52 protein-coding genes, 2 tRNA genes, 3 rRNA genes, 1 other RNA gene and 3 pseudogenes (1 of these 61 running past the window's edge) are annotated in these 57,443 nt (G+C 66.0%); 29 read left to right on the plus strand and 32 right to left on the minus strand.

Annotated elements, in window-relative coordinates; translation table 11 throughout:
- From QAD21_RS17140 to istA, 4 genes and pseudogenes are all read right to left on the minus strand, one after another.
- On the minus strand, positions 1-122 hold the start of the coding sequence (locus tag QAD21_RS17140) for an alpha/beta hydrolase (RefSeq protein WP_226513747.1). The gene continues 571 nt to the left of window position 1, outside the view; only the first 122 of its 693 coding nucleotides appear in the window; its start codon is at positions 120-122; its stop codon lies off the left edge, out of view.
- A gap of 22 nt (positions 123-144) precedes the next feature.
- Positions 145-495 (minus strand): CocE/NonD family hydrolase C-terminal non-catalytic domain-containing protein, encoded by a 351-nt coding sequence (locus QAD21_RS17145; protein WP_165629761.1) that lies wholly within the window; start codon positions 493-495, stop codon positions 145-147.
- A 106-nt stretch (positions 496-601) separates the two neighbouring features.
- Positions 602-1,389: pseudogene (gene istB, locus QAD21_RS17150) on the minus strand (IS21-like element helper ATPase IstB).
- A complete protein-coding gene (istA, locus tag QAD21_RS17155; protein WP_137817077.1) occupies positions 1,386-2,897 on the minus strand; it encodes an IS21 family transposase in 1,512 nt (503 codons plus the stop codon). The pseudogene istB and the gene istA overlap by 4 nt, the downstream one beginning before the upstream one ends.
- 625 nt (positions 2,898-3,522) lie before the next feature.
- Between istA and QAD21_RS17160 the strand changes: the two genes are divergently transcribed.
- The 6 genes from QAD21_RS17160 (at position 3,523) to QAD21_RS17185 (ending at position 6,328) form a co-directional block, all read left to right on the plus strand.
- The gene (locus QAD21_RS17160; RefSeq protein WP_280359885.1) at positions 3,523-3,879 is read left to right on the plus strand and encodes a VOC family protein; all 357 of its coding nucleotides are present in this window, start codon (positions 3,523-3,525) and stop codon (positions 3,877-3,879) included.
- Positions 3,876-4,229 carry a metalloregulator ArsR/SmtB family transcription factor gene (locus QAD21_RS17165; protein ID WP_078113706.1) on the plus strand — a complete coding sequence of 118 codons (354 nt, stop codon included), beginning with the start codon at positions 3,876-3,878 and terminating at the stop codon, positions 4,227-4,229. The genes QAD21_RS17160 and QAD21_RS17165 overlap by 4 nt, the downstream gene beginning before the upstream one ends.
- Positions 4,219-4,752, plus strand: a complete 534-nt coding sequence (locus tag QAD21_RS17170) for a hypothetical protein (protein WP_137810759.1) — start codon at positions 4,219-4,221, stop codon at positions 4,750-4,752. The genes QAD21_RS17165 and QAD21_RS17170 overlap by 11 nt, the downstream gene beginning before the upstream one ends.
- Positions 4,753-4,769: 17 nt before the next feature.
- Positions 4,770-5,069 (plus strand): YciI family protein, encoded by a 300-nt coding sequence (locus tag QAD21_RS17175; RefSeq protein ID WP_137810758.1) that lies wholly within the window; start codon positions 4,770-4,772, stop codon positions 5,067-5,069.
- A gap of 150 nt (positions 5,070-5,219) precedes the next feature.
- Positions 5,220-5,750 (plus strand): excisionase family DNA-binding protein, encoded by a 531-nt coding sequence (locus QAD21_RS17180; RefSeq protein WP_137810757.1) that lies wholly within the window; start codon positions 5,220-5,222, stop codon positions 5,748-5,750.
- Entirely contained in the window at positions 5,750-6,328 is a 579-nt protein-coding gene (locus QAD21_RS17185; protein ID WP_083207433.1) for a PIN domain-containing protein, read from the plus strand. Before QAD21_RS17180 ends, QAD21_RS17185 begins: the two co-directional genes overlap by 1 nt.
- Before the next feature lie 116 nt (positions 6,329-6,444).
- On the opposite strand, the gene QAD21_RS17190 is transcribed toward QAD21_RS17185, so the two are convergent.
- The 3 genes from QAD21_RS17190 to pgm form a co-directional block, all read right to left on the minus strand.
- A tRNA-Ala gene (locus QAD21_RS17190) sits at positions 6,445-6,517 on the minus strand.
- 114 nt (positions 6,518-6,631) lie between these two features.
- Positions 6,632-7,384, minus strand: coding sequence for a DsbA family protein (locus tag QAD21_RS17195; protein ID WP_065631552.1), 753 nt, complete (start codon positions 7,382-7,384; stop codon positions 6,632-6,634).
- Positions 7,385-7,476: 92 nt separating this feature from the next.
- The gene (gene pgm, locus QAD21_RS17200; RefSeq protein ID WP_068971897.1) at positions 7,477-9,120 is read right to left on the minus strand and encodes a phosphoglucomutase (alpha-D-glucose-1,6-bisphosphate-dependent); all 1,644 of its coding nucleotides are present in this window, start codon (positions 9,118-9,120) and stop codon (positions 7,477-7,479) included.
- Here pgm and QAD21_RS17205 point away from each other — a divergent pair.
- A complete protein-coding gene (locus QAD21_RS17205; protein ID WP_137810756.1) occupies positions 9,119-9,877 on the plus strand; it encodes an alpha/beta hydrolase in 759 nt (252 codons plus the stop codon). The genes pgm and QAD21_RS17205 overlap by 2 nt on opposite strands.
- A gap of 2 nt (positions 9,878-9,879) precedes the next feature.
- Here QAD21_RS17205 and QAD21_RS17210 read toward each other — a convergent pair whose 3' ends face one another.
- Entirely contained in the window at positions 9,880-11,661 is a 1,782-nt protein-coding gene (locus tag QAD21_RS17210) for a long-chain-acyl-CoA synthetase (protein WP_068971873.1), read from the minus strand.
- 189 nt (positions 11,662-11,850) lie between these two features.
- On the opposite strand from QAD21_RS17210, the gene QAD21_RS17215 reads away from it, so the two are divergent.
- The 7 genes from QAD21_RS17215 to QAD21_RS17245 all read left to right on the plus strand — a co-directional run bounded on the left by QAD21_RS17215 (position 11,851) and on the right by QAD21_RS17245 (position 18,398).
- Positions 11,851-13,086 (plus strand): CaiB/BaiF CoA-transferase family protein, encoded by a 1,236-nt coding sequence (locus tag QAD21_RS17215; RefSeq protein ID WP_068971896.1) that lies wholly within the window; start codon positions 11,851-11,853, stop codon positions 13,084-13,086.
- 20 nt (positions 13,087-13,106) lie between these two features.
- Positions 13,107-13,946, plus strand: coding sequence for an ABC transporter ATP-binding protein (locus tag QAD21_RS17220; RefSeq protein ID WP_065631555.1), 840 nt, complete (start codon positions 13,107-13,109; stop codon positions 13,944-13,946).
- Positions 13,943-15,079 (plus strand): ABC transporter permease, encoded by a 1,137-nt coding sequence (locus tag QAD21_RS17225; protein WP_068971872.1) that lies wholly within the window; start codon positions 13,943-13,945, stop codon positions 15,077-15,079. Before QAD21_RS17220 ends, QAD21_RS17225 begins: the two co-directional genes overlap by 4 nt.
- Positions 15,076-15,717 carry a class I SAM-dependent methyltransferase gene (locus tag QAD21_RS17230; protein WP_068971871.1) on the plus strand — a complete coding sequence of 214 codons (642 nt, stop codon included), beginning with the start codon at positions 15,076-15,078 and terminating at the stop codon, positions 15,715-15,717. Before QAD21_RS17225 ends, QAD21_RS17230 begins: the two co-directional genes overlap by 4 nt.
- Before the next feature lie 64 nt (positions 15,718-15,781).
- Positions 15,782-16,705 (plus strand): metal ABC transporter substrate-binding protein, encoded by a 924-nt coding sequence (locus QAD21_RS17235; protein WP_065631558.1) that lies wholly within the window; start codon positions 15,782-15,784, stop codon positions 16,703-16,705.
- Positions 16,702-17,523: a metal ABC transporter ATP-binding protein gene (locus tag QAD21_RS17240; protein ID WP_065631559.1), complete on the plus strand. Its 822-nt coding sequence runs from the start codon at positions 16,702-16,704 to the stop codon at positions 17,521-17,523. Before QAD21_RS17235 ends, QAD21_RS17240 begins: the two co-directional genes overlap by 4 nt.
- Positions 17,520-18,398 carry a metal ABC transporter permease gene (locus tag QAD21_RS17245; protein WP_058253663.1) on the plus strand — a complete coding sequence of 293 codons (879 nt, stop codon included), beginning with the start codon at positions 17,520-17,522 and terminating at the stop codon, positions 18,396-18,398. The genes QAD21_RS17240 and QAD21_RS17245 overlap by 4 nt, the downstream gene beginning before the upstream one ends.
- A 55-nt stretch (positions 18,399-18,453) precedes the next feature.
- Here the strand turns inward: QAD21_RS17245 and ssrA are convergent.
- Positions 18,454-18,827, minus strand: a transfer-messenger RNA (tmRNA) gene (gene ssrA, locus QAD21_RS17250).
- Between the two features lie 206 nt (positions 18,828-19,033).
- Between ssrA and QAD21_RS17255 the strand changes: the two genes are divergently transcribed.
- Positions 19,034-19,585, plus strand: a complete 552-nt coding sequence (locus QAD21_RS17255) for a hypothetical protein (RefSeq protein ID WP_137810755.1) — start codon at positions 19,034-19,036, stop codon at positions 19,583-19,585.
- A gap of 1 nt (position 19,586) precedes the next feature.
- On the opposite strand, the gene smpB is transcribed toward QAD21_RS17255, so the two are convergent.
- The 3 genes from smpB to ftsE all read right to left on the minus strand — a co-directional run bounded on the left by smpB (position 19,587) and on the right by ftsE (position 21,803).
- A complete protein-coding gene (gene smpB, locus QAD21_RS17260; RefSeq protein WP_068971869.1) occupies positions 19,587-20,063 on the minus strand; it encodes an SsrA-binding protein SmpB in 477 nt (158 codons plus the stop codon).
- Between the two features lie 90 nt (positions 20,064-20,153).
- Positions 20,154-21,062, minus strand: coding sequence for a permease-like cell division protein FtsX (gene ftsX, locus QAD21_RS17265; RefSeq protein ID WP_058253666.1), 909 nt, complete (start codon positions 21,060-21,062; stop codon positions 20,154-20,156).
- 54 nt (positions 21,063-21,116) lie between these two features.
- A complete protein-coding gene (ftsE, locus tag QAD21_RS17270) occupies positions 21,117-21,803 on the minus strand; it encodes a cell division ATP-binding protein FtsE (RefSeq protein WP_058253667.1) in 687 nt (228 codons plus the stop codon).
- 146 nt (positions 21,804-21,949) lie between these two features.
- On the opposite strand from ftsE, the gene QAD21_RS17275 reads away from it, so the two are divergent.
- Entirely contained in the window at positions 21,950-22,180 is a 231-nt protein-coding gene (locus QAD21_RS17275; RefSeq protein ID WP_280359886.1) for a hypothetical protein, read from the plus strand.
- A 317-nt stretch (positions 22,181-22,497) separates the two neighbouring features.
- Here QAD21_RS17275 and QAD21_RS17280 read toward each other — a convergent pair whose 3' ends face one another.
- From QAD21_RS17280 to QAD21_RS17290, 3 genes are read right to left on the minus strand one after another with little or no spacing between them, the layout of a single operon-like run.
- Positions 22,498-23,451: a mechanosensitive ion channel family protein gene (locus QAD21_RS17280; RefSeq protein ID WP_068971895.1), complete on the minus strand. Its 954-nt coding sequence runs from the start codon at positions 23,449-23,451 to the stop codon at positions 22,498-22,500.
- On the minus strand, positions 23,451-24,566 hold the full coding sequence (gene prfB, locus QAD21_RS17285) for a peptide chain release factor 2 (protein WP_137810754.1): 1,116 nt from the start codon (positions 24,564-24,566) through the stop codon (positions 23,451-23,453). Before prfB ends, QAD21_RS17280 begins: the two co-directional genes overlap by 1 nt.
- Positions 24,567-24,612: 46 nt before the next feature.
- Complete coding sequence (locus QAD21_RS17290) at positions 24,613-25,005, minus strand: hypothetical protein (RefSeq protein ID WP_137810753.1); 393 nt, start codon at positions 25,003-25,005, stop codon at positions 24,613-24,615.
- Positions 25,006-25,024: 19 nt separating this feature from the next.
- Here QAD21_RS17290 and hisN point away from each other — a divergent pair, with 19 nt between their 5' ends.
- Positions 25,025-25,837 (plus strand): histidinol-phosphatase, encoded by an 813-nt coding sequence (gene hisN, locus QAD21_RS17295; protein WP_137810752.1) that lies wholly within the window; start codon positions 25,025-25,027, stop codon positions 25,835-25,837.
- Between the two features lie 114 nt (positions 25,838-25,951).
- On the opposite strand, the gene QAD21_RS17300 is transcribed toward hisN, so the two are convergent.
- Positions 25,952-26,611, minus strand: coding sequence for an MBL fold metallo-hydrolase (locus QAD21_RS17300; protein WP_137810751.1), 660 nt, complete (start codon positions 26,609-26,611; stop codon positions 25,952-25,954).
- 17 nt (positions 26,612-26,628) lie between these two features.
- Positions 26,629-27,087: a DUF2752 domain-containing protein gene (locus QAD21_RS17305; protein WP_137810750.1), complete on the minus strand. Its 459-nt coding sequence runs from the start codon at positions 27,085-27,087 to the stop codon at positions 26,629-26,631.
- 179 nt (positions 27,088-27,266) lie between these two features.
- Between QAD21_RS17305 and QAD21_RS17310 the strand changes: the two genes are divergently transcribed.
- Together QAD21_RS17310 and QAD21_RS17315 are read left to right on the plus strand one after the other, a co-directional pair.
- On the plus strand, positions 27,267-28,637 hold the full coding sequence (locus tag QAD21_RS17310) for an acyl-CoA dehydrogenase family protein (RefSeq protein WP_137810749.1): 1,371 nt from the start codon (positions 27,267-27,269) through the stop codon (positions 28,635-28,637).
- Positions 28,638-28,663: 26 nt separating this feature from the next.
- Positions 28,664-29,887: an acyl-CoA dehydrogenase family protein gene (locus QAD21_RS17315; protein WP_137810748.1), complete on the plus strand. Its 1,224-nt coding sequence runs from the start codon at positions 28,664-28,666 to the stop codon at positions 29,885-29,887.
- Between the two features lie 76 nt (positions 29,888-29,963).
- Here the strand turns inward: QAD21_RS17315 and QAD21_RS17320 are convergent, their stop codons facing one another.
- The 5 genes and pseudogenes from QAD21_RS17320 to QAD21_RS17340 all read right to left on the minus strand — a co-directional run bounded on the left by QAD21_RS17320 (position 29,964) and on the right by QAD21_RS17340 (position 33,728).
- Positions 29,964-30,344, minus strand: a complete 381-nt coding sequence (locus QAD21_RS17320; protein WP_137810747.1) for a CrcB family protein — start codon at positions 30,342-30,344, stop codon at positions 29,964-29,966.
- A complete protein-coding gene (crcB, locus tag QAD21_RS17325) occupies positions 30,329-30,793 on the minus strand; it encodes a fluoride efflux transporter CrcB (RefSeq protein ID WP_084811789.1) in 465 nt (154 codons plus the stop codon). Before crcB ends, QAD21_RS17320 begins: the two co-directional genes overlap by 16 nt.
- A gap of 15 nt (positions 30,794-30,808) precedes the next feature.
- Positions 30,809-31,291, minus strand: coding sequence for a DUF6790 family protein (locus tag QAD21_RS17330; protein WP_137810746.1), 483 nt, complete (start codon positions 31,289-31,291; stop codon positions 30,809-30,811).
- Between the two features lie 4 nt (positions 31,292-31,295).
- Positions 31,296-33,175: pseudogene (locus QAD21_RS17335) on the minus strand (propionyl-CoA synthetase).
- A gap of 109 nt (positions 33,176-33,284) precedes the next feature.
- Positions 33,285-33,728, minus strand: coding sequence for a MarR family transcriptional regulator (locus QAD21_RS17340; RefSeq protein WP_065631567.1), 444 nt, complete (start codon positions 33,726-33,728; stop codon positions 33,285-33,287).
- Positions 33,729-33,800: 72 nt separating this feature from the next.
- On the opposite strand from QAD21_RS17340, the gene QAD21_RS17345 reads away from it, so the two are divergent.
- Positions 33,801-33,977, plus strand: a complete 177-nt coding sequence (locus QAD21_RS17345; protein ID WP_280359888.1) for a hypothetical protein — start codon at positions 33,801-33,803, stop codon at positions 33,975-33,977.
- Positions 33,974-34,693, plus strand: coding sequence for an alpha/beta fold hydrolase (locus tag QAD21_RS17350; protein WP_280359889.1), 720 nt, complete (start codon positions 33,974-33,976; stop codon positions 34,691-34,693). The genes QAD21_RS17345 and QAD21_RS17350 overlap by 4 nt, the downstream gene beginning before the upstream one ends.
- Positions 34,694-34,703: 10 nt before the next feature.
- Here the strand turns inward: QAD21_RS17350 and QAD21_RS17355 are convergent, their stop codons facing one another.
- Positions 34,704-35,303, minus strand: coding sequence for an MSMEG_1061 family FMN-dependent PPOX-type flavoprotein (locus QAD21_RS17355; protein ID WP_159371263.1), 600 nt, complete (start codon positions 35,301-35,303; stop codon positions 34,704-34,706).
- A gap of 26 nt (positions 35,304-35,329) precedes the next feature.
- Complete coding sequence (locus QAD21_RS17360; RefSeq protein WP_280359890.1) at positions 35,330-35,974, minus strand: universal stress protein; 645 nt, start codon at positions 35,972-35,974, stop codon at positions 35,330-35,332.
- 160 nt (positions 35,975-36,134) lie between these two features.
- Between QAD21_RS17360 and QAD21_RS17365 the strand changes: the two genes are divergently transcribed.
- Entirely contained in the window at positions 36,135-37,307 is a 1,173-nt protein-coding gene (locus QAD21_RS17365) for a histidine kinase (protein WP_280359891.1), read from the plus strand.
- Positions 37,304-37,990 carry a response regulator transcription factor gene (locus QAD21_RS17370; protein ID WP_211539438.1) on the plus strand — a complete coding sequence of 229 codons (687 nt, stop codon included), beginning with the start codon at positions 37,304-37,306 and terminating at the stop codon, positions 37,988-37,990. The genes QAD21_RS17365 and QAD21_RS17370 overlap by 4 nt, the downstream gene beginning before the upstream one ends.
- A gap of 11 nt (positions 37,991-38,001) precedes the next feature.
- Here the strand turns inward: QAD21_RS17370 and QAD21_RS17375 are convergent, their stop codons facing one another.
- Entirely contained in the window at positions 38,002-39,261 is a 1,260-nt protein-coding gene (locus QAD21_RS17375; RefSeq protein ID WP_280359892.1) for a helix-turn-helix domain-containing protein, read from the minus strand.
- A 155-nt stretch (positions 39,262-39,416) separates the two neighbouring features.
- Here QAD21_RS17375 and QAD21_RS17380 point away from each other — a divergent pair, with 155 nt between their 5' ends.
- Positions 39,417-41,282, plus strand: a complete 1,866-nt coding sequence (locus QAD21_RS17380; RefSeq protein WP_247449836.1) for an NAD(P)/FAD-dependent oxidoreductase — start codon at positions 39,417-39,419, stop codon at positions 41,280-41,282.
- A 56-nt stretch (positions 41,283-41,338) separates the two neighbouring features.
- Here the strand turns inward: QAD21_RS17380 and rrf are convergent.
- The 4 genes from rrf to QAD21_RS17400 all read right to left on the minus strand — a co-directional run bounded on the left by rrf (position 41,339) and on the right by QAD21_RS17400 (position 47,557).
- A 5S ribosomal RNA gene (gene rrf, locus QAD21_RS17385) occupies positions 41,339-41,455 on the minus strand.
- A 118-nt stretch (positions 41,456-41,573) separates the two neighbouring features.
- Positions 41,574-44,704 (minus strand): 23S ribosomal RNA (locus tag QAD21_RS17390).
- A gap of 453 nt (positions 44,705-45,157) precedes the next feature.
- A 16S ribosomal RNA gene (locus QAD21_RS17395) occupies positions 45,158-46,680 on the minus strand.
- Together the 16S, 23S and 5S rRNA genes form the textbook arrangement of a ribosomal RNA operon.
- Positions 46,681-47,480: 800 nt before the next feature.
- Positions 47,481-47,557 (minus strand) — tRNA-Met (locus QAD21_RS17400).
- Between the two features lie 218 nt (positions 47,558-47,775).
- Here QAD21_RS17400 and QAD21_RS17405 point away from each other — a divergent pair.
- Positions 47,776-48,060, plus strand: a complete 285-nt coding sequence (locus QAD21_RS17405; RefSeq protein WP_058251883.1) for a hypothetical protein — start codon at positions 47,776-47,778, stop codon at positions 48,058-48,060.
- A 43-nt stretch (positions 48,061-48,103) separates the two neighbouring features.
- On the opposite strand, the gene QAD21_RS17410 is transcribed toward QAD21_RS17405, so the two are convergent.
- Positions 48,104-51,094 carry a UPF0182 family protein gene (locus QAD21_RS17410; RefSeq protein WP_068970008.1) on the minus strand — a complete coding sequence of 997 codons (2,991 nt, stop codon included), beginning with the start codon at positions 51,092-51,094 and terminating at the stop codon, positions 48,104-48,106.
- Between the two features lie 187 nt (positions 51,095-51,281).
- Here QAD21_RS17410 and QAD21_RS17415 point away from each other — a divergent pair, with 187 nt between their 5' ends.
- The gene (locus QAD21_RS17415) at positions 51,282-51,824 is read left to right on the plus strand and encodes a PPA1309 family protein (protein WP_264186836.1); all 543 of its coding nucleotides are present in this window, start codon (positions 51,282-51,284) and stop codon (positions 51,822-51,824) included.
- A gap of 20 nt (positions 51,825-51,844) precedes the next feature.
- Here the strand turns inward: QAD21_RS17415 and QAD21_RS17420 are convergent, their stop codons facing one another.
- A complete protein-coding gene (locus tag QAD21_RS17420; protein WP_280359893.1) occupies positions 51,845-52,909 on the minus strand; it encodes a PDZ domain-containing protein in 1,065 nt (354 codons plus the stop codon).
- Between the two features lie 123 nt (positions 52,910-53,032).
- Here QAD21_RS17420 and QAD21_RS17425 point away from each other — a divergent pair.
- The 3 genes and pseudogenes from QAD21_RS17425 (at position 53,033) to QAD21_RS17435 (ending at position 56,866) form a co-directional block, all read left to right on the plus strand.
- Positions 53,033-54,504, plus strand: a pseudogene (locus tag QAD21_RS17425) (zinc-dependent metalloprotease).
- 88 nt (positions 54,505-54,592) lie between these two features.
- On the plus strand, positions 54,593-55,534 hold the full coding sequence (locus tag QAD21_RS17430) for a hypothetical protein (RefSeq protein ID WP_280359894.1): 942 nt from the start codon (positions 54,593-54,595) through the stop codon (positions 55,532-55,534).
- 15 nt (positions 55,535-55,549) lie between these two features.
- The gene (locus QAD21_RS17435) at positions 55,550-56,866 is read left to right on the plus strand and encodes an AarF/UbiB family protein (RefSeq protein ID WP_280359895.1); all 1,317 of its coding nucleotides are present in this window, start codon (positions 55,550-55,552) and stop codon (positions 56,864-56,866) included.
- Between the two features lie 63 nt (positions 56,867-56,929).
- Here the strand turns inward: QAD21_RS17435 and QAD21_RS17440 are convergent, their stop codons facing one another.
- Entirely contained in the window at positions 56,930-57,220 is a 291-nt protein-coding gene (locus QAD21_RS17440; protein ID WP_058251888.1) for a WhiB family transcriptional regulator, read from the minus strand.
- Between the last annotated feature and the right edge of the window lie 223 nt (positions 57,221-57,443).

Here is a 57,443-nt window from a genome sequence, read left to right on the forward strand (position 1 = left end):
GGGCTGATCGCAGGCGTGATCACGTGTCCGTACTCGGCCAGCTCGGCACGCACGCCGTCCCACACCGCCGGCGACAGCGGGGTTCCCGGCAGTAGCAGCCAGGTCGGGGGTTCGGTCGTCACCACGTACTCTCCTCAGCTGTCGTCACGGATTCAGACCGGCCGCCGGATTCGTCGCCTCGATCAGCGGCACCGTCAGCATTGAGGGATGATCTCCGCCCCGATGAATCCGACACGTTCCGCGGGGACCGGTCTGATAGCGGGCGGGGAAATGTCCGGTCAACGGGTTGCCCCGGTCGATGTTCCGTCCCGCGAGCACCAGCCGCAGGCGATCGCCGGGCATGAAAGATGTTGCCGACGAACCGAGTCCGACCTCTATCTCCACGATCTGACCGGGCTCCAGCAACTGAACGCGGTCGAAGCTGTGCACCGGCCGGGCCACCGACGATGCATCGCGGTCCAGTGCTCGCAGGGAGAGCTTCTGCCTACCCGTCACGATGCGGTCCCGGCCGTATCCGTACGAACCCTCGAACGGTGTCAACGGCCAGTTTGATGTCCCCGCTGGTGGCCAGGTGAAAGTCCCCACCCTGTGCGGGATGTTCTTAGGTTGGCGGTACCTCCGTTCGGTGTGTCATGCGGTAGGAGTCGCCGTCGGTGATGACGATGGTGGCGTGGTGCAGGAGCCGGTCGAGGATGCTGGCGGCGGTGGTGTGTTCGGGGAGGAATCGTCCCCATTGTTCGAAGGGCCAGTGGCTGGCGATCGCGAGTGATCGGCGTTCGTAGGCGCCTGCGACGAGTCGGAACAGCAGTTGGGTGCCGGTGTCGTCGAGTGGGGCGAATCCGATCTCGTCGAGGATGATCAGGTCTTGGCGCAGTAGGGTGTCGATGGTTTTACCGACGGTGTTGTCGGCCAGCCCGCGATACAGGGTTTCCACGAGGTCGGCGGCGGTGAAGTACCGCACTTTGTGCCCGGCGTGCACTGCGGCGATCCCCAGCCCGATCAGGGTGTGGCTCTTACCGGTCCCGGCCGGCCAATCAAGGCCAGGTTATGTTGAGCCCGAACCCATTCCAGTGACGACAGGTAGTCGAAAGTGTTGGCCGGGATAGAGGATGCGGCCACGTCGAACGATTCCAAGGTTTTGGTGACTGGGAACCCGGCAGTTTTGAGTCGGTTGCGGATGTTGGAGGCATCACGGGCGGCGATCTCGGCCTCGACCAGTGTTCGCAGCACTTCTTCGGGTGTCCATCGCTGAGTTTTCGCGGTGAGTAGGACCTCGGGTGCGCTACGGCGGATCGAGGCCAGTTTCAATCGGCGTAGCGCCAGGTCAAGGTCGGCCGGTAGCGGTGGCACTGTCTGGGGTGCAACGGGTTTCGATGTTGTGGTGGTCATGACACCTCCTTGTCGCCGGCGCCGAGTTTGTAGGCATCCAGCGAGCGGGTGGGCGCGGTAGGCAGATGCCCGAGCAGTGCTGTGCCGGCCGGTCGCGGGTTGGGGATGCCGGCTCCGGCATCGAGGATCGAGCGCACATCGGCGGCCTTGAACCGTCGGAACGCCACCGCCCTGGTCAGGGCGGTGAGCACCTGTTCGTGGCCGTGGGAGGTGATGAGTCCGAGGATGTCATCGAGTTCACCGGCCAGGCGGGTATTACCGATCGCCGCGGCACCGACTAGGAACTGCTCGGCTGGTTCTCCGAGATCGCAGAACTGTTTTTCGGCAGCAGTTTTCGGTCGTGGTGCACGACTAAGGGGTGTGCGTGGCCCGCCGTAATGATCGTCGTTGAGGACCACCTCTCCTGGGGCAGCCAACGCATGCTCGGCGACCACCTCGCCCGAGGCGGGCTCGGCGATCAGGAGCGTTCCACCGTCCTGGAGGAGGGTCACGGTGGCGCCGATGAGCCGGTTAGGAACCGAGTAGCGGGCCGAGGCATACCGGATACAGGAAAGACGGTCGACTTTACGGGTGACAGGCGGCGGGCCGACCTGAGCACGCAGAGACGGTAACGCCGCCAACACCTTCCGTTCACTCACCAGCTGGTCAGTGGGCACCGTCAGCGTATCGCTGTGGCGTCGAGTGTTGACCTCGGCACACCAGTCCCACGCAGCCCGGTTCGCCAGATGCACATCCAGCTGCACGTCGTCGCGACCCGCGGCGATCTTGGCTTCGGTCCACAACGGCTGCGCCAGATCCGACTGCGCGTACCCGCACAGGTTCTCCACGATCCCCTTCGACTCCGGATCGGCGCCGTGACAGAAGTCCGGGGCGAACCCGTAGTGGGTGGCAAACCGCACATACGTGGGGGTGGGTACGACAACGTTGGCGACGACTCCACCTTTGAGGCAGCCCATCCGATCAGCAAGTACCTTGTTGGGCACTCCACCGATCTCCTCGAAGGCTTCAGCAATGAATCCGAGTGTGGTGGTGGCTGTTTCGTTGGTGGCGAACCGAACGAACCGCCAGCGTGAGAACGCCAGCACCGCGCAGAACATGTGTAACCCGCCGATCACCGCCCAATCGATGACCAGGTAGTCACCCGGAGCCCACACTGCCGGGCGACGGCCGCGGTGATGCTCACGGCGCCACTGCGTTTTCTCCTGGGCGACCAGACGACGGAAATTCCGCGCCGACCCCTCATATCCTGCCGCTCGCGCTACCGGTAGCAGCCGTTTGGCAGTGATCCGGCCGTGTGACCGCGCGACTCGCTGCGCGACGAGCTGGGCCACCGCATCGTAGTTGCGGGCCCGTTCCTTGCGATCGGGTGGTTGATCGTCGGCTTCGAACCGATCGACCACGCGCTTGACGGTCTTGTGGGTGGTGCCGCACACCTCGGCTGCGGCGCGATAGCTTCCGAGTTCTCGGTAAGCAGAAATGATGTCCATACGGTCCTTCGCAGACTTCAATGGAACTCCCAGGCGGTGATGGTGATCGGTTGGCACCTTCACCGTCATCGCCTGGGCCCTCAGTTCCGGGTCGACACGACGAACACAGGGTGGGGACTTTTATCTGGCCACCAGCGGGGACCTCGACCTGGCCACCAGTGGGGACTTTCTCATGGCCATGGACAAACGGGACCCACCGCGTTCCTGCCCATTTCTCCACTGCCACGAACAACGTCGCATCCCCACCGCGCGGCAGGCTGACCCATAGTCGAGCACTCATCGGTCCGGAGAGTTCGAGATGAGAATCGATGGCAAGGTCGTAGGCCAGCCCGGCCCCGCGCAGGTCGAGAACCGACGAACCACTCGCCACGCCTCCCCCGGTGACCCGGGTCAGACGATCACCGTCGGCGAGTAGCAGTTCGGTCCACGTGGTCGCCGCCGGCGGCCACTCATGTTCCTCGCGTACATCGGTGACCTCGGTCCGCGACCCCCGGACTTCGAAACGACCTCCGACGACAGTGCGACACCCATGGCTGGACTCTAGGGCACAGGCCGAGACCGGTCATGGCTCTCCACACCCTTGCGTGTTCCGTCAGCAATCGCTAACGTTAGCCATTACCGACACATACCGGCACAAGGAGTCCTCATGGGAGCACCAGTCGCATTCTTCGAGATCACCTCGCATGACCCCACCCGTCTCACCGCGTTCTATCGCGATCTGTTCGGCTGGACCATCGACGACAGTTCCGGCCCGGAATACTCGCTTGTCGACACCGGCGCAGGTGACGGCGCCGTCTCCGGCGGCATCGGCGCCGTGTCCGAACCCGGCGGGACCAGCGGGGTGAGTGTCTACATGCGCGTCGACGATCTGCAGGCGTCCCTCGACCGGGCCGATACGCTCGGTGGCAAGGCACTCGTGCCGCCCACGGACCTCCCGGATGGGTACGGCAGATTCGCGATGTTCGCCGACCCCGACGGCAACTCGATCGGACTCTGGGCGTGACCGACAAGTCCCCAGGCGTCGACGAGGCCCTGCGCGCGATGGCGGAGCCCCGCCGCCGCGCCATCCTCGAACTCGTCTCCGGCGAGGAGCTGTCCGCGGGCGACATCGCCGCCCGGTTCGACGTCAGCCGCACCGCGATCTCTCAGCACATCACGGTGTTGAAAGACGCCGGGTTGCTGGCCGAACGCCGCGAGGGGACCCGACGCATCTACCGCGCCCGACCCGAGGGCATCGACCGACTACGCGACCTGCTCGACGACATGTGGGCGTCATCTCTCGACGTCGCGCGGCAACTGGTCGAGGCCGAACGCGGACTGACCGACGCCGACGAGGTGAACCGTGCCGGGTGAACGCGAGGTCGCCGACGCCGGAAGTCGCGATGGCGGTGCCGTTCTCCCGCTCCGACGGCCGCCGATACGTCAATCCACCACCGTCCGTAGCGATCTCGACCACGTCTTCACCACCATTGTCCGGACCATCGGGGTCTGGTGGCCGCTGCAGCCGATGTCGATCGGCGGGGACCGGGCACGGACGGTGACCATCGACGAGTTCACCGGCGGCCGGGTCTATGAGACCTGGGACGACGGCACGACCGCCGAATGGGGTCGATTGGCGGTGTGGGAACCCCCGAGTCGGTTCGTCATGTCGTGGCTGAACACTCCCGAGCCGACCGAGGTCGAGCTGTCGTTCACCTCGCTCGGTCCGGCTCTGACGCGGGTGTCCGTGGAACACCGCGGCTGGGAGCATCTGAGCGAGGAACAGCTTCGCGAAGACTGCGCCGCGCCAGGCGGTTACAGCTCCGGCGCGTATTCCGGCGGCTGGGCCGCCGCCCTGGCGGCCTGCGTCGACGTCATCGAATCGACCCACCCCTGAAGAGAGAGCGTCAGAACATGACCCACTTCGTGTACAAACTCGTCCCGCCGCGTCCCACCTTCGGTCCCGGCGACATGTCCGACGACGAGGCCGCCATCATGGGCCGCCACGGCGCGTACTGGTCGGGGCTGCTCGCCGACGGCACCGCCGTGATCTTCGGTCCCGTCCTCGACCCGGCCGGCAACTGGGGCCTGGGCGTGGTGCGCGCCGACTCCGAGGACGATGTCCGGGCCATCAGCGCCGCCGACCCGGCCGTCACCTCGGGCCTCGCCCGCGTCGAGATCCTCCCCATGCCCGTGGGCATCGGGCACGACTGACCGGACCCGTTCGACGACGAAGGCCGTTCCGACATCGGTCGGAACGGGCTTCGTTCGGTGGAGCCAGGGGGACTCGAACCGCTGACCCCAAGCTGCCAATACAGCCACCAAGGGATTGCGGATATTTCGATTAGTCGGCAAACTTGTCAGATGAGCCCGACTACCGCACCGCGCAGAACAGGAACATTCTTCCCCCCGACCGACGCCCCCGACCTCGACGCCCTCATGGATTTGTCGCGGTTCCTCGATCACCACCACGAGCCCGCCGCGCTCGTCGGGCCCGACGGTGAAGAAGTTCCTCTCCCACTCGAGGTCTATCGGACGCTGACACAGATCGTGGATGCGATGCGCGCGCACCGCGCGGTCGTTGTCGCTCCGGTCGACCAGAAACTCTCGACGCAGGAGTCGGCCGACTACCTCGGCATCAGCCGCCCTACTCTCATCAAACTGCTGGAGAGCGGCAGAATCCCCTTCGAGACCGTAGAAGGCAGCCGACACCGGCGCGTGAAGTTGGGCGATCTACTCGAGTATCAGTCACAGCGCGCAATCGAGCGGCGCGGGGCACTGCAAGCTCTCGTCGATGACGCCGAAGACAGCGGTCTGTACGACGTGCCCGCCGAGGACTACCGGGAAGCCATGCGCACATCTCGCCGCGAGATTGCCGAGGAGCGCAAGCGGTAGTGGCGGGGTTTCGCGTGATGCTCGACGCGTGTGTCCTGGTGCCGATCCACAAGGCCGATCTGCTGCTCACCTTCGCCGAGCACCGGGCGTTCTACCCTCTGTGGAGCAACCGCATCATGGACGAGACGGTGCGCGGTATCAATCGGGCGACAAAAGGACGAGTCTCAGAGACGACCGCACGCTTGCGGGTCGATGCAATGAACGATGCCTTCGAGGACGCGTGCGTCGAAGGCTGGGAACCACTTGAAACGGCAATCTCAGGAATGCCCGATCCCGACGACCGACACGTTGTCGCAGCCGCCGTGAGAGGCCACGCGGCCGCGATCGTCACCGACAACATCCAGCATTTTCCCAAAGCAGTTGTGGAGCCGCTGGGGCTGCACATACGCAGCTCCGACCAGTTCCTGTTGGACCTACTCCACCGCAATCCGGCGCGTGCGGTGGCCTCTGTAGCCCAAACCGCCGACAAGCGTCGTCGCCCACCGGTGACCACCGAACAGTTCCTCGATGCTCTCGCAGCCTCTGGCACAACCGATTTCGTCAGGGATATCGCACCCTACTTCGAATCCGGTAGCTAGAACACGTCGCCGCCTCCGTAGAGCGCCTAGCTGTCACTACGCAACTCGGTTCGACAGGCTCTATCCCACCAACGACGAAGCCCGTTCCGACATCAGTCGGAACGGGCTTCGTTCGGTGGAGCTAAGGGGACTCGAACCCCTGACCCCCACACTGCCAGTGTGGTGCGCTACCAGCTGCGCCATAGCCCCGTATTTTGTTGTTCCGCCCTGTTCAAGGGCACTGGCGAAGTTACACCATCTCGGCGATACCAGCCAAATCGCCAGGACGCCGACCCGATCGGTGTCGAGTCGGCGTCACGCGACTCAGGAGTTGCCACCACCCAGGATGCTGTCGAGCCAACCGGTGCCCTCGAGGACGCCGTTGACGGGTTCGCCGTCGTGCAGCACGGTCGGGGTGCCGACCTGGCCGCCGGTCGCCTTCGACAGTTCGTCGGTCGACTTCTGCGCGTTCTCCTCGGCCTGGGCGACCTTCGCATTGTCGGTGATGCACGTGGCGGTGGCCGGCGTCGCGCCCTGCTCGGTGGCGAGACGCGCGAGCTCGGGGCTGGTGATGTTGCCGGTGCCGTCCTCGGGCGGCTGGGCGGCGAACAGCGCGCTGTGGAATCGCAGGAACAGATCGGTGTTCTGCTCGTCGGCCACGCAGGTCAGCGCACCGGCAGCCCGCGAGCTGTAGTCACCGGTCGCCGACCGCGAGTTCAAGAAGTGCAGCGTGTGGTAGCGCACGCGGAGTTTGCCCTCGGTGACGGCCTTGGTGATGGCCGGTCCGGACTGCTGCTCGAACACCTTGCACACCGGACACATCGGGTCTTCGAAGACGTCGATGAGCGGAGCGGTCTCGGGACCGACGATCATCGTCGAACTCGACGCCAGCGCGGCTTGATCGGTGTCACCCTGATCGCGTCCGCTCCACCAGATCCCGCCGATCACGAGGCCCGCGATCACCAGGACCGCGATGCCGCCGAGCACGTAGGTCATCGTGTTCGACGGCGCGCTCGGCTGATACTTCGAGTTGGTGGTGCGGGGCACCGATGCTCCCGGCTTGCGCTTCTTGCTCACATTCCGACAATAACGGCGCCGCGCTGAAAATTGTCTGAGGGAACGTCCGGCCGGACCGGGGCGGTGACCACCACCGCCGTCCCGCTACTCGCTCACGCCCCCAGCGCCGCGTCGACGACGTGCTGCGCCTCGCTCTGCACCTGCGCGAGATGGTCTGCGCCCTTGAAGGATTCGGCGTAGATCTTGTAGACGTCTTCGGTCCCCGAGGGACGAGCCGCGAACCAGGCGTTCTCCGTCGTGACCTTCAGGCCGCCGATCGGGGCGCCGTTGCCCGGTGCGGTCGTCATGATCGCCGAGATGGGTTCGCCCGCCAGTTCCGTCGCCGTCACCTGCTCCGGCGACAGCTTCGACAGCACCGCCTTCTGCTCCCGGCTGGCCGGCGCGTCGATCCGCGCGTACGCCGTCGTCCCGTACTCCTCGGCGAGTTCGGCGTAGCGCTGCGACGGCGACTTGCCCGTCACCGCGAGGATCTCCGACGCCAGCAGCGCCATGATGATGCCGTCCTTGTCGGTCGACCACGGGCTGCCGTCGAAGGTCAGGAACGACGCCCCGGCGCTCTCCTCACCACCGAAGGCGACGCGACCGTTCAGCAGGCCGTCGACGAACCACTTGAAGCCGACGGGAACCTCGAGCAGCGGTCGTCCGATCCCGGCGACCACCCGGTCGATCAGCGACGACGACACGAGCGTCTTGCCGACGGCCGCCGACTCCGACCACTGCGGCCGGTGCGTGAAGAGGTAGTCGATCGCGACGGCCAGGTAGTGGTTGGGGTTCATCAGACCGGCGTCGGGCGTGACGATGCCGTGCCGGTCCGAGTCGGCGTCGTTGCCGGTCGCGATGTCGTAGGAATCACGGGAGGAGATGAGCGAGGCCATCGCGTTGGCCGACGAACAGTCCATCCGGATCTTGCCGTCGGTGTCGAGCGTCATGAACGAGAACGTCGGGTCCACCGTCGGATTAACGACCGTCAGATGTTCGAGGTTGTATCGGAGGCCCAGCAGCGCCCAATAGCCGACGGACGCGCCGCCGAGCGGGTCGGCGCCGATGTGGATGCCGGCATCGCGGATCGCCCGCATGTCGACCACATCGCCGAGTCCGTCGATGTAGTTGAGGAGGAACGAGTAGTCGTGCACGAACTCGCTGCCGCGCGCACGCTCGAACGGGATGCGCGCGACACCGTCGAGCTTCTGCTCGAGCAGTTCGTTCGCCCGCGCCGCGACGACCGAGGTGATCGAGGTGTCTGCGGGACCGCCGGTCGGCGGGTTGTACTTGAATCCGCCGTCCCGCGGCGGATTGTGTGACGGCGTCACGACGATGCCGTCGGACAGCACCCCCGGGTTGTCCTGGTTGAACATGAGGATGGCGCGGCTGACCGCCGGCGTGGGTGTGAACGAGTCGCTCTCGGCGGTGTAGACGGTGATCTCGTTGGCCGCGAGCACCTCGAGTGCGGTGCGCCAGGCGGGGACCGAGAGAGCGTGGGTGTCGAACCCGATGAACAGCGGACCAGAGATCCCGGCGGAGCGGCGGTAGTCGACGATCGCCTGCGTCGTCGCGAGGATGTGGGCCTCGTTGAACGCGTTGTCGAAGCTCGATCCGCGATGCCCCGACGTCCCGAACACGACCTGCTGCAACGGGTCCGACGGGTCGGGTGTGTTGTCGTAATAGGCACGCGCCAGGGCGTCCACGTCGACGAGGTCTTCGGGCAGGGCCAAGGTACCAGCGCGAGGATGTGCCATGACCGCGATTGTGCCACTCCACACGCCGTTCGCCCGGTCGACGAACCGATCCGTCCGGACCCGGATACCGAATCGCTACGGTGGGACGATCGTCGACGTCGCATCGAAGGGGCCTGCACACATGCTGATCGCCGGATTGTCGGGACTGCTGTCCCCCGGACGCCGATCCCCCAGCCTGCTCGTGCTCGTCCTGCCGGGCGGCACGGACAACAGCCACAAACCGTTCAGTCCCTGGCAGCCGTCCGCCCTGCGCATGTACCCGTTCACCTGGTCGCTGCGACTGCGATTCGGCCGGTCGGTGCGCGTCCACCAGGTCGGCTACCGCGTGTACGGCTGGAACGGCGACGACAACTCGCCTCTGCTCCCCGCCCGTGCGGCACTCGACGAGATCTGCCGACGGCACCCGGGCGTGCCGGTGGTCGCGATCGGACACTCGATGGGCGGACGCGTGGCCGCCCATCTCGCCGCCGACCGCCGGGTCATCGGCGTCCTCGGCCTGGCGCCGTGGTGGCAGTTCGCCGACTGGCGACACATCCAGCCCGGCGCGCGGGTCGTCGCGGTGCACGGCGACGCCGACACGCGCACGCTCGCGAAACGGACCCGCAAGGGCATCGACGAGCTCTCGGCACTCGGAATCGACGCCGAGTTCATCCCGGTCCCCGGCGGCGGTCACGCCATGCTCGATCACATCGGGCTCTGGCAGCGCAGCGCGCTCGACTTCGTCGGCGAGCGCCTGTCCGCGCTGCGCGGTGCCTGACCTCAGCGCGTCGGCCGGCCGGCCAACTCCTCGACGAACTCCGGATAGAACTCGACGTATTTCTCCCCGACGAGCACGTAGAGCGGATCGTCGCCGGTCTGCCCGTAGGCCTGCTTGCGGAGTTCGGTGCGCATGTTCTTGAACGTCGAGGTGTGTTCCAGCGCCTCGACGATCCGGACGAACAGCGGCACGGCGTACGCGGGCAGACCGTCGCGAACGTGTCGGGCGAGACCGTCGGCGTCGAAGGTCTCGCCGTCGCGCAGGCTCACCGCCGCCATGCCGGCCTTGCCGTCGACCCCCGGAACGGGCACACCGAACACGACCGCCTCCTCGACGGCGGGGTGCGCGTCGAGCACCGCCTCGACCTCGGTGGTGGCCACGTTCTCGCCCTTCCAGCGGAAGGTGTCACCGATGCGGTCGACGAAGCCGATGTGCGAGAAGCCCTGATCGCGGACGACGTCGCCGCTGTTGAACCACTTGTCGCCCTTGCGCTTCGCGTCGCGGACGATCTTTCGTTCGGTCGCGGCCGGGTCGGTGTAACCGTCGAACGGTACCCGTGAATTGATCTGCGCGAGAAGCAATCCGGTACCACCCTTCCCGACCGGCCGCACCCGCCCGTCGGGACCGCGCAGTGGCTCGCCGGTCTCGTCGTCGTATTCGACGATCGTGTACGGCAACGGCGAGAACCCGGCCGTCTTGGACAAGCCGAAGACGTTGATGAAACCGATGTTCGCCTCGCTCGCCGCATACAACTCGACGACGCGGTCGATACCGAACCGCTCGGTGAAGGCATCCCAGATGTCCGGGCGCAGACCGTTGCCGACGGCGAGCCGGAGGCGGTGCGCGCGATCGGTCGGCTTCGGCGGCTGCGCGAGGAGATAGCGGCACAGCTCACCGATGCAGGCGAACGCGGTGGCGTTGTTCTCGATGATCTCGTCGATGAACTTCGACGCCGAGAACTGCTTGCCGATGGCCAGGCAGGCGCCCGATGCGAGGACCGACGAGACCGAGATCGTGAGAGCGTTGTTGTGGTAGAAGGGCAACGCCGTGTACATGACGTCGTCGCCGCGCAGACGGATTCCCAACCCGCCGATGCCGTTCATCGCCACCAGCCAGCGGTAATGACTCATCTTGCTGGCCTTCGGGTAACCCGTTGTGCCCGAGGTAAAGATGTAGATCGCGGTCGACCCGACCTCGATCGAGTCGGTGACCGGCCGGTCGAGCGGTGAGCAGCGCGCGGTCAGTGTGGCGAGTTCGGCGAAGGTGAACTCCTTCTCCGGTCGGCATCCGGTCGGCACCGATTCCAGCGCCTCCAGCAGATCGGACTGATAGAGAACCACTTTCGGCTCGATGAGTCCGAGACTGTGTTCCAGCACCGCGCCGCGCTGATTGAAGTTGAGCATTCCGCAGATCGCCCCGATCTTGACGATCGCGAACATCGCGATGACGACATCGGGGTGATTACGCGAGAGCACCGCGACCACGTCATCGCGCCCGACACCCTCGCGAGTGAGGAGATCCGCGAGCCGGTTGGCCCGAGCATTGGCCTCGCGGTAGGTGATCGACGCACCCTCGAACCGGAGGAAGTCCCGGTCGGGGTACTTCTGCGCACTCTGCTGGAACCGCTTGCCGATGGACATCTTCGTGGTCGGCGGTGTGGGCAGCATCGCCGGTAGGGTCCGCAGGATCGTGCCAGCGTCACGACGCAACGACGCGACTCCCGACACCATGTCCGCCAACCGGATGTCCGGCAGCAGTCCCGTGCCCGGCGCCTGATCAACCATGTTCTGCCCGCCCCTTCGGTGTGTTCGACGACACACACCCTAGCGTCGGCTCGTACTCATTGACACATCGGGGTTGATTTGTTTCAAACGTTCCGAGTGTGTCGAGCCAGCAGGCGAGACCGCACCGCGATCGGCCGGCCACCCGGGCCGACCCTTGGCGCACGCCGGGTGACCGGCCACACTGTCTGGATGACCGACACCTCGCCGAGACCGATGAGCGACCGTCCCGCCGGCCCGCTCGACGGCGTCACCGTCCTCGAACTGGGCACGCTCATCGCCGGACCACACGCGGCACGGCTGTTGGGTGACATGGGCGCGGACGTCATCAAGATCGAACCGCCCGGCAAGCCCGATCCGATCCGCACCTGGGGACAGGCGGAGGTCGACGGTCACCGCTTCTATTGGACGGTGCACGGCCGCAACAAGAAGGCGGTGACCCTCGATCTGCGGGCGGACCGAGGGCGCGAGCTGTTCCTCGATCTCGTCGAACGGGCCGACATCATCGTCGAGAATTTCCGTCCCGGGACGCTCGAGCGGCTCGGCATCGGCCCGGATGTACTGTCCGCTCGCAACCCGGGCATCGTCGTGGTGCGGGTCTCGGGCTACGGCCAGACCGGCCCGGATTCGACACGAGCCGGGTACGCCTCCGTCGCCGAGGCCGCCAGCGGTCTGCGGTATCTCAACGGCTACCCCGGACAGCTCCCGCCCCGGCTGGCGCTGTCACTCGGCGACACCCTGGCCGGTATGTTCGCCGCGCAGGGCGCCCTCGCGGCACTGTACCGGCGTTCGGTGACCGGCGAGGGGCAGGTCGTCGACACCTCCCTCATCGAATCGTGTGTCGCCGTGCAGGAATCGGCCATCGCGGACTACGACGCAGGTGGCGTCGTCCGCGGCCCGTCGGGCACCCGGCTCGACGGCATCGCACCGTCGAACCTCTACCCGACCAGCGCGGGCACTCACGTCATCATCGCCGCCAACCAGGATTCGGTGTTCGCCCGGCTGTGCGCGGCGATGGGACAACCCGAGCTCGCGACCGACGACCGCTTCGTCGATCACGCCGCGCGCGGACGCAACCAGGACGAGCTCGACGATTTGATCGGCGAATGGTCGCGGCAGTACACACCGGAGAAGCTGACCGAAGTACTCGGTGCCGCGGGAGTCGTTGTCGGACCGGTGAACTCCGTCGCCGAGGTGGTCGCCGACCCGCATCTACAGGCACGGGGGATGATCGCCGAACACTACGACGAGCGTGCGCACCGCACCGTCCTCGGTCCCGGCGTCGTGCCACAGTTCAGCGACACCCCCGGTGGCATCCGCAACGCCGGTCCCCCCGCCCCCGGTTGCGACAACGAGGCCGTCTACGGCGGATTGCTCGGGCTGCCCGAAGACGAGATCGCGGCGTTGCGGACGGCCGGGGTCATCTGACACTCGGCTACGGTCGAGCCATGTCACTGGTCGCGACCGGGCTCTCGCGCACCTTCGGCCGGCACACGGCCGTCGCCGATGCGAGCCTCGAACTCGGATCCGGCAGGATCACCGGGCTCGTGGGGCCCAACGGGGCGGGCAAGACCACCCTGCTCCTGCTTCTCGCCGGCCTGCTCGCCCCCGACACCGGTGCGATCGTGGTCGACGACGCGCCGGCGAAGCCGGCGGACATGCGTCGACTGACGGGGTGGATGCCGGACATCTTCGGCACCTGGGAAAGCCTCACGACGCACGAGATCCTGACGACCTTCGCCAAGCTGTACGGAATGCCCACCACCCAGGCGCGGCAACGCGCCGCCGAACTGCTCGAGTCGGTCCATCTCACCGATTTCGCGACACGGCCGGCGCACGAGCTGTCGCGCGGCCAGAAACAGCGCCTCGGCTTCGCCCGAGCCCTGGTGCACCGGCCCCGGATTCTGCTGCTCGACGAGCCGGCATCCGGAATGGACCCGCGGTCACGGATGGAGCTGCGCGGCCACTTGCGCCGCCTCGCCGACGACGGGTGCGCCATCCTGGTGTCCTCGCACATCCTCTCCGAGCTGGAGGAGATGGTCGACGACGTCGTGCTGATGACCGGGGGCCGAACCCGCACACCGCACGGTGCGGCCGGCGGGGTGTGGCGGATCCGGCTCGTCGGGCAGCCGCCCGGGCAGGCGCGGGAAGTTCGCTTCGACGACGAGTCCGCTGCCGCGCGGCACCTCGCGCAGGTGGTGTCGTCCGGTGCGGCGGTCAGCGAATTCGCTCCTGTGTCCTCCGGCATCGAAGATGCCTACCTCGCACTCGACCCGGAGCGCCGATGACCACCGAGACGCACGAAGCAGATGTCTCGCCGCGGGCCCGATTCTCGTCGTGGTGGCGGATGGTCGGGGTCATCGTCGAACTCGAACTCCGCCAACGGCTACGGACGACGAGATGGAAGGCCACGCTCGTCGTCGCCTTCGTCGTGACCTCCCTCGCCGTCTTCGGATCGATGTACCTGGCCGTCGGGGCATTCGGCGGCACCTACGCCGGGTGGGCGTCGAATCTGTACGGGCTCCTGATCGGATTCCTGGTGCTACTCGGGATCATCGTGGCCCCAACCCTGGCGGCGACCACGATCAACGGTGACCGCAAGGACGCGACCCTGGCCGTGGTGCAGGACACCGCGATCAGCAATTGGCAACTCGCACTCGGCAAGCTCATCGGCAGTTGGGTGGCGGGGATGGCCTTGGTCGCCGTCGCCGCACCGTATGTGATCTGGGGCTTGGTCGAAGCGCCCCAGCCGATCTGGCGCGGGGTGGTCGGCGCGGTCGTCCTCGCGCTCGTCTTCGCTTGCTACGCGGGGATCGGACTCGGGTTCTCCGCGGTGACGGCGCGACCGGCAGGGTCCGCGGTGCTGACGCAAGCCGCCGTCTTCTTCCTCCTGCTCGGCCTGCCGGTGGTGTTCGGCCTGCTGTATCCGACAGTCGCGCAGACGCATTCGGTGGTCCGCACCGACACGACGGTGACCGATCCATCGAGCCCGACGCCCACCTGGACGTGTCGCGAGGTCACCCGAGGAGAGGAATTCCACCACCACGAACGCATCTGGTGGCTCCTCGCCCCGAACCCGTTCTTCATCGTGGCCGACGCCGTCTCCTCGCCGCCGCAGAACCCGATGAGGACCTCCGACAGCACGGCAGCCCAGGAGATCGCACGGACTCTGTCGGCAGTCCGGGCGGGTCCGTACATCGGCCCGCGGACATGTGCCGACATCTCCTACGGTTACAGCGACGGGAGCGACCCCACCGGCCATCGCGCCCGTGAAGCAGCACATGAGACGTCCGAGATGGGCCACTCGTGGTACGTCGGCCTGGGGATCTATCTGGCGCTCGGCGGACTCGGATACGGTGCCGCGGCACGTCGTCTGCGGATCCCTGCGGGCAAGCTGCCGCGCGGAGTCCGGATCGCATGAGTGCCGGCGACGACTCTGCCGGGTATCAGCCCGGTTACGACGCCCTCGCCGACCTGTACGCCGAGACATTCCCCTCGCCGTTCTCGAACGCGCTGCAGCGCCGTGTGATCGAGTCCTTCGTCGACCACGTTCGCGGGAGCGGGATCCCCGGGACCGTGCTGGACGTGGGTTGCGGACCGGGCGGTGTGACGGCGGAATTGGCTTCCGCCGGTCTCGATGTGATCGGCGTCGATCCGAGCGCCGAGATGCTGCGGATCGCGAGATCGTCGCATGCCGACCTACGCTTCGTTCTCGACGACGCGCATTTGACCTCGACGGAGCTCGACGACATCGACGTCGCCGCAATCGTGGCGCGCTTCAGCCTGATCCATGTGCCACCCGCGTCCGTTCCCGGCATTCTCGACGGCTGGGCCGGTCGGATGCCCACCGGCGGCGGCGTGCTGGTCGCCGGGCAGACGATCGACACCGACGAGATCGTCGAATTCGATCATCGGGTGGCGCCCGCCTGGCGTTGGCACCCGGATCGGATGGCGGCGGCCCTGGCCGACGCTGGTTTCGACGAGGAGTGGCGCACGGTGAAGCGTGCCGACGACACCCACCGCTTCGCCGAGTTCCATCTCCTCGCGATACGCCGATGACGCTGCTCCCGGGCACGTAGCCCCCGAACTAGAAAGTTCGGCGAACCGAAACTATAGTGTCGGCATGCCCAAGCTCGTGCGTCGCCGGTTCGTCACCGTCGGGGCACTGCTTGCTGCCGTGTGCACGATCCTCGCAGGATGCACGCTGTCGAGTCGGCTGCCCGACGAGAAGGTCGTGCTCACCACGTTCACCGTGCTCGCCGACATCGCCTCGGAGGTCGCCGGCGACCGTCTGCAGGTGGAGTCGATCACCAAGCCGGGAGCCGAGATCCACGGCTACGAGCCGACTCCCGGCGACATCCGCCGGGCCGCGACCGCGTCGCTCGTCCTCGACAACGGTCTCAACCTCGAAGCCTGGTTCGCACAGTTCGTCGACGGCCTCGACGTCCGGCACGTCGTCGTCAGCGAGGGTGTCGAACCGATCGACATTGCGTCGGATGCCTATGCGGGCAAGCCGAATCCGCATGCGTGGATGAGTCCGGTGAATGTGCAGATCTATGTCGACAACATGGTGCGCGCGTTCACCGAGCTCGACCCCGACGGCGCCGCCACCTTCGAATCGAACGCGACCGCGTACAAGCGGCAGCTCCAGCAGGTACAGACCGATCTCACCTCCGCACTCGCCGGACTACCCGCCAACGAGCGGGCCCTCGTCACCTGCGAGGGCGCGTTCTCGTATCTCGCCCGCGACGCCGGACTCGTCGAGCGCTACATCTGGCCGGTCAACGCCGAACAGCAGGCGACGCCGCAACAGGTCGCCGAGACGATCGACTTCGTCCGGGCGAACCGTGTCCCCGGCGTGTTCTGCGAGTCCACGGTCTCCGACGCCCCGATGCGACAAGTCGTGAACGCGACCGACGCCCGGTTCGGCGGCACCCTGTACGTCGACTCGCTCTCCGAGGCCGACGGCCCCGTACCCACCTATCTCGACCTCATCCGCCACGACGTCGCGACCATCGTGTCGGGCCTGACCGGGAGCAACACGTGAACGTCTCAGCGACAAGCGGTTCCGCCATCGAGGTGACGGACGTGACCGTACGGTACGGCGACATCCTCGCGCTCGACCACGCGTCGGTACGAGTACCGTCCGGCCAGGTGTGCGGCCTCGTCGGGATGAACGGATCGGGCAAGTCGACGCTGTTCAAGACGATCGTGGGGTCGGTGACCCCGACGACCGGCACGGTCCGGCTCGGCGGCCGGACCCCCGCCGCGGCGCGTCGGGCCGGCGCGCTCGGTTACGTGCCGCAGTCCGAGGACATCGACTGGAGCTTCCCGGTCTCGGTCCGTGACGTCGTGATGACGGGTCGCTACGGCCATCTCGGATTCACGCGCCGCCCCAAGCGGGCCGACCACGACGCCGTCGACGAAGCCCTCGCACGCGTCGAGCTCACCGACTTCGCCGACCGCCAGATCGGCCAGTTGTCCGGCGGGCAGCGCAAGCGGGCCTTCGTGGCCCGCGGCATCGCACAGGAAGCCGAGATCCTGCTGCTCGACGAACCGTTCGCCGGCGTCGACAAACGCACCGAGGGGACCATCACCGCACTGCTACGCGAACTCGCCGATGCCGGGACGACGATCCTGGTGTCCACGCACGATCTGCAGGTCCTGCCCGAGCTGGCCGACGAGGCGATCCTGCTGATGCGCCGCGTGATCGCGCAGGGCGCGCCGGCCGAGGTGATCACCACCGACAACCTCGTCCGCGCGTTCGGGCTCGATCCGCTCGCCCGACCGACGTTCGAACGCCTCGAGTCCGAACGCCTCGAGTCCGGGCGCCTCGCCACCGATCGCCACGAGGAGGTCTCGTGAACATCGTCGACATCCTTCTCGACCCGTTCGCCTACGCGTTCATGACGCGTGCCCTGTGGGCGACGCTGATCGCCTCGGTCGTGTGTGCGCTGTTGTCGTGCTGGCTCGTGCTGATCGGCTGGTCGCTGATGGGTGACGCGGTCTCGCACGCGGTGCTGCCGGGCGTGGTCCTCGCCTACATCGTCGGCGTGCCGTTCGCCATCGGCGCGGTGATCTTCGGCTTCCTGGCGGTGGCACTGATCGGCGCTGTCCGCGACGGCGGCCGGGTCAAGGAGGACGCCGCCATCGGCATCGTCTTCACCACCCTCTTCGCCTTCGGCCTGGTGCTGATCTCGGTGACGCCGAGCCAGACCGACCTGAACCACATCATCTTCGGCAACCTCCTGGGCGTCTCGACGTCGGATCTCGTGCAGATCGCGATCCTGGGTGCGATCGTGGCGACCTTGCTGCTGCTCAAGAGACGCGACTTCACCCTCTACGCCTTCGACCGCACGCACGCCTTCGCGATCGGACTCAGCCCGAAACTCCTCGGCGCGGCCCTTCTCGCGCTGCTCGCCCTCACCGCGGTGACCGCGCTGCAGGTGGTCGGCATCGTGCTCGTGGTCGCGATGCTCATCATCCCCGGCGCGACGGCCCGACTGCTCACCGATCGCTTCGGCCGGATGCTCGTCATCGCGCCCGCGATCTCGGCGATCTGCGGGGTCATCGGCCTCTACGTCTCCTACTACCAGGACACCTCCCCCGGCGGGATGGTCGTCCTCGTCCAGGGCATCGCGTTCTTCGGTGTCTACCTGTTCAGCCCGACCCACGGCGTCGTCACCAAACGACGCAAGCATCGCGAGAGCGCGACGCTCGATGCGCTGAGTACCGGTTAGCGAACCGGCCGGCGCGAAACGAAAGGCGCCCCACCGAATCCGGTGGGGCGCCTTCTCGTGGAGCTGCCGGGAATTGAACCCGGGTCCTCCGTCGTGTTGTTAGGGCTTCTCCGTGTGCAGTCCGCTATGTCTCTACTCGGATCTCTCGGTCACGCGAACAAGCCGAGATGACGATCCCAGTCGCTGTTTGATGTTCCGACCTCACCCGCGACCGGCGAGGACGGTGAGCTCCCATGGATGATGCCGGCAACCGGGTCTGGGAGCATAACCCGGGCCGACAGACTAGCCGGCGCTACTCAGGCAGCGAGGGCGTAGTCGCGCTGATTGGAATCGGCGCTTAATTGGTTGCTGCGACGCTCACGGTGGTCTCCAGCCTGCACCGACACGCTTCCCCTATCTCGACGCACGAAGTCGAAACCGATCAGCCCCGAGTAGGACCCGCCGACCGGAGTCAGCGGGCACTTCAGTCTAACAACTCGTCACTCAGAGTTCATTCCCATTACCGGTCGCCTACCGCTCGCCGCGATCACCAGCGCTTTCACAGCTGACCGACAGCGTCGACCAAGACACCGCCGGGATTGTGGAGACCTCGTGAGCCGAGGACGGACTCGGCCGACCGACGAGAGCGAGACCACGTGACCTCCCCGACCCCTGGCGGACACGACCCCGACCGCACCTCCCCGGCCCCGCCGGCGCCCACGACATCCGACGACGCCGCGACCACTCCCATGGGCCCGGCGCCGACCCCGGGAGCGAACTCCCACGAGTCCATCGGCGCGGGCAACTCACCCGATTCACGCGGCCCGGTCGGCGAACCGAGCCCGGTGGCCCCGAAGACCGCACCGGCCCGGTCGGCCCTGATCGCCGGTGCAGCCGGGCTGGCCATCGTCGCGGGCGCACTCGGCTTCGGCGCCGGCTACATCACCGGGGACAACACGACGCCCGAGCGGCCGTCGCCGGCCGCCGTCTGGCAGCAGGGCGGCAACGGGCCCGGAATGGGCGGCGGTCCCCAGATGGGTGGACCACAGATGGGTGAACCGCAGATGCGTGGCCCCGGGATGGGCGGCCTGCCGGGCCGACAGAACCAGGAGGGTGAGAGCGGCTCCGAATCCGACGACCAGAACGGACCGAACACACCGCCGGGAACGCCGACAGAGCAACCGGGCCAGGCCGACACCGGCGCCTGAGTCAGCCCATGCCCTTCACGCGGCGGCCGACCTCACGTTCGACCTCGCGTTGAGCGGTCCGCTTGGCGATGTCCTGGCGCTTGTCGTGCGCCTGCTTGCCACGGGCCAGCGCGAGCTCGACCTTCACCTTGCCGTCGTTGAAATACATCGACAGCGGCACCAGCGTGAGGTTGCCGTCGCGGATCTTGCCGACGAGGTTGTCGATCTCGCGTCGGTGCATCAGCAGTTTGCGCTTGCGGCGGACCGAGTGGTTGGTCCAGGAGCCGTTGCCGTACTCGGCGATGTGCAGGGCATGAAGCCACACCTCGCCGTCGTCGATCGTCGCGAACGCGTCGACCAGCGAGGCCTTGCCCGCCCGCAGGCTTTTCACCTCGGTGCCGACCAGGACGACGCCGGCCTCGTAGACGTCGAGGATGGCGTAGTTGTGCCGCGCCTTGCGGTTGGACGCGATCACATTGCGTCCTTTTTCCTGCGGCATACACTCACCTCCTCGTAGTGTGGTCGATCGCCCTGTTGGTGACCGACCGGTTGCTGATCGCCGACAATCCGAACCGCCCGGACGGACCGATCATTCCCGGACATAGACACGAAGCGTGACATACGCGGTCGCACCCGCCAACACAATTCCGCCGAGCACCAGCCACGGTGCGACGAACAGTACGTCGGTCAGCTCGATCCGGGCGAAGAAGCTGACCCCGTACAGCTCGCGTAACGCATTGTCGAAGAAGAACTTCTTGGCCAACAGCAGACCGCCGATGGCCAGCATCGAGCCGACAAAGGCCGACACCACCGCCTCGAGTAGGAACGGCAACTGTGTGTACCAGCGGGTCGCGCCGACGAGGCGCATGATCGACACCTCGGTCCGTCTGGTGAACGCCGCGACCTGAACCGTGTTGATGATCAACAGGATGGCGGCGATCGCCAGGACCGAGGCGATGGCGAAGGTCGCGTTGCGGACGCCGTCGAGGACGCTGAAGATCCGCTGCACGAGCTTGCGGTCGTCCTTGAAGGCGTCCACCCCCAGGTCTTTCCGCGTCGCGTACTTGGTGAGCACCGCGTCGAACTGGCCGGGATCGGACACCCGCACGCGCAGCGAGGCCGGTAGCGTGCCCTCGACGATGTTCTCGGCGAGATCGGGGTTGTTCGCGAAGATCTCCTTCGCGCGTTTGAAGGCCTCGTCCTTGTCGAGGTAGGTCACCGAGGTGACGCCGGGTTCGTTCTCGAGCCCGCGGCGAAGTTGGGCGCATGGGTCGGACTCGCACTGCGGATCGCGTTCGGTCACCTCGGGATTGAGATAGAACTCCATCTCCACCCGGTCGAGGAAGATCTGCTGACTCTTGTCCGCCATCTGGATCACCAGGAGCCCACCGCCGAACATTCCCAGCGTGATCGCGGTGGTGATGATCATCGCGATGGTCATGGTCGCGTTGCGGCGGAGTCCATGGAGAACCTCGCTGATGATGAAATTCGCTCGCATGTCTGCTCAGACAGTCCTTGGGTCTCGGGGAAGTGTGTCGGGTCGGGCTGCGCGTCAGCCGATTCCGTACACGCCCTGCGGGTCGTTGCGGACGAGTTGGCCGCTGTCGAACTCGAGAACCCGTCGTCGCATCGCGTCGACGATGTGGCGGTCGTGGGTGGCCATCACCACCGTGGTGCCGCGGCGGTTGACCCGGTCGAGGACGTCGACGATCTCCTCGCTGGTCTCGGGATCGAGGTTGCCGGTGGGCTCGTCGGCCAGGAGCACCAGCGGACGGTTCACGATGGCGCGGGCGATGGCCACGCGCTGCATCTCGCCGCCCGACAACTCGTTCGGCATGCGATCGTGCTTGCCTTCCAGGCCGACGTACTCGAGCACCTCCGGCACCACCCGCTGGATGGTGGAGCGAGGCCGACCGATCACCTCGAGCGCGAACGCGACGTTCTCGGCCACCGTCTTCTTCTGGAGCAGACGGAAGTCCTGGAACACACACCCGATCGACTGCCGCAGCTTCGGCACGCTGCGCGCCTTCAGTCGGTTGACGTGGAACTCCCCGAGGTACACCTCGCCGCTCGTCGGGCGGTCCTCCTTGAGGAGCAGACGGAAGAACGTCGACTTACCTGATCCCGACGGACCGATCAGGAACGCGAACTCCCCCTTGTCGACCTCGAAGCTCAGATCTCGCAGAGCGGGTCGACTGGACGCCTTGTACTGCATCGTGACGTTCTCCAGCTTGATCACGATGTGCCAGTGTAACGACGACTCCTGAGAGTGCGTTCAGGCACGACGCCCCAGCTCAGCCACCCGCCTGACCAGCGAATTCCCCGCCGGTTCAGCGTGTCGGAACCGTGGTGGTCGGCGTCTGTCCGCCGAAATTCGGGAGCGGGATGTTGGGCAGACCCGGGATGGTCTCGCGGCTCGTACCGGGCGCGGGCGCCGGGGCCCCGTCCGTCGACGAGCCGTCCGTACCCTCGACGCCACTGGTCGAGTCGGTCGTCGACGGTTCCGTCGAGGTGGTGGTCGTGGATGACGACGTCGACGGTGGCGGCTCGTACGTCGGTTCGACCGTCTGCGATGTCGTCGGCGCGGGCCGTGCCGGTGAGTACACCACACCGTAGCGCTGCGAGGTGTATCCGTACAGCACGCAACAGGCGAGGAAGACCGTAACCAAGATCGCGGTGCTGGTCCGCATCCGGGTGCGGGCGATGTGCTGCCAGTCGTGCCCTCGCTTGCCGTCGGACTCGTCCGGCGACTGCTGCGGCGGTGGGGCCTCGGGGGGGGATGCCCTGCGTCGGGATGATCTGTGTCGGGGCGTCGTCGGCGGGGATGTCTCTACCAGGCCCACCCTCGCCGGGCTGCTCGTCGTGGGGCAGGCTCTCGTCAGGCCTGTCCCCAGCCGGCTCGTTCCGGCGCGGGGAATTCGGTGTCTCAGCCATCAGTCTCCCCCGTCCCGATTGCCCTGATCGGCGTGTGTCGCCGGCGGCCCACCCGCGGACCGGACCTCGCGGGCGGGCACATTGATACCTTCACGCGCCAGCGCTCGGATGATGTGGACACGCAGCGCGCGCCCGACCTCGAACTGCTTGCCCGGAAGCGTACGAGTGACCATGCGCACCGTGATGGCGTCGAGCTCGAGGCTGATGACACCGAGGGACGACGGTGCGTCGAGAAGTAGGTCGTGCCACCGGGGCAGGGCGTAGAACTCCCGGCCCACCCGGTCGAGCGTGTCGTTGACGAGCCCGATGTCGGCTTCGGACGGGACCGGGACGTCGACGACCGCGCGCGCCCAGTCCTTGGACAGGTTGGTGGCCTTGACGATCTGGCCGTTGGGGACGGTGATGACCTCACCCTCGGCGGTGCGCAGTTTGGTCACCCGCAGGGTCACGTCCTCAACCGTTCCCTCGGCCGGCGCGTTGCCCGTGACAGTCAGGTTGACGACGTCGCCGTAGCCGTACTGCTTCTCGGCGACCACGAAGAACCCGGCGAGGATGTCCTGCACGATGCGCTGCGCACCGAAGCCGAGGGCGGCACCGATCACCGCGGTCGGACCGGTCAATCCGCTCAGCGGAATCCCGAACACCGACAGGGTGTGCACGATGACGATGATCCCGATCACCACGATCAGCGTCCACGCCACCACGTCGACCAGCGCGCGACGGTGTTTGGCGTCCTCGGTCTGGACGATGAGGTCGCTGGTGGAGAACCGCGAGTCCACCCGGGAGGCGTACTTGTCGGCGCCCCACCGGATCAATCGGGCGAGCAGCACCGCGCCCAGGATCCAGATGAGGATCTCCAAGCCGTTGGTGGCCATCCACACATAGACCCGACCGATCAGGACCTCGGTCGGGCTCGGCGGCGCGGCGAGCAGCAGGACTCCGGGATCGCGCATCACGCTTCGGCGGTCGCCATCCGCCAGCGGATCCCGGCCTCGATGAACTTGTCCAGCTCCCCGTCGAGCACCGACGTCGGATTGTTGTCCTCGACGCCGGTCCGCAGGTCCTTCACCATCTGATACGGGTGCAGCACGTAGGAGCGCATCTGGTTGCCCCAGCTCGAACCGCCGTCACCCTTGAGTGCGTCGAGTTCGGCGCGCTCCTCCTGGCGCTTGCGGTCGAGCAGCTTGGCCTGCAGCACGCGCATGGCCGACGCCTTGTTCTGCAGCTGGCTCTTCTCGTTCTGACAGGTCACGACGATGCCGGTGGGGATGTGGGTCAGCCGGACCGCGGAGTCGGTCGTGTTGACCGACTGCCCGCCGGGGCCCGACGAGCGGTACACGTCCACCTTGATGTCGTTCTCGTCGACGTCGATGTGGTCGGTGGTCTCCACCACGGGCAGCACCTCGACCTCGGCGAACGATGTCTGACGGCGGCTCTGGTTGTCGAACGGGCTGATACGCACGAGCCGATGGGTGCCCTGCTCGACCGACAGCGTGCCGTACATGTACGGGGCCTTCACCGCGAACGTCGCGCTCTTGAGGCCCGCTTCTTCGGCGTAGGAGGTGTCGTAGACCTCGACGCCGTAGCCCTTCTGCTCGGCCCAGCGGATGTACATGCGCATCAGCATCTGCGCCCAGTCCGCCGCGTCGACGCCGCCCGCACCGGAGCGGATGTTGACGACCGCGTCGCGCGAGTCGTACTCGCCGGCGAGCATTGTCTTGACCTCCATCGCCTCGATGTCGGTCCGCAGGCTCTCACGTTCGGCATCGGCGTCGGCCAGCGCAGCCGTCTTGTCGTCACCCTCTTCGGCCTCGGCGAGCTCGTAGAGCACGGGTAGATCCTCGAGGCGCTGCCGCAACTCCGAGACCTTCCGGAACTCGGACTGCGCGTGCGAGAGCTCGCTGGTCACCTTCTGGGCGTGGTCCTGGTCGTTCCACAGGTCGGGATCCGAGGCCTGCATCTCCAGCTCGTCGATGCGACGACGGAGCTCCTCGAGGTCGAGCACCTTCTCCACGGTGGTCAAGGTGGCGTCGAGGGATTCGAGGTCTGCGGTCACGTCGGGATGCACGGTGATCCAGAGTACCGACAGACGGGCACGCGAGCGCCCGGGAGGATCAGACTGGGCCGGGACCGGCTTCGGGCATCACCCCGAACCGCCACGACGTCGCGGCCTTCTGCGGTTTGTAGAGGACCGGCAGATCGTCGCCGACCTGGGGCCAGGGGTCGCCCGCGCCCAGCACGAGCGTCCCGTACACCTCGGTCGGACTGGTCTCGGGACCGACGATCGTCCCGGAGATGGTGCAGAACCGGTTTCCGTCCTTGTCGGCCGCGCTCTTGGTCGGCTCGTCGTCGCGGTCGGAGACCCCGACGACCGTGAACGTGCCCTGCACGAACTGAGAGGCCTTGGCCGCCGACACCGGCTGCGGGTTGCGGCCGCGCTGCCACTGCACCACCAGCACCACCACGAGAGCCGCGATCAACAGGGTGAACGTCACGGTCAGCAACATGACAGCTACCCTACCGGGCATGTCTGTCCCTCCCGGTCCGACGACGTTCAGCGATGACCTCGAGCTCGCGCTCTCCCTCGCCGACTCCGCCGACGCGCTCACCATGGACCGCTTCGGCGCCGTGGACCTGAAGGTGGACGACAAGCCGGATCTCACACCGGTGTCCGATGCCGATCTGGCGTGCGAAACCCTGATCCGCGAACGCCTTTCGGCCCGTCGCCCCGCCGACACCGTGCTCGGTGAGGAGTTCGGCGGCGACGCCGTGCTCTCCGGGCGGCAGTGGGTCGTCGATCCCATCGACGGGACCAAGAACTTCGTCCGCGGCGTCCCGGTATGGGCCACGCTGATCGCACTCCTCATCGACGGCGTGCCCACGGTCGGGGTTGTCTCGGCACCGGCACTTCGCCGACGCTGGTGGGCGGCAACAGGTCTCGGTGCGCACGTGCGTTTCGACGACGAGGATGTCCGACGCCTGTCGGTGTCCGGAGTGGCCGACCTCGGGTCGGCGAGCCTCGCGTTCTCGAGCCTGTCCGGCTGGGCCGATCGCGGCATCCGGGGAGAGTTCATCGACCTCACCGACCGGGTGTGGCGCGTGCGCGGCTACGGCGACTTCTTCAACTACTGCCTCGTCGCCGAGGGTGCGGTCGACGTGACCGCCGAACCCGAGGTCTCGCTGTGGGACCTGGCGCCGCTCGACATCCTGGTACGCGAGGCAGGCGGACGCTTCACCGCCCTCGACGGCACGCCCGGACCCGCCGGCGGCAGTGCGATCGCCAGCAACGGACTGCTGCACGACGAGGTGCTGGGAGCGCTGCGCGTCGACCCTTCGTGACGCTCGCAAGCTCGCTCCTCAGGGACCGGAGGGAGCCCGCTCGCAGGCCCCCCTCGCTGGTTGAGCCGGTGAGGAGCGCAGCGACGAACCGAGTCGAAGCCACCTCCCGGCCCCTCACACCTGCGTGGCGCTCTCCTTCTCCAGCACCGTGAACTCGGTCGCGTCGTCCTTCATGTCCGCGAGTCGCCCGTAGTGGATGCCGCTGCCGGCGTCGGACAGGACCGCCTGATGGATGGGGACGGCGACGCGCGGCGCCATCGCCCGGAGGTAGTCGACCGATTCGCTGAGTTTCATCCACGGCGCGGCCGACGGCAGCGCGAGAACATCGACATGCTCGAACGGAATGTAGAACGAGTCCCCCGGATGCATGAATTGGCCCGGCTGGTCGGCGGTCCCGAGGACATAGGCGACGTTGTCGATGACCGGGATCTCGGGATGGATGACGGCATGCCGGCCGCCGGTGAAACGCGCGGTGAGCGAACCGATCTCGATCTGGTCGCCGCTGCGGGCGGCCGTCCACGCGCCGGCCACGTCGTCGTCGTTGAGCTGCTTGGTCGTCTGGGGATCGGCGTAGAGGATCGCGTCGGGGTTCGCGGCGACGAGCTCGGGCAGCTTCGCGACGTCGCAGTGGTCAGGGTGCTGGTGGGTGATCAGGATCGCGTCGAGATCGTCGATGCCGTCGAACCCGTGCGAGAAATTCCCCGGATCGAAGAGCACCTTGGTCCCGTCGATCTCGACGAGCAGACAGGAATGGCCGAAGTGGGTGATCTGCATGACTCCACTGTGCCCGTTCACACGACGACCGGGAAGAACCCCCACCCGAACGCGGCGTCGAGGATTCGCACGAAACCGTAGGTCAGCCACACCCCCAGCAGGACGGCGCCGACGGGTCCGAGCACGCAGTCGCGCCAGCCGGCGAGCGGCGCCCCGCGACGGCGCACCAGGGTGACCGTCGCCGCGACGACGGTCACCGCGGTCAGCACCAGCACCACCGGACCGAAGGCATTGAAGGTGAACGCGGACCCGACGTCGCCGTGCATGAAGGCAACCCAGCTCCGGGTGAGTCCGCAGCCGGGACACGGAAGTCCGGTCATCAACGCGAACGGACACAGCGGCGGTCCGCTCTCCACACCACTCGGACTGAACACACACGCGGCGCCGAGCGCGGCGGCACCGACCACCGCGACGGTCGTCGCGCCCACCACCTCGCTGCCTGATAAGCCCTGTTCGCGGCGGTGATCGAGGGTCATGCGGCCAGCGTAGCGGGTGTGCGGAAAGGCGGTGTCGGGCAAGTGCGTGACAAACTTCTTACTCCGAAGTAAGGTACGGACTTACTACCGAGTAAGATAGGTCGCATCGACCCTCCACCCACACGTGGATCCACGCACAGACCCCCACCGGGGCGACTGGAAAGAAACGGCTGGTGATCATGACAACCCACACCGAACCACGCGACACCTCCGCAGTCGGCCGCAACCCGCACCCGCGCAACTTCATCGGCACCGCGATGCGCGTCCTGACCACGGTGACGGGTTCCGAGTTCGCCGAGAAGTACAAGATCCGCGAACCCATCAACCGCATCGCCTACCAGGGCACCAAGACCGGTTTCCAGACCCTCGGGGCGGCGAACCGCGCGTTCAAGGCCGCTCAGGGCGGCGGCTCCGGCCAGGCCAAGCGTCTCACCAGCACGCCCAAGGACTACTTCAACCTCACCCCCGACGACGAACAGCAGATGATCGCCGAGACGGTGAAGGAGTTCGCCACCGAGCTCCTGCGTCCGGCCGCACACGACGCCGACGCCGCCGCAGCGGCCCCCGAAGACCTGGTCAAGCGGTCCGCCGAGCTCGGCATCACCATGATCAACGTCCCCGAGGAGTTCGAGGGCGCCGCCTCCGAGCGCGGGGTCGTGACCAACGCGCTCGTCGCCGAGGCGATGGCCTACGGCGACATGGGCCTCGCGCTGCCGCTGCTCGCACCGAGCGGCGTGGCCACCACCCTCACCAACTTCGGCACCGACACCCAGCAGCGCACCTACCTGCCCGACTTCGCGGGCGAGAACGTGCCGCAGTCCGCTGTCGTGATCGCCGAGCCGAAGCCGCTGTTCGATGCCTTCTCGTTGAGCACCAAGGCAACTCGCGTGCCGAGCGGGTTCCGCCTCAACGGTGTCAAGTCCTTCGTCCCGGCCGCCGGCTCGTCGGAACTGTTCATCGTCGGCGCCCAGCTCGACGGCAAGCCGGCCCTCTTCATCGTCGAATCCGACAGCAAGGGCCTGATCGTCGAGGCCGACCCGGGCATGGGTGTGCGCGCCGCGGGCATGGGTCGTCTGCTGCTGCAGGACGTCGCCGTACCGGCGACCGCCATCATCGGCGGCGAGGCCGACGCCGCGACGTCGGCGTACCGCGACGTCGTTCGCCTGTCCCGCCTGGGCTGGTCGGCGCTGGCCGCCGGCACCGCACGCGCCGTCCTCGAGTACGTGATCCCCTACGTCAACGAGCGTGAGGCCTTCGGCGAGCCGATCTCCAACCGCCAGGCGGTCGCGTTCATGGTCGCCAACATCGCCACCGAGGTCGACTCGATCCGCCTCGTGACGCTGCGCGGCGCCGCACGCGCCGAGCAGGGCCTGAGCTTCGCCCGCGAAGCCGCCCTCGCCCGCAAACTCACCATCGACAAGGGCCTGCAGATCGGCCTCGACGGCGTCCAGCTCCTCGGCGGCCACGGCTTCACCAAGGAGCACCCGGTCGAGCGCTGGTACCGCGACCTCCGCGGCGCCGGCATCGGCGAAGGCATCGTCGTCCTCTAGACCGCCTGTGACCGAAGGAAACTGACATGAGCATCAATCTCGAACTCCCGAAGAAGCTGCACGTCACCATCGACCAGGCACACCAGGCGGCGGCGGAGATCTTCCGGCCCATTTCGCGCAAATACGATCTGCGCGAGCATGATTACCCGGTCGAGCTCGACACCCTGGCCAGCCTGTACGACGGACTCGCCGAGACCGGCCAGGCCGGCGCGGGCGCCGACGGCGGACGTAGCCAGCAGAAGAAGGCCAAGCCGCGCGAAGAGGGTGCGGTGGTCAACGGCGGCAACATGCAGTCGGCCCTCAATGTGATCGAAACATGCTGGGGCGACCTCGGTCTCATGCTGAGCATCCCCTACCAGGGGTTGGGGAACTCGGCCATCGCCGCGGTGGCCACCGACCAGCAGCTCGAACGGTTCGGCAAGGTGTGGGCCGCGATGGCCATCACCGAACCGAGCTTCGGCTCCGACTCCGCTGCCGTGAGCACCACCGCGACCCTCGACGGCGACGAGTACGTCATCAACGGCGAGAAGATCTTCGTAACCGCCGGCTCGCGTGCCACCCACATCGTCGTGTGGGCGACCGTCGACAAGAGCCTCGGCCGCGCCGCCATCAAGAGCTTCGTGGTCCCGCGCGAGCATCCGGGCGTCGAAGTCGTTCGCCTGGAACACAAGCTGGGCATCCGCGTCTCCGACACCGCGGTCATCCGCTTCGAGAACTGCCGGATCCCCAAGGAGAACCTGCTCGGCTCCCCGGAGGTGGACACCAAGAAGGGATTCGGCGGGGTCATGCAGACCTTCGACAACACCCGTCCCCTCGTCGCGGGAATGGCTGTCGGAGTCGCGCGGGCCGCGCTCGAGGAACTGCGCCGCGTGCTCGACGAGGCCGGCATCGAGGTCGACTACGACCGTCCCGCCGCCGACCAGCATGCCGCTGCCGCCGAGTTCCTTCGCATGGAGGCCGACTTCGAGGCCGCCTACCTGCACACGATGCGCGCAACCTGGATGGCCGACAACAAGCAGCCCAACTCCACCGAGGCGTCGATGTCGAAGGCCAAGGCCGGCCGCACCGTCACCGACATCACCAACAAGGTGGTCGAACTGACCGGCACGCTCGGTTACTCGGAGCGGCTGCTCGTGGAGAAGTGGGCGCGCGACTCGAAGATCCTGGACATCTTCGAGGGCACCCAGCAGATCCAGAACCTCATCATCGCCCGGCGCGTGCTCAACAAGAGCAGCGCCGAGCTCAAGTGAGCCGCTGACCCACAGTATTCGGCCCCGCTCCCTCGTCGAGGCGGCGGGGCCGAATCGCGTTCTGGGCGGGTCTCTCTCACACCGTCCAGGCCGCGGCCATGCCCGCGGCGCATGCCGCCACCGAGGCGAGCAGCGTGATGACGGCGTACCCGCCGGCGACCAGCCGCTGCCTGTTCTCCGCCAGGCGGACCACCTCGAAGCTGGCAGTGCTGAAAGTCGTGTAGCCGCCACAGAATCCGGTCCCGAGGATGGCCTGCAGCTCATGTGGCGCACCGTGGAAGAGCACCAGGCCGGCGAGGACCCCGAGCAGTGCCGAACCGGTGACGTTGATCACGAAGGTTCCCCACGGCGTGACCGTCGGCCATCTCCACTTGACGGCACCGTCGACGACGAACCGCGTCACCGCACCCAGCGCGCCGGCCGCCATGACGGCCAGTGCGATCACCGCGCCGCCCATCGGGTCGTGAATTTCGAGGCGAGTGCGATCCCGCCGCCTGCCGCGAGCAGACCCAGCACGACGCTGACCACCGCGTACGCAAGTGCCGTCGCCACCGCCGAGGCGCGCGTCAGCTCCGAGATCTCCAGCGCGAACGTGCTGTAGGTGGTCAGCGCCCCGCAGATGCCGGTGCCGCCGAACAGCCGAACCCGCTGACGCCAGCCCTCGTCATGCCCCAGCCGCGCAAGAAGCTCCAGCAACGCACCGAGAACGAAAGCGCCGATGACGTTGACCGCGAAGGTCGCCCACGGCCAATGCCCGTCGGCGACCGGAAACGTCTTCTCCGCCCAGTACCGAACGCCCGTACCGATCAGCCCTCCCGCGAACACCCACGCGAGGGCGTGCACGCGTAAGTGCAGCGGGCGTTCGTCGGGATCGACGGGGAGCTCGTCGTGCTTGTCCATCTGCACGCGACCAAGTCTGCGCTAGGCGACGACCGTGTACAACACGATCAGGTAGACCGGCACCAGCACGTCGAAGAAGAAGATCGGTCCGGCATTGCCCGCCTTGAAGTTCCGGCGGGTCACCATCTCCCGTACATGTCCGACGGCCGCACCGAGATAGAACACGGAGAACGCGATGATGGTGGCGAGAGTGAACTCGTCACCGAAACCCGATGCGATCACGCCCAAGACACCCGTCGCCAGGCTGGCGAGCCCGACCTCCCATTGCCACGGCGTCTTCGGGGGCCACCCGATCGACTCGGCGATCGGCTCGCCGAAGAACATGTGGCCGCACCCGGTCATCCATCCCTGGACACCGATCATCCACAACACGGAGTTCTCGAGCAGATCCCGGCCCAGGTCACCACCCGGGGTCGACGCGTCGACGATCGTGGTGATGATCGTGCCGACCAGCCCGACGAACGGCACCAGCCGGATCGCGGTGCGAAGCACACCATCGAGCATCGACTCAGCCCTCGAGTTGTGCGGCCAGCGCGGTCAGGACATCGGGGTCCTCGATGGTGGAGGGCACGGTGTACTCCTCGTGGTCGGCGATCTGCCGCATGGTCTTCCGGAGGATCTTGCCCGACCGTGTCTTCGGCAGCGCCGGCACCACCGTCACGTCGCGGAACGTCGCGACGGCCCCGATCTCGTCGCGCACCATGGCCACGAGTTCGGTGCGCAGTGTCTCGGCGTCGATGTCGACGCCGGACTTGAGCACCACGTACCCGCTGGGACGCTGGCCCTTCAGTTCGTCGTGGATGCCGATGACCGCGCACTCGGCCACCGCCGGGTGCGACGCCACCACCGCCTCGATACTGCCCGTCGAGAGCCGGTGTCCGGCAACGTTGATCACGTCATCGGACCGGCCGAGAACGAACACGTAACCGTCGGCATCGACGTAACCGGAGTCGCCGGTCAGGTAGAAGCCGTCGAACGCCGACAGATACGACTTGCGGTACCGCTCCTCGTCGCGCCACAACCCGGCGAGGGTCCGGGCGGCAGCGGCAGACCGATGACGATGTTGCCCTCCTCGCCCGGGCCCAGCGAATTGCCCTCGGCGTCGACGACGCCCACGCGGTAGCCGGGAACGGCGACCGTCGGCGAGCCCGCCTTGATCGGCATCGGCTCCAGCCCACGGAGATTCGCCGCGATCGCCCAACCGGTCTCGGTCTGCCACCAGTGGTCCACGACCGGGACACCGAGCACCTCCGAGGCCCACGTGAACGTGTCCGGGTCGAGCCGCTCGCCCGCCGCGAACAACGTCTCGAGCGAGGACACGTCGTACTTGCTCAGTTCGGTGGCTTCCGGGTCCGCCTTGCGGATGGCGCGGATCGCGGTGGGTGCGGTGAACAACGCCTTCACCCCGTGTTCGCCGATGACACGCCAGAACGCGCCCGCGTCCGGGGTACCGACCGGCTTGCCCTCGTACATCACCGATGTCGCTCCGACGAGCAGGGGCCCGTACACGATGTAGGAGTGTCCGACGACCCACCCGACATCGGAGGCGGTCCACCACACGTCGCCGGCGGAGATGTCGTAGATGTTCGCCATCGACCATGTCAGGGCCACCGCATGCCCGCCGTTGTCGCGGACGACGCCCTTGGGCTTCCCGGTGGTCCCCGAGGTGTAGAGGATGTACAGCGGATCGGTGGCCTTCACCGGAACCGGCTCGACCGGATCGGCCCCGGCGAGCACGTCGTCCCAGTCGAGCCAACCCTCGTGATCCGCTGCAGCACCGTCGATCTCGGGACGGTCCTTGACGATGACGACGCGCGGGGGCGTCGCCGACAACTCGATGGCCTTGGCCACCATCGGCAGATACTCGACGACCCGGCCCGGTTCCAGACCGCCCGAGGCGGTGAGGACGGCGACGGGCTCGGCGTCGTCGATACGGGTCGCGAGCTCACGAGCGGCGAAACCGCCGAAGACCACCGAGTGCACCGCGCCGATCCGCGCGCACGCCAGCATCGCGACGGCCGCCTCGGGGATCATCGGCATGTAGATCACCACGCGATCGCCGTAACCGATCCCCTGCTCGGTGAGGACACCGGCGAATCGGGAGACCTCGTCGAGCAGTTCGGCGTAGGAGTACCGACGGACCTCGCCCACCATCGCCGAGTCCCAGGTCAGCGCGGTCCGGTCGCCGTGTCCGGCCGCGACGTGGCGATCAAGGGCATTGGCGCACGTGTTGAGGGTGGCATCCGGGAACCAGCGATAGAACGGGGCGGCGGAGTCGTCGAGCGCGGAGGTGGGTGGGGTGATCCATTCGACGCCGGTGGCGGCGTCGAGCCAGAACGCCTCCCGATCGTCGGCTGCCCGTGTGAACGCTTCGATGTACCGGCCCATGGCCATCCCTTCGCCGTCGTCGGTGAGGGCACCGGTGTCGTCGGTGCCGCATCGCCCTTCGAGGGTATCGGTGTGACCGTCACCACGAAAATGAGATGCCCGGTCTCGGTCAGCGGCTGCGAGCGTCGGCCACCGCAGTCGTGACCCGATCGAGGAAGGTGCGGATGGCGGCAAGTTCATCGTCGGAGAATCCGTCGGCCACGGCGATGACCTGCTCGATGAGCGGTCCGAAGAACGACCACCCCATCTGCTGAGCCGCGTCGGTGACGTGCAGCGCCACCTTCCGACGGTCGGTGCCGTCCCGCGAGCGCGAAACCAGGCCCTTCGTCTCCAGGCGATCTATCAGGGCCGTCGTCGATGCGCTGTTGAGGCCGAGATGACCGGCCAGCCAACCCGGCGACGCGACGTCGCCTGACCGCTGCCGGTCCAACAGCGCGACGAGGGCTCGGAGATCGGTGGCGTGCAATTCGTTTCGGGCGGCGAAAGCGGAGCCGAACACATCGAGCTCTAAGGTCAACGATCGCAACCGGTGCACGAGGTCGTCGTTGTTCACACGGTTACTGTACTCGTCACCACTCGACAGTCTAGTATCTCGATGATCGAGTAATTTGCCGGAGGGAGTCCGATGTTCGCCAAGGTCCGCCCGACGATCGACACCTTTGCCGCCACGCCCGACGGCGCCACGTTCTTCGCCCACTACGACGCCCTCGTGCAGAGGTCGTCCGCCACACCACTCGACATCGGCAGTCGGTTCGGCACCACGCGAGTCAACAGTTTCGGACCGGCCGGACCAGACCGGTGATTTTGCTGCCAGGCGGCGGGGCGACCTCGATGGCCTGGGTGAACGTCGCCGGCTCCCTCGCACGAACACGCCGGGTACACGCAGTCGACCTCATCAACGACGTCGGCCGTTCCCACGTGACCCGGCCCCCGGACACCGCAGGCGACCTACTCGACTGGCTGTCGTCCGTCCTCGACGGGCTCGGCGCCGCACACGTCGACCTCGCCGGCCACTCCTACGGTGCCATGGTCGCGCTGGCCTACGCGGTCGGTCCCGGCAAGGACCGGGTGGACCGGCTCGCGCTCGTCGACCCCACCTCGTCCTTCACCGGCCTGCGCACGACCTATCTCCTGCGGGCTCTGCCAGTCTTGTTGTCTCCCAACCCCGGGCGGCTCCGGCGTTTCCTCCGATGGGAGACCGGTGGGGCCGCGTTGAACCCCGACTGGCGTGACATGTACTGCGCCGGAGCCCGGTTCCCCACCGCGCCGACCGTGGTTCCGAAACGGCCCACCGATGAAGCACTCTCGGCACTGGGAGACGGCGGGTCGGTGACCGTGATAGTCGCCCCCGACAGCCGGGCGCACGATCCGAGGGTCGTCTCACGGCGTGCACGGGCATTGTTGCCCTCGGCGCGGGTGACGATGCTGCACAGCGGCAGTCATCACACTGTTCCCCTCGAACCCGCGGACGAGATCGCTGATGCACTCGTCGGCGCTTTCGACGACACCTCGGCGTAGCTCGCCGCCCTCAGTAGAGGTAGGGACGGAAGCTGTCCTCGGTGAACCGTTCGTTGCCCGCTTCGGGCATCACGCGCCGGGTGATCTCCGCGACCGAGGGCAGCGCGTCGGGTCGCCATGAGTCCGGCTTCCACAGATCGGATCGGAGAAACGCCTTGGGACAGTGATAGAACACCTCGTCGACGGTGATCTCCACCGCGAGGATCGGCCGCTTACCGCTGACCGTGAGGTCGTCGAAGTAGTCGGCGTCGTCGACGATGCGGGCGCGGCCGTTGATCCGCAGCGTGTCCCCGCGACCGGGTACGACGAAGATGGTGCCCGCGTTGGGGTTCCGGAGTATGTTCACGTAGCCGTCGACACGACGGTTGCCCGGCCGCTCGGGTATCGCGATGTGCCGGTCGTCGATGACGTGGACGACCTTGCCGGCCGGGTCGCCCTTGGGCGACACGTCGATCCGTCCGAGTTCGTCGGCGGTCGCCAGGAACACCATCGGCGACTCCGCGAGCCATTCCCGGTCGACGTCGGCGAGTGAGTTCCGCGCCTTGTCGCGGATGAGCTCCATCGGATGGCCGACGATGTCCCGCAGCCTCGACTCGTCGGTGATGTGCATCTGCACATCGTGTCACGCGGCCGTTGCTACACGGGTCGCGGTGCGGGCGCCGGCCAGGGGAAGGTCCAGGTGGTGTCGCGGACATCGTCGACCCGCGCCGCCCGTCGGCGCAGATGGACCGACCCGTCGGTGACGATCAGCGTGACGTCGGCGTCGAGGCGTCCGGCGAGACGTCGGGCGATCCAGCCCGGTCGTGTCCCACCGGTTCCGATGACGACGGCGCCGGCCTCCACACGTCGGGCTGCCCGGTGCAGGACCGACGTCGGGTCGCCGACCTCGCTCATGGTCGACACCGTCCGTGCACCGTGCCACCTCGCGAGTTCGGCGGCGGTCCGCAAGGTCTCGTCGACTCCCGCCTGACCGGAAAGCAGATAGGACTCGTCCTTGAGGGCGTCGTGGAGCGTGGTGCTCGCTTCTTTCCGACGACGCCGCGTGGCGCAGATCAGGATCAGGTCGCCGGAATCGCCGAGCAGTCGAAAGGCGACCTTCACCGCACGCAACGAGGCGTCGGTCCCGTCGACTCCGACGACGACCGGACGGCCGAACCCCGCGTGGCCCGGCACCGGTACGCCACGCACCGCGTCGATCGGCGGGGCCAGGGCGGGATCTGTCGGCCCTGGTCGGGTCTCGAGGCGCTCCCAGCGCCGGGGTCGTGTCCGCAGCGTGCTCATGATGTCCTCCTCGGTCGGCGATATCGGCTGCTCACAACGCTATGGAGGCCAAAGTCCCGAGTCGCCATCCCGCGGGTTGACCGGTTCTCCACCCCAGGGTGGACAGCCGAATCCACCGTGAGGCGGACGTTCGGCAGTTCTGCGGAACTATCCTGGAACGGTGACGGGCTTCACAGCGGAGATGGGCGCGGGGCTGCGCCGGCGGATCGAACGGGCGGGCGGCGACTACCCGCCGCTGTACCCCGCGGTGATCCTGTCGTCGAGCGTCGTGGTCACCCTGGTGTCGACGGCACAACGTTTCCCGTTCGATCAGATCGGGTGGGTGATCGCGGCGCTGGTCCTCGCCGTGCTCTCGCTGGTGCTCGACCTGACCCTGCCGCCGACCTCGTACCCGTGCTCTGCGGTGATCACCAGTACGGTCTGCTTCCTCATGGTCCCGACGCCCACCGACGCCGCCCCACTCCAACTCGTCCTGGTGGCGGCGATCGCCGCCGCGATGTATCCCCTTCTCGGCGGACTGATCGTGACGGCGGCCTGCTTCGCCGTCATCGTGTGGTTCGGCGCCGTCGGCGGTCTCGAGTCACCGGCCATCTACGCGCTCGGCGTCGCGTGCGGTTGGCTGATCGGCTACATGATGCTGATCCAGAAGCGTCTGGCCGACAACCGGGCCCGGGTGCTCGCCGAGCGTGCCGACCGCGCCGCGAGCGACGAACGACAGCGGATCGCCCGCGAGATCCACGATGTCATCGCGCATTCCCTGTCGATCACCATGCTCAACGTCACCGGCGCCCGTCGCGTGCTCGAACAGGATCGTGACATCGAGGAGGCACTGGAGGCACTCTCCGACGCCGAACGCCAAGGTCGACAGGCGATGACCGAGATCCGCACCATCGTCCACGTATTGGGGACGACCGAGCCGACGGGATCGACGGCCCCGTCACCGGGCGCCGGAGACCTCGTCCGGCTCGTCGAGGACTACCGCAAGGCCGGCGTCGACATCGACTTCAGCCTCGTCGGCGACCTCACCGAGCTGCCACGTCCGGTCGGTGCGGCGCTGTATCGGATCACCCAGGAGTCCCTGGCCAACGTCGTCAGACACTCGGTGGCCAAGCAGGCCTCGGTCTCGGTGTCGGTGGCCGATGCGGTGGCTCTCACGGTCGAGAACCCGGCGACCGAGGATCGGCCTCGAGAATGCGACGGCACCGGTATCGAGGGAATGACCCAGCGCGCGGCACTGCTCGGCGGCACGCTCCACACATCACATCGCGCAGGCACCTGGTCGGTCCTCGCGACGCTGCCGTCGCGACCGGTCACCGCAGGGGTGCCCGTATGACGACGACCGCGCCCACCGATCCCGCGACCGACCCGATCCGGGTCCTCCTCGTCGACGACCAGGAGCTCATCCGTACGGGCCTGCGTCGCATCCTGCGCCTGCGCGACGGCTTCGACATCGTGGGTGAATGCGCGGACGGTTCCGGGGTCCTCGCGGGGATCGCCGAACACCGGCCCGACATCGTCCTGATGGATCTGCGGATGCGTGACGTCGACGGCATCACCGCCACCACGATGGTGCGCACCCTGCGGGAGCCGCCGCCGGTGCTGATCCTGACCACCTTCGACGACGACGCCCTGTTGTCCCGTGCCCTGCGCGCCGGAGCGGCCGGGTTCATCCTCAAGGATTCGCCGGCCGAGGCGCTGATCTGGGCGGTCCGCGCGGTGGTTCGCGACGGCGCGTTCCTGGATCCGGCGGTGACCGAACGCGTTCTCCATGGCTTCCGACGGTCGGGTCGCGAGCAGGTGAGCGCCGTGCCCGGGCTCACCGACCGCGAGACCGATGTCCTCCGCCTGATCGCGCGGGGCCGCACCAACGCGGAAATCGGTGCGGCCCTCGGTATCTCGCAGGTGACCGTGAAGAGCCACATCAACCACATCTTCACGAAGCTCGACCTCCGCGACCGGGCGGCGGCGATCGTATACGCCTTCGACCGTGGGCTCGTGGTCGCCGAGTACGACTGAGCCCGTGTAGATCAGTCGTGCACGGTGGTGATCTCGGGGGCGAGCACCTCGACGTCGACCCCGTCGACGAACCGGTACGGGCCCGCCACGAGCAGACCACCGAAGTGCTTGCGCAGCCGGGACATCTCGGCCCGGACGGTGACCGTTCGGTCGTCGACGCCGAACAAATGGTTCGACATCTGGGCCGCGGTGACGCCGCCGGGCCGTCGCGCCAGGAGGGTGAGGATCTCGCCGTGCCGGGGCGAACAGCGATGGGTCCAGGCACCGCTCGCGCCTTCGACGGTGACCTCGACATTTCGGAGACCCGACGCGTCCGGCGGTACCCGCACGATCACCCGTGTGGTGGATGCGTCCGGGGTCTCCGCGACGCGCACCAACCATCCGCCGGGCAACGCCTCGACGTCGCACTCCCCCAGCGCATTCACGAAGATCCGGCCGGGGCCGAGCCGCGGTGGCAGGATCAGTCGCGATCGCGGAGACACGGTGTCCACGGCGGCGACCCACCCGTCGGTGTCGACCGCCAACGCCGGGCCGGGCATGCGGGCGAGGATCGGCGCGGCCACCGCCCGCAACGAATCGAGTCGTCGGTGGTGGCTCTCGCGTAGTTGTGATTCGGCCAGCCGGGCGACCGCATGCACCAGCGCCAAGGTGGTCGGATGGATGGTGGCGGCCGGACCACTCACATCGACCACCCCCAACATCTCACCGGTCCGCGGGTCCTTGATCGGTGCACCGGTACAGGTCCACGAATGATGACTGCGCACGAAGTGCTCGGCCGAGAACACCTGCACCGAACGACCGGACATCAGTGCCGTACCGATCGCGTTGGTCCCCACCGAGCCCTCGGCCCAGTCGGCACCCTCGACGAATCCGAGAGTGTCCGCGCGCGTGAGCACCTTCGACGACCCGCTCCGCCACAGCACGTGCCCGTCGGCATCCGAGACGACCAGGATGTTGTCACCGTCGGCGATCAGCGAGTCGAGGCCACGTGCCAACTCGTCCACGACCTCCGCCAGGCCGGAGCGTCGGCGGCGTTCTTCGAGCTCCTCGAGCTGAAGCGTCCGTTCCCCGGCGCAGTCCACGTCCGGGTCGAGACCGGCACGTCGGAGTCGCTGCCACGAGTCGTCGATGACGCTGCGCGGACGCGCCGGCATGCGCCCGCCCGACATCGCCGCGTCGTGAACCGCGCTGAGAACGGACGCGAACTCGCGCGGATCGTCGCCGGCGTGCACCGCGGGCTCCAGCTCGGAGGCCGACTCGTAAGCGTTCATCTCTTCGATTGTGCGTCACGTCACAGACGACGACAACGTACCCCGCCCCTCGCAACCCCCTGCAACCCTTGCCGCCACCCGGCGCCGGGGCGTCTGCTGTCCACAACCCGCTGTGTTCCACATCACGTTCGCGGGGCACATCTCGAGGAGGCATCATGACTCAGACATTGGAACCGCTGGTCCATCTCGACCGCACCCCGCAGGAGCGGATGGACGCCTGGCTGCGTGAGTTCGAATCCGCACTCGCCGCAGACGACATCGCCCGCGCGACGAACGCGTTTCTGACCGACAGCTACTGGCGCGACCTGACAGCATTCACCTGGAACATCAAGACGGTGGAGGGCCACGAGCAGATCGCCGACATGCTGACCGCGCGTCTCGCGGACACCCGCCCGTCGAACTTCACCACCACTGAACCGGCCACCGACGACGGGGACGGCGTCGTCTCGGCGTTCATCGCGTTCGAGACCGCCGTCGGACGGTGTGAGGGACACCTGCGCATCCGTCGCGACGACGACGGCACCGACGGTGGCGGGCGCGACGCCGGGGAGGACAAGGCCTGGACGCTGCTGACGACGATGCAGGAACTCAAGGGACACGAGGAGTCGGCCGGCCCGAATCGACCGCTCGGGGCGGTGCACGGTTCCGACCCCGACACCCGTTCCTGGGCGGAGAAGAAGGCCGACGAGGAACTGTCGCTCGGACGGTCGGCGCAACCGTACGTGCTGGTGATCGGCGGCGGGCAGGGCGGTATCGCGCTCGGCGCACGACTCCGCCAGCTCGGCGTGCCGTCGGTCGTCGTCGATCGCCATGACCGTCCCGGGGACCAGTGGCGCAAACGCTACAAGTCGCTGTGCCTGCACGACCCGGTTTGGTACGACCATCTCCCGTACCTGCCGTTCCCCGACAACTGGCCGGTCTTCGCACCCAAGGACAAGATCGGCGACTGGCTCGAGTTCTACACCAAGGTCATGGAGGTTCCGTACTGGAGTAAGACGACGTGTCTGTCCGCCGAGTACGACGAGGCCGAGTCACGGTGGGCGGTTGAGGTCGACCGGGACGGTGAGCGCCTCACGCTCCATCCGACGCAGCTGGTCCTCGCGACCGGGATGTCCGGCAAACCTGCCGTCCCTTCGGTCCCCGGGCAGGATGTGTTCGCCGGCGAGCAACACCACTCGAGCGCACATCCCGGACCGGACGGCTACCTCGGCAAGAAGGTCGTCGTCATCGGCTCCAACAACTCCGCGCACGACATCTGCAAGGCGCTGGTGGACAACGGCGTCGACGCCACGATGGTGCAGCGCTCCTCGACCCACATCGTGAAATCCGACTCGCTGCGGTCCATCGCCCTCGGTTCCCTGTACAGCGAGGAGGCGGTCGCCTCCGGGATGACGACCAAGAAGGCCGATCTCACCTTCGCCTCATTGCCCTACCGGATCATGCACCAGTTCCAGATACCCGTGTATGACCAGATCCGCCAACAGGACAAGGAATTCTACGAACGACTCGAGGCGGCCGGCTTCGAGCTCGACTTCGGCGACGACGACTCCGGACTCTTCATGAAGTACCTACGCCGCGGGTCCGGCTACTACATCGACGTGGGCGCGAGCGAACTCATCGCCGACGGAACGATCAAGCTGGTCCACGGTCAACTGGACCACCTCACCGAGAATTCGGTGGTGCTCGCCGACGGGACCGAGATCGACGCCGACGTGGTCGTCTACGCCACGGGGTACGGATCGATGAACGGCTGGGCCGCCGACCTCATGGGACAGGAGGTCGCCGACCGTGTCGGAAAGGTGTGGGGACTCGGTTCCGAGACGACCAAGGACCCGGGCCCCTGGGAGGGCGAACAGCGGAACATGTGGAAGCCCACCCAGCAACCGGGCCTGTGGTTCCACGGCGGAAATCTGCACCAGTCGCGCCACTATTCGCTGTATCTCGCCCTACAGCTGAAGGCGCGATATGAAGGAATCCCCACGCCCGTATACGGCTTGGCGGACGTCCACCACCTGAGCTGATCACCAATGAGAAAGGCCCCGCAACCACGAGGGTTGCGGGGCCTTTCTGAAATTGTGTTCGGCGGTGTCCTACTCTCCCACACTGATTAGGGTGCAGTACCATTGGCGCTGGAGGGCTTAGCTTCCGGGTTCGGAATGGGGCCGGGCGTTTCCCCTCCGCTATAGCCGCCGTAACTTTATGAAACAACTGTCACACAACAGTGTTTGTTTGTTTTGTTGTGTGTTGTTTCAGAAGTACATAGTGGATGCGAACACCAACCGAACCTGAGGTTTGGTGATGTTGTGGGTGTTGTTGGTAAGTCCTCGGCCGATTAGTACCAGTCACCTGAACACATTGCTGTGCGTACAGTTCTGGCCTATCAACCCCATGGTCTGTGGGGGGCCTTAACCCCGCGAAGGGGGTGAGAAACCTCATCTTGGAACAGGCTTCCCGCTTAGATGCTTTCAGCGGTTATCCCTTCCGAACGTAGCTAACCAGCAGTGCCCCTGGCGGGACAACTGGCACACCAGAGGTTCGTCCGTCCCGGTCCTCTCGTACTAGGGACAGGTTTCCTCAAGTTTCTTACGCGCGCGGCGGATAGAGACCGAACTGTCTCACGACGTTCTAAACCCAGCTCGCGTGCCGCTTTAATGGGCGAACAGCCCAACCCTTGGGACCTACTCCAGCCCCAGGATGCGACGAGCCGACATCGAGGTGCCAAACCATCCCGTCGATATGGACTCTTGGGGAAGATCAGCCTGTTATCCCCGGGGTACCTTTTATCCGTTGAGCGACACCGCTTCCACTTGCCGGTGCCGGATCACTAGTCCCGACTTTCGTCCCTGCTCGACATGTACGTCTCACAGTCAAGCTCCCTTGTGCACTTACACTCAACACCTGATTGCCAACCAGGCTGAGGGAACCTTTGGGCGCCTCCGTTACCTTTTAGGAGGCAACCGCCCCAGTTAAACTACCCACCAGGCACTGTCCCTGAACCCGATCAGGGTCCGAGGTTAGAAGTCCAATACGATCAGAGTGGTATTTCAACAACGACTCCATGAACACTGGCGTGCCCACTTCACAGTCTCCCACCTATCCTACACAAACCGAACCGAACACCAATACCAAGCTATAGTGAAGGTCCCGGGGTCTTTTCGTCCTGCCGCGCGTAACGAGCATCTTTACTCGTACTGCAATTTCGCCGAGTCTGTGGTTGAGACAGCAGAGAAGTCGTTACGCCATTCGTGCAGGTCGGAACTTACCCGACAAGGAATTTCGCTACCTTAGGATGGTTATAGTTACCACCGCCGTTTACTGGGGCTTAAATTCTCAGCTTCACCACCCGAAGGTGATTAACCGGTCCTCTTAACCTTCCAGCACCGGGCAGGCGTCAGTCCGTATACATCGTCTTACGACTTCGCACGGACCTGTGTTTTTAGTAAACAGTCGCTTCTCTCTGGTCTCTGCGACCCACACCAGCTCAGACCGAAAAGATCGTCACCAGGATGGGTCCCCCTTCTCCCGAAGTTACGGGGGCATTTTGCCGAGTTCCTTAACCACAGTTCTCTCGATCGCCTTAGTATTCTCTACCTGACCACCTGTGTTGGTTTGGGGTACGGGCCGTGTACCAACTCACTAGAGGCTTTTCTCGGCAGCATAGGATCATGGAATTCGCCACAACGGCTACGCATCACCTCTCAGGCTCTGTGAGTGACGGATTTGCCTATCACTCGCCCTACAGGCTTACACCAGTACAACCACTGACTGGCCCCACTACCTTCCTGCGTCACCCCATCGCTTGCCTACTACCAGCCAAGGTCCCATGCATCACCCCACTCGGCACCCGAAGGTGCTCCCGGGGGATCAGGATGGTTAGTACAACTGATTCAGCATGGGCGCGGATACACGGGTACGGGAATATCAACCCGTTGTCCATCGACTACGCCTGTCGGCCTCGCCTTAGGTCCCGACTCACCCTGGGCGGATTAGCCTGGCCCAGGAACCCTTGGTCATTCGGCGGCAGAGTTTCTCACTCTGCTTTCGCTACTCATGCCTGCATTCTCACTCCCACACCCTCCACACCTGGATCACTCCGGCGCTTCCACGGATGCAGGACGCTCCCCTACCCACCCCACCCACTACACAGAAGTCCGTAAACCTCTGCGGATGTCATGGTGGAGTGCCGCGGCTTCGGCGGTGTACTTGAGCCCCGCTACATTGTCGGCGCAGGATCACTTGACCAGTGAGCTATTACGCACTCTTTCAAGGGTGGCTGCTTCTAAGCCAACCTCCTGGTTGTCTTCGCGACCCCACATCCTTTTCCACTTAGTACACGCTTAGGGGCCTTAGCCGGCGATCTGGGCTGTTTCCCTCTCGACTACGAACCTTATCGCCCGCAGTCTCACTGCCACACTCTCACTTACCGGCATTCGGAGTTTGGCTGACGTCAGTAACCCTGTGGGGCCCATCGGCCATCCAGTAGCTCTACCTCCAGTAAGAAACATGTGACGCTGCACCTAAATGCATTTCGGGGAGAACCAGCTATCACGGAGTTTGATTGGCCTTTCACCCCTACCCACAACTCATCCCCTCCATTTTCAACTGAAGTGGGTTCGGGCCTCCACGACGTCTTACCGACGCTTCACCCTGGCCATGGGTAGATCACTCCGCTTCGGGTCTAGACCCGGCGACTCAAACGCCCTATTCAGACTCGCTTTCGCTACGGCTACCCCACACGGGTTAACCTCGCCACCGAGCACTAACTCGCAGGCTCATTCTTCAAAAGGCACGCCATCACCCGCCCCGAAGGCACAGGCTTTGACGGATTGTAAGCGTCCGGTTTCAGGTACTATTTCACTCCCCTCCCGGGGTACTTTTCACCTTTCCCTCACGGTACTAGTCCGCTATCGGTCACCAGGAAGTATTCAGGCTTACCGGGTGGTCCCGGCAGATTCACAGCAGATTCCACGAGCCCGCTGCTACTTGGGGACACCGTCACGCAAGACCATGTGTTTTCAGCTACCGGACTCTCACCGACTACGGCAGACCATTCCAGGCCACTTCACCTAACACATGATTTTCTCACTCACGCTTCCACAGGCAGATGGAAGAAGACGAACCCCACAACCCCACACACACAACCCCTACCCGGTATCACATGCGCATGGTTTAGCCTCCTCCGCTTTCGCTCGCCACTACTCACGGAATCACAATTGTTTTCTCTTCCTATGGGTACTGAGATGTTTCACTTCCCCACGTTCCCCCCACACAGCCTATACATTCAGCTGGTGGTAACACGACATCACTCGTGCTGGGTTTCCCCATTCGGACACCCTCGGATCACAGCTCGTTTGACAACTCCCCGAGGACTATCGCGGCCTACCACGTCCTTCATCGGCTCCTGGTACCAAGGCATCCACCGAACGCCCTTACACACTTACAACAACACCTACAAACAACCCCCCACCCACAACCAACACAAGGCCAGCCATGAACGAGGATCGAATGTAGACATCACAAACACTACAAAATTTGCTAAATCACAGACCAGCACTCCAACAACAGTCGAAGCATTGGTTTGAAATAAAGATGCTCGCATCCACTATGCACTTCTCAAACAACACACACCCACCACCGTGCACGCGCTCCCGCGACCATCACAGTCACGATCACCACCCGCACCCCAGTCATGAGCTAGGTCAGAGACAACACGCATGTGTTCTCTCAGAACCCCGATAGCGTGACAATGAACCCGCCAGCCCTCACGGACCCGCGGTAACCCCCGATCCTTCTACCGGTGTAGAAGAGGTGAGCCTGTCTGATGTTTCACCCTCGAACACACACCCACCGCACAGACATACGCCGGCAGAAATGGGTGATGTTGTGTGCTCCTTAGAAAGGAGGTGATCCAGCCGCACCTTCCGGTACGGCTACCTTGTTACGACTTCGTCCCAATCGCCGATCCCACCTTCGACAGCTCCCTCCCACAAGGGGTTAGGCCACCGGCTTCGGGTGTTACCGACTTTCATGACGTGACGGGCGGTGTGTACAAGGCCCGGGAACGTATTCACCGCAGCGTTGCTGATCTGCGATTACTAGCGACTCCGACTTCATGGGGTCGAGTTGCAGACCCCAATCCGAACTGAGACTGGCTTTAAGGGATTCGCTCCACCTCACGGTATCGCAGCCCTCTGTACCAGCCATTGTAGCATGTGTGAAGCCCTGGACATAAGGGGCATGATGACTTGACGTCATCCCCACCTTCCTCCGAGTTGACCCCGGCAGTCTCCTGCAAGTCCCCGGCATAACCCGCTGGCAATACAGGACAAGGGTTGCGCTCGTTGCGGGACTTAACCCAACATCTCACGACACGAGCTGACGACAGCCATGCACCACCTGTACACCAACCACAAGGGAACGACTATCTCTAGCCGCGTCTGGTGTATGTCAAACCCAGGTAAGGTTCTTCGCGTTGCATCGAATTAATCCACATGCTCCGCCGCTTGTGCGGGCCCCCGTCAATTCCTTTGAGTTTTAGCCTTGCGGCCGTACTCCCCAGGCGGGGTACTTAATGCGTTAGCTACGGCACGGATCCCGTGAAAAGGAACCCACACCTAGTACCCACCGTTTACGGCGTGGACTACCAGGGTATCTAATCCTGTTCGCTACCCACGCTTTCGCTCCTCAGCGTCAGTTACTACCCAGAGACCCGCCTTCGCCACCGGTGTTCCTCCTGATATCTGCGCATTTCACCGCTACACCAGGAATTCCAGTCTCCCCTGTAGTACTCAAGTCTGCCCGTATCGCCTGCACGCCTGCAATTGAGTTGCAGAATTTCACAGACGACGCGACAAACCGCCTACGAGCTCTTTACGCCCAGTAATTCCGGACAACGCTCGCACCCTACGTATTACCGCGGCTGCTGGCACGTAGTTGGCCGGTGCTTCTTCTCCAGGTACCGTCACTCACGCTTCGTCCCTGGTGAAAGAGGTTTACAACCCGAAGGCCGTCATCCCTCACGCGGCGTCGCTGCATCAGGCTTGCGCCCATTGTGCAATATTCCCCACTGCTGCCTCCCGTAGGAGTCTGGGCCGTGTCTCAGTCCCAGTGTGGCCGATCACCCTCTCAGGTCGGCTACCCGTCGTCGCCTTGGTAGGCCATTACCCCACCAACAAGCTGATAGGCCGCGGGCCCATCCCACACCGCAAAAGCTTTCCACCAACCACCATGCGACAGTTGGTCATATCCGGTATTAGACCCAGTTTCCCAGGCTTATCCCAGAGTGCAGGGCAGATCACCCACGTGTTACTCACCCGTTCGCCACTCGAGTACCCAGCAAGCTGGGCCTTTCCGTTCGACTTGCATGTGTTAAGCACGCCGCCAGCGTTCGTCCTGAGCCAGGATCAAACTCTCCATGAAAAAACAGTGAAACAAAACCAACCCCAAAAAAGGCCGGCGTTTCAACACAAAATCTTCAACCAGGAAAGCACAACCTGACCAAAATAAACCTAGCAAAATGTGACACCCAGGACGGGGCCCGGACGCCACACAACAAACAAACATCTACATCCACAAAGATGCACGATGCTAAATTGGCATCAGACAATTCATCATCACACTATCGAGTTCTCAAAGAACACACACCCACCAGCTACCCACCCCAAATCAGGGCTCTCACCAGCACACTTCGCATTCAACCTTGCCAGCCACCCCGTCTCCGGGGCAACTCTTCCAGCCTACCAGACCCATCCCGCAGCCCGCAACCCCGAAGAATTCCGAACCACTGAGAGACCCAGCAACCCCAAACACTCTACCCAAGCCACAACGACTCAAGCCAAAACATTCAGGGGCGGCCAGCCAAGAAACCCGGTCTCCACTCCCCACCATCAGACCCTCTCAGGCCCTTCCGGGGCGGCGCCGTGGCTCGCTGACTCGACATAAGTTACGCACCGCCGCACCCGCCGTCAAATCGCCTGGTCAGAGTGGGTACGACGCTCGATGCGACGACCTGGGAGTGCAGACTTCGCAGCCTGTTCGGTCGGCAAGCCGGCGGCGACGGTGCCACGGGGACCGACCAGAGCGGATGATCCGCCCGCCGATGCGGCCGCATCCGGGCCTGCCCGGTTGGGTTCTCGAATCGTCGGGCTTGTCCCGCCTCAGACAGGACCGCACATAGCAAGAACCCCCGCCCGGGTGTCCCGGGCGGGGGTTCTTGGTGTTGGTAGCGGGGACAGGATTTGAACCTGCGACCTCTGGGTTATGAGCCCAGCGAGCTACCGAGCTGCTCCACCCCGCGTTGGTGAACACAACGTTACACACCGGTTTGTCAGCGATGCAAATCGGTACTTCAACCCCATCCGACCTGGGAAAACGTCAGTGACGGCGGTCACTCGCACCTCGATAACGGCAGGTGACGTGACGACCCGGACAGCCCGCCCGTCGCCGCTGTGAAATGTGATGCCAGTCACATCAGGCGTACACTCGGCTCACGAGACGCCCCGCCGAGGAGGAACCATGAACACCCACCGCTTCCACCACGAGAGCCACGGGAACCATCCGATGAGTTTCGTCGGGTTCGTCTTGGCACTGACCGGATTCGCCATGGCCGCGCTCTGGCTGGTCCACATGGCGGTCGGGAATGTCGGCCCCGCGATCATCTGCGGCCTGCTGATGGTCGCGGCTTTCACGACGGCGGTGTCGATCTTCTTCTCGCTGGGCCACCGGCACCACCACAGCCCGGTGCTCCCCGACAACACCCCCAACGAAACCGAGCGCTACCTGCGGAAATACCGCGGATAGCGGTATGACTCGCAGATAGCGCCCGGCCTGGGTCGTCGTTCGACTAGTTGGGAGCCGCCAGCGACTCGTAGCGGGCAACCGCCTGACTCAGCTGGTCGAGTGCCTCGCCGTACGCTGCGAAGTCGCCACTCTGCTGAGCCTGGCGTAGCGCCGTGATCGCGTCACTGATGGCGTTTGCCGCGTCGTCCCGCTCGGGCGAATCACCCTGCTGCGGAGGTTGATTCGGTGCCGGCGTGGCCGGTGCGGGCGTTCCGGCCTGGTCCGGCGCGGGCGGTGCCTGCTGATCGCCGGGGACCACTCCGGCAGCGGGCGTGATGCCGACCTGCCGCAGAGCCTCGCGGGTCGTGGGTGCATAACCGATCCCGGATACCCGGTCTGCCGATTCGAACCTCGTGATCACACGGAACAGACGGGGGAAGGCCTCTTCGCCCTGGGCCTGTGCGTACAACGGGACGACGTATAGGATGCCGTTGTCGCCCACCGGAAGCGTGAGGAGATTACCGAAGGTCACCGTCGCCGTGTTCTCGAGCGACTTCAGTGATTCCGCCACCGTTCGGTCGGTGCGCATCGGGTTGAACGCCTGCTGCGGACCGGACCGTTGGGAGTTGCTGGGCAACTGCTTGACCGTCATCTGACCGTAGTTCTCGGGATTCGACGACACGGTCACATAGGCGCCCAGGATCGGTCGGTTGAGTCGCGTCAGCACCGAGGTCAGCTGGAACGTCGGCTCACCGCTCTCCGGGTCCGAGGCCACGAAGTAGTACGGGGGCTGGTCCAGGCCGCGCTGCTCGGCGTCCGGGTCCGTCGGATCGGAGGGCACCGACCAGAAGTCGCTCGCCTGGAAGAACGTCTGGGGCGAATCGACGTGGTAGCGGGTCAGCAGCGACCGCTGGATCTTGAAGATGTCCTCGGGGTAGCGGACGTGATCCCGCAGGGAGGTCTGCGCGTCGAAGTCGGCGCGGGACTTGACCGTGTCGGGGAAGACCTCCATCCACGTCTTCAGCACCGGGTCATCGGTGTCGAACTGATACAGCTCGACCTCGCCGGTGTAGGCATCGACGGTCGCCTTCACCGAGTTGCGCACGTAGGACACGGTCTTGTTGATCTGCGTCCGGCCGGTCTGCCCCGGGTTGAGGTCCTGGGCGTCGGCGGTCGCGCTCTGCAACGACGTGGGCTGCGAGTACGGGTAGTCGTCGAGGGTGGTGTAACCGTCGACGATCCACTTGATCGAGCCGTCCTCCATCACCGCGGGGTACGTCTTCGAATCGACCGTCAGCCACGGTGCGACCTGTTCGACGCGGTCCCGGGGATCGCGGTTGTAGATGATCTTCGATGCCGAGTTGATCTCGCCCGACAGCAGGAAGTTCCGCTCGGCGTACTTGCCGGCATAGAGGACTCGGGAGAACCAGTTGCCGAGCGAGACTCCCGCCGGCCCCTGGTAGGTGTACTTGTCGTCCCCGATGTCGTGTTCCCGAGCCTGCCCGTCGTCGGAACCGACGATCGCGTAATCCGGGTCGATCTTCGCGAGCAGCTCGCCGAAGTAGATCCGCGGCTGTGACACCTTGATCGGGGCGTCCCGCTTGTACTCCTCGGTCTGGTAGTTCGAGGTGTCGCTGACGTAGTAGAACGGATCGCCGCCACCGTCGACGTTGTTGACGTCCGTCGACTCCTTCACCCGGTTGGCCGGGGCGGCGACGAACCCGTCTCCGTGGGTGTACACCAGGTGCTTGTTCAGCCAGTTCTGCTGGTTTTCGAGATAGCGACTCGGATCGAGCTCGCGCACCGACACCACGAAATCACGGAGCTCGCCGTCGATGCGATAGCGGTCCACCGCCAGCTGCGTCGGGAATCCGTAGAAGTTCTGGCGCTGCTGCTGCTGGATGAACGTCGGGGACACCACATTCGGGTCCAGGATCCGGACGTTCGACAGCGTCGGTTCATCGCTGTTCACCAGCGCCGGGTTTGCCGGCCCGGCGGTCCAGCCCGGCTGGGTGATGACCTTGTCCGGCCCGATGCCGTACGCCTCGCGGGTCGAGGTGATCGCGCGTTCTATGTACTCGGCTTCCTTCTGCGCGGCATTCGGCTTGACCGAGAACTGCTCCATCGTCAGCGGCCAGCCGACCCCGATGAGCAACGCGGAGAACAACATCAAGACGGTGGCCAGTGCCGGCACCCGCAGGTCGCGGAGCACGATCCCGGCGAAGAACGCCACCGCACAGATGATCGCGATCGCCATCAGGATGAGCTTCGACGGCAGCACCGCGTTGATGTCCGTGTAACTCGCCCCCGGGAAGATCTCGGCCTTCCGCTGACTGGACAGCAGAGTGTACCGGTCGAGCCAATAAGCGGCCGCTTTCAGCAGCAGGAAGGTGCCCGCCAGCACCGCGAGCTGAATGCGTGCCGCGGTCGTGACCGAACCACCGCCTTGCCCCAGGCGGATACCTCCGAACAGGTAGTGCGTGACCAGGTTCGCCAGGAACGCCACCACGACCACGACGAACAGCAGGTTGAGCACGAAGCGGAAGAACGGCAGGTCGAAGGCATAGAACCCGATGTCGAGATTGAACTGAGGGTCTGTCCGACCGAACGACTGACCATGCAGGAACATCTGGACGGTCGCCCAGGACCCTTGCGCGACCAGGCCGGCCAGGGCGCCGATGATCACCGCCGGAACGATGGCGAACCAGCGGACCTTGCCCATGATGGCCGTGCGGTACCGGGCGAGCGGATCGTTCGGGCCCGCGGTCGGTACGAACACCGGGCGACTGCGGTACGCCAGGGAGACCGCCCCGAAGATGATGAGTCCGACGACGATCGTCGTGATCAGGAACAGGATCACGCGCGTCCAGATCACCTTGGTGAAGACGCTCGAATACCCGACGTCGGAGAACCAGAGCCAGTCGGTCGCGAGACCGATCAGGCGTGGCCCGACGAGCAACAGCACCAGGACGGCCACGCCGAGCCCGATGATGATCTTGCTCCTGCGTGACAGTGTCGGCATTCCCGCCGGCCCTCGGACGCCCACCAGACCCACTCTCCAAAGCTCTCAATCCGGACACCACCCGCGCACACGTGCCTGCTGGGCGTGGTGCCCACTGTACTGGCACCACCCGGGTGACCAACTCACTCGGGGCGCCCGCTCAACGATCGCCACACCTCAGCGGTTCCCTGGCGGCGTCGCAGACTCGCGGTCGCACCGCGATCCGGGGCAGGATGAGGACGTGCCCGACCTCCCGACGACCCCACGCGCCTTCTCCACCGACGATCTCGGCAGCGCGTTGAACGAGATCATGGAACACCTCGACTCCCGTGGCTGGGGTCAGTCACCGTCCGTGTTCGCGCTGGCGCCGACCGCCCTCCTCCACGCACAGCTTCCCGAGGTGATCTCCGACGACGGTTCGGTGTTCACCCCGGTGGAGGAAGACATCGACGACCTCGACGAGTTCCTCGCCTCGGCGGTCTGGCCGGAGGAGGTCGCCGGGGCGGCGGTGAGTATGGAGATCGTCATCGCCGATCCCGAAGACGACGACCGGACGCCCCGCTTCGTGGTCACCGACACCGGCGATCACCATCCGGGCGAGGAGGTTGCGCGGCTGGTGGTCGGGGTGCTGCGCACCGGCGCCGATCTCGCGCTGATGCGTCTTCGACCCGAACCCGACGGGGAACCCGAACTGCTGACCCACCCGCAACTGGCACTCGAACTGCGGGCCGCGTTGCGCGACACCTTCGCTCCCGATCTACCGGAGTCGTCCGACCGGGGCTGACGCGGCAGTCCTGGCAAGCCTCAGCAGCTCGGCGCCGGACGGCCCGCGCCGACCGCGTTCAGCGCGTCGACAGCGCCCTCGAGGGTGTCGACCTTCACCAGCTCCAATCCGTCCGGTCGCTCCGAGACCGCCTCGGCACAGTTGCGGGCAGGGACCAGGAAGACCGTCGCGCCGGCGTCGCGGGCGGCCCGGGTCTTGTGCGTGATCCCGCCGATGGGACCGACAACCCCCTCGTCGGTGATCGTGCCGGTGCCCGCGATGAACTTGCCGGAGGTCAGCTCGCCGGGACTCAGCTGGTCGATGACCGCGAGTGCCAGCATCATCCCCGCCGACGGTCCCCCGATGTCCCCCACGTTGTAGGTGACCTCGAGGCGCGGATCGGCATCGACCACCTCCGGAACGACGCCCAGATACCCGGCCTCGGAGTCGGCCGGATGCGCGCCGAGCGTCACCGACACGGTCTGCCGGGCACCGGCGCGGACGATCTCGATGGGCAGGACGGTCCCCGGCGGATTGTCGCCGACGACCTTCCGCAGCTGCTCGCCCGTTTCCACCGGCACGCCGCCGGCCGCCACGACCTCGTCGCCGGCGCGCAGCACGTCCACCGCGGGCCCGTCGGGTGCGACGCTCGCGATGCGCAACGCGGTGGGACGATCGAGGTAACGGAGCGCGGCGACCGTCGCGTTCTCCTCGGACCCCGTCATCTGCTGCGCGTTCTCCTGCTGGACCTGCTCGGTGGTGCGGTCGGGCGGATAGACCTGGTCGCGCGGCGTCAGCGAGTAGGTGCCCGACACCCACATGCCCAGGGCGTCGAACAGCGAGATCCCGTCCCGCACCGAGACGGTGGTGAGGTTGAGGTGGCCGGTCGTCGGATCGGTCGGCGCACCGTCGATCTGCACGACCTTGCGCTCCACCACCGCCCCGTCGTCCTCCACCTTCGTCGTACCGAGGGTGTTGAGCGTGGGTCCGGGCCCGAGCGCGGCGTAGGGCACCTGCACCTGCGTGCCGAGCACCAGCAACGCCAGCAGGACCACGGTGGAGACCGCGGCCGCGGCGATTCTCCGGAATCGGGGGCTCGAACTCATTCCGCACACGATAGTGCCCCGCAGCGACCACGAGTCGGCTGCGCCGGCGACCATGAGCCGGCTACGCGCAGGGCGAACAGTCGTCGCCGTTTGCGGGCCTCACCGGGCGGTACGGTGGAACCCATGAGTGATCTGCCCTTCGGCTTCTCGTCGTCCGGTGACGGCGATGACGACCGCGACAAGAACAGCGGCGACAAGAACAAGCCGGGCGACAATGCCGGTGGCAACCCGTTCGGCGGGGCCAACCCGTTCGGATTCGGGGGCGGGCAGGGGTTCGGCGGCGGTCCCGGCGGCGACTTCGACCCCTCGAAGTTCGATCCCAACATGATCGGCCAGATGTTCTCGCAACTGGGCAACATGTTCAGCGGTATGGGCGCGGGCATGGCGGGCGGCGGAAACGCTCCGGTGAACTACTCGGTCGCGACCAATCTCGCCCGCCAGCAGATCGGTTCGTTCACCCCGATCCTCGAGAAGGAGATCGCGGCCTCGGCCGACGCGGTCCGGCTCGCCGACGTCTGGCTCGACGACGCGACGAATTTCCCCAGCGGCGTCACCCAGACGGTGGCGTGGACACCGGTCCAATGGCTCGAGGAGTCGATGGACACGTGGAAGGGTCTGTGCGACCCGGTCGCCGAGCAGCTGGCCCGGACCTGGCAGGACAACCTCCCCGCCGAGGCGGCCCAGTTCGCCGGCCCGATGATCGGGATGCTGACCCAGATGAGCGGCATGGCGTTCGGCACCCAGCTCGGACAGGGGCTCGGTCAGCTCGCCAAGGAGGTGCTGACGTCGACCGACGTCGGGCTGCCGCTGGCGCCCGAGGGGATCGCCGTCCTGCTCCCCGAGGCGATCGCCAAGTTCGCCGAGGTCTGGAGCAGCCGGCGCAGGAGATCATCGTCTTCCTCGCCGCGCGCGAGGCCGCCCATGTGCGCCTGTTCACCCACGTCGGCTGGCTGCGTCAGCGGTTGCTGACCACCGTCGAGGAATACGCCCGCGGCATCAGTATCGATTTCAGCGGTATAACCGACGCCACCGCCGGGATCGACCCGACCCAATTGCTCTCCGACCCTTCGAAACTCGAGGAGATCATCAGTTCGTCGACGTCGTTCGAGCCGACCACGACACCTGAGCAGAAAGCGGCGCTCGGCCGTCTCGAGACCCTCCTCGCCCTCATCGAGGGCTGGGTAGAGCAGGTCGTGACCCGAGCGCTCGGCGACCGGATCCCGAGTACCGGGGCCCTCACCGAGACCATGCGACGCCGGCGCGCGTCGGGCGGGCCGGCCGAGCAGACATTCGCAACCCTCGTCGGTCTCGAGCTTCGGCCCCGCAAGGTCCGCGAGGCGTCGGAGCTGTGGCGCCGCGCGCTGGAGGCCACCGACGTCGCGACCAGGGACGGCGTGTGGGCACACCCTGATCTGCTGCCGGATGCCGATGACCTCGACAACCCTGCGGGTTTCATCGACCGGCTCCTGGGCGGCGACGATCTCGACGACCCGATCGCACAGCTCGAGAAGACCATCGCCGAGGAGAAGGCACGCGACGCCACCGACGAGTCCCGGAGCGACGACGACGACGACTCGACACGAGGCGGATCGTAGGAATCCACACCACCGGTGGAACACGCCATGTTGTGGATAACCTGCTCGCCGAGCGCCCGCGACGGCGTTCGGCTGGCAGAGTTGCCGCATGTCGCCAGCCCGGACGAGTTCCAGCGCCATCTCGGTGTCCCCCTGCGCTGTTCCGCCCGCGGTCCCGCGGCTGCTCCCGGGGACGCCCGTCATCGTCCAGCCGGGCAACTCGGTCCGCGTGGGCATCGATCCGGCCGACAGCCTGCTCCTCGACTTCGACGCCTCGGTGTCGGCGTATTCCGTCGCCGGGCTGCTTCGATCGTTGGAGGACCCGTGCACGGCGGACACCTTCGCTCGCCGCGCCCGACGGGCCGGCCTCCACGACGACGACCTCGATCTGGTCCTGAGCAGTCTGGTGTCGGCCGGCCGAGCGGTTGTCGACCGCCCGCCCACGGCCGCGGAGTTCCACATCCTGATCCATGGCCAGGGACCGATCAGCGAACAGCTGTCGAACTCGTTGCGCGGCATGGGTTTGTCAGCTCGACGGACGATGCGGCGGCTACCCGACGGGACGCTCGATGCCGTCGACACCGACCTGGTGATCCTGACCGACTTCGTCGTCCACGATCCGCGGGTGGTGTTCGCACTGACCCGCGCCCGGATCCCCCATCTGCTGGTCCGGGTCCGCGACGGGGTGGGGATCGTCGGCCCGCTGGTGCTCCCCGGACTGTCGAGTTGCCTCATGTGCGCCGACCGTCACCGGTCCGACGCGGACCCGGACTGGCCGGCCCTCGCCGTCCAGCTGATCCGGACGTCGGGTCAGGCGAGCCCGGCCGTGGTGGCGATGACCGCCGCGGTGGCCCACTCGCAGATCGAGCAATTGGTGAAGGCCGTACACGACCGGCCGCATGTGGAGCCGCGACCCGATCCGCAGCTGCTGGACCGTGTGATGGAGCTGCGAGATGACCCGACGCGGCTGGACATCAGACAATGGTCGCCGCACCCGGCCTGCGATTGTCGTCCGGCACCGGATCGGCAAGCCAGGTCGTCTATTGTGTGACGCGGAAAGGAAGCTATGACCGACATCACCAAAGGACAGGGTCGCCGCAACGCGAAACTGGCCTCTCTTCCGATCGGTATGGCCGGGCGGGCTGCTGCCGGTTTCGGCAAGCGCATGGTCGGCAGGGACAAGGACGAGGTCAACCAGGAGCTCCTGGAGAAGTCCGCCGAACAACTGTTCGCCGTTCTCGGCGAACTCAAGGGCGGCGCCATGAAGGTCGGGCAGGCGCTCTCGATCATGGAAGCCGCGATCCCCGACGAGTTCGGCGAGCCGTTCCGCGAAGCGCTCACCAAGTTGCAGGCCGACGCCCCGCCCATGCCGGCCGCGAAGGTCCACAAGGTGCTCGACCAGCAGCTCGGCACCCGGTGGCGCGAACGTTTCCGGGAATTCTCCGACGAGCCCGCGGCATCGGCGTCGATCGGACAGGTACACAAGGGAGTCTGGTCGGACGGCCGTGAGGTCGCGGTCAAGGTCCAGTACCCCGGGGCCGACCACGCATTGAAGGCCGATCTGAAGACCCTGTCCCGCATGTCCGGACTCCTGCAGCGCCTGTCCCCCGGCACCGACGTCAAGGCGATGATGGACGAACTCATCGACCGGACCGAGGCCGAACTCGATTATCTCGGCGAGGCCGACAATCAGCGCGCCTTCGCCAAGGCCTACGACGGCCATCCCGACTTCCTCATCCCCAAGGTCGTCGCGAGTGCACCCAAGGTCGTCGTCTCGGAGTGGGTCGACGGCGTCCCGCTGTCGAAGATCATCACGACCGGGGACCAGCAGACCCGCGACGACGCCGCCGCGAAGATGGCCGAATTCGAGGTCAGCTCGCCGTACCGGGTCGGACTCCTCCACGGCGATCCGCATCCGGGCAATTTCTTCCGGGCCACCGACGGGCGGTTCGGCGTACTCGACTTCGGTGCGGTCGGCCACTATCCGGAAGGCCTCCCGCCCGAGACCGGACCGATTCTCCGTCTGGCGCGGGACAAGAAGTACGACGAACTCAAAGAACTCATGATCTCCGCCGAGTTCATCCGCCCGTCCCACGCGAACAAGGTGACGAGTGCCGACCTCGAGGCCTACCTGCGTCCCTACGTCGATCCGCTCTACAGCGAGTCGTTCCACTTCACCCGGAAGTGGATGCAGCGGGCCGCGGGCAAGGCCACCGATGTTCGCGGCGAGGTGTACAAGACGTCACGAAATCTGAACGTGCCCAAGCGTTTCGTGATGGTCTTCCGCGTGCTCGGGGGCTGCGTCGGCATCGCCTCGCAGCTCGAGGCGCATGCCCCGTACCGGGCCATCATGGAGGAGTGGGTCCCCGGCCTGGGCGACTGACCCCACCCCGCAGACACGACACCGACGCCGCGAGCATTTCTGCTCGCGGCGTCGGTTTTGTTGTCAGGCAACGTTTTTACGCGGGCGACCGCGGGGACGCTTGCGTGCGATGACGGCTCCGCGCTCGAAGATCTCGCCTCCCCAGACCCCCCAGGGCTCGGATCGATCGAGTGCGGCCTGCAGGCACTGGGCCCGCAACGGGCATTCGGCGCACATGGCCTTGGCACGCTCGAGGTCACGGGGGTCTTCGGCGAACCACAGATCTGCGTCGGCGACCTGGCAGGGCAGGTCGAGCCGGGCGGTCGCTGCGCGGTCCGCCGACATACAGGACTCGAGGACGCATTCGACAGTCATTGGTTTCTCCACATCTGCTCGTTTGGGGTGTTGAACCCGAGTCCTCGATGTGGCTCTGTGTCCGAGACCCCTGGATCGGGGTGGAGATTCGGTGACAGAAAAAGAGGGCCACGGGTGTCGCCTCTGCGATTCGCCCGTGGCCCGGAATGTCTCGGAGATCTAACTCCGGGAACTTCGGAACAGAACGGGGAACCGACGCGGCGCGGGTGCTACTGCTGCTGCG

Source organism: Gordonia sp. SMJS1 (genome assembly GCF_029866425.1).
Lineage (GTDB): Bacteria > Actinomycetota > Actinomycetes > Mycobacteriales > Mycobacteriaceae > Gordonia > Gordonia hongkongensis.

Bases quoted from the DNA above. Each gene is read 5' to 3' on its own strand.
- QAD21_RS17360 (WP_280359890.1), bottom strand. From the start codon at position 35,974: ATGAGCACGCTGCGGACACGACCCCGGCGCTGGGAGCGCCTCGAGACC.
- QAD21_RS17345 (WP_280359888.1), top strand. From the start codon at position 33,801: ATGTTCGCCAAGGTCCGCCCGACGATCGACACCTTTGCCGCCACGCCC.
- QAD21_RS17175 (WP_137810758.1), top strand. From the start codon at position 4,770: ATGACCCACTTCGTGTACAAACTCGTCCCGCCGCGTCCCACCTTCGGT.
- QAD21_RS17310 (WP_137810749.1), top strand. From the start codon at position 27,267: ATGACAACCCACACCGAACCACGCGACACCTCCGCAGTCGGCCGCAAC.
- QAD21_RS17430 (WP_280359894.1), top strand. From the start codon at position 54,593: ATGTCGCCAGCCCGGACGAGTTCCAGCGCCATCTCGGTGTCCCCCTGC.
- QAD21_RS17435 (WP_280359895.1), top strand. From the start codon at position 55,550: ATGACCGACATCACCAAAGGACAGGGTCGCCGCAACGCGAAACTGGCC.
- hisN (WP_137810752.1), top strand. From the start codon at position 25,025: ATGTCTGTCCCTCCCGGTCCGACGACGTTCAGCGATGACCTCGAGCTC.
- QAD21_RS17320 (WP_137810747.1), bottom strand. From the start codon at position 30,344: ATGGGCGGCGCGGTGATCGCACTGGCCGTCATGGCGGCCGGCGCGCTG.
- QAD21_RS17215 (WP_068971896.1), top strand. From the start codon at position 11,851: ATGACCGACACCTCGCCGAGACCGATGAGCGACCGTCCCGCCGGCCCG.
- QAD21_RS17420 (WP_280359893.1), bottom strand. From the start codon at position 52,909: ATGAGTTCGAGCCCCCGATTCCGGAGAATCGCCGCGGCCGCGGTCTCC.
- QAD21_RS17405 (WP_058251883.1), top strand. From the start codon at position 47,776: ATGAACACCCACCGCTTCCACCACGAGAGCCACGGGAACCATCCGATG.
- QAD21_RS17160 (WP_280359885.1), top strand. From the start codon at position 3,523: ATGGGAGCACCAGTCGCATTCTTCGAGATCACCTCGCATGACCCCACC.
- QAD21_RS17315 (WP_137810748.1), top strand. From the start codon at position 28,664: ATGAGCATCAATCTCGAACTCCCGAAGAAGCTGCACGTCACCATCGAC.
- QAD21_RS17305 (WP_137810750.1), bottom strand. From the start codon at position 27,087: ATGACCCTCGATCACCGCCGCGAACAGGGCTTATCAGGCAGCGAGGTG.
- pgm (WP_068971897.1), bottom strand. From the start codon at position 9,120: ATGGCACATCCTCGCGCTGGTACCTTGGCCCTGCCCGAAGACCTCGTC.
- QAD21_RS17290 (WP_137810753.1), bottom strand. From the start codon at position 25,005: ATGTTGCTGACCGTGACGTTCACCCTGTTGATCGCGGCTCTCGTGGTG.
- smpB (WP_068971869.1), bottom strand. From the start codon at position 20,063: ATGCCGCAGGAAAAAGGACGCAATGTGATCGCGTCCAACCGCAAGGCG.
- ftsX (WP_058253666.1), bottom strand. From the start codon at position 21,062: ATGCGAGCGAATTTCATCATCAGCGAGGTTCTCCATGGACTCCGCCGC.
- QAD21_RS17355 (WP_159371263.1), bottom strand. From the start codon at position 35,303: ATGCACATCACCGACGAGTCGAGGCTGCGGGACATCGTCGGCCATCCG.
- QAD21_RS17225 (WP_068971872.1), top strand. From the start codon at position 13,943: ATGACCACCGAGACGCACGAAGCAGATGTCTCGCCGCGGGCCCGATTC.
- QAD21_RS17220 (WP_065631555.1), top strand. From the start codon at position 13,107: ATGTCACTGGTCGCGACCGGGCTCTCGCGCACCTTCGGCCGGCACACG.
- QAD21_RS17180 (WP_137810757.1), top strand. From the start codon at position 5,220: ATGAGCCCGACTACCGCACCGCGCAGAACAGGAACATTCTTCCCCCCG.
- QAD21_RS17370 (WP_211539438.1), top strand. From the start codon at position 37,304: ATGACGACGACCGCGCCCACCGATCCCGCGACCGACCCGATCCGGGTC.
- QAD21_RS17280 (WP_068971895.1), bottom strand. From the start codon at position 23,451: ATGCGCGATCCCGGAGTCCTGCTGCTCGCCGCGCCGCCGAGCCCGACC.
- QAD21_RS17380 (WP_247449836.1), top strand. From the start codon at position 39,417: ATGACTCAGACATTGGAACCGCTGGTCCATCTCGACCGCACCCCGCAG.
- QAD21_RS17230 (WP_068971871.1), top strand. From the start codon at position 15,076: ATGAGTGCCGGCGACGACTCTGCCGGGTATCAGCCCGGTTACGACGCC.
- QAD21_RS17210 (WP_068971873.1), bottom strand. From the start codon at position 11,661: ATGGTTGATCAGGCGCCGGGCACGGGACTGCTGCCGGACATCCGGTTG.
- QAD21_RS17235 (WP_065631558.1), top strand. From the start codon at position 15,782: ATGCCCAAGCTCGTGCGTCGCCGGTTCGTCACCGTCGGGGCACTGCTT.
- QAD21_RS17440 (WP_058251888.1), bottom strand. From the start codon at position 57,220: ATGACTGTCGAATGCGTCCTCGAGTCCTGTATGTCGGCGGACCGCGCA.
- QAD21_RS17375 (WP_280359892.1), bottom strand. From the start codon at position 39,261: ATGAACGCTTACGAGTCGGCCTCCGAGCTGGAGCCCGCGGTGCACGCC.
- QAD21_RS17205 (WP_137810756.1), top strand. From the start codon at position 9,119: ATGACCGCGATTGTGCCACTCCACACGCCGTTCGCCCGGTCGACGAAC.
- QAD21_RS17330 (WP_137810746.1), bottom strand. From the start codon at position 31,291: ATGCTCGATGGTGTGCTTCGCACCGCGATCCGGCTGGTGCCGTTCGTC.
- QAD21_RS17300 (WP_137810751.1), bottom strand. From the start codon at position 26,611: ATGCAGATCACCCACTTCGGCCATTCCTGTCTGCTCGTCGAGATCGAC.
- QAD21_RS17275 (WP_280359886.1), top strand. From the start codon at position 21,950: ATGTTGGGCAGACCCGGGATGGTCTCGCGGCTCGTACCGGGCGCGGGC.